Consider the following 55,478-nt stretch of genomic DNA (forward strand, 5'->3'; position numbering starts at 1 on the left):
AGGTGCTGCTGGTGCTGATGCTGGCCACGATGGCCGTGCCGTTCCAGCTCACCATGATTCCCACCTTCCTGGTGATGAAGCGGCTCGGCCTCATCGACACACTCGGTGCGCTGATCGTGCCGTCGCTGGTCACGCCGTTCGCCGTGTTCCTGCTCCGGCAGTTCTTCCTCTCGCTGCCCCGCGAGTTGGAGGAGGCCGCCTGGCTCGACGGCTGCTCGCGGCTGCGGGTGCTCTTCACCCTCGTCCTGCCGCTGTCCCGGCCCGCGCTGAGCACCGTCGCCGTCCTGACGTTCCTGACCACCTGGAACGACCTGACCTGGCCGCTGATCGCCATCAACCACGACACCCAGTACACGCTGCAACTGGGCCTCACCACCTTCCAGGGCCAGCACCACACCAAGTGGTCGGCCGTCATGGCCGGCAACGTGCTGACCGTGCTGCCGGTGCTGCTGGCCTTCCTCGGCGCGCAGAAGTCGTTCATCCGCTCCCTGACCTCGACCGGTCTCAAGGGATGAGCACCGCACCCGCACCCGCGCCCCGGTCCTGACCTGCGGCCGCCGACGCCGCGCACGCCGGGCACCGCTCCCGCCGCTCGTCGTGACCGCCGCCTGCGCGGCGTGTCCCGCATTCCTGGAAGGAACCATGCCCCACAGCTTCGATCTGGTCGTGCTCGGCGACGCCAACCCCGATGTGGTCGTCGGACCACTGGCGGGCCCGCTCGCCTTCGGACAGCGGGAGCAGCTCGTCGGCTCCGGCACCCTCACCCTCGGCGGCTCGGCCGCGATCACGGCCTGCGGCGCGGCCCGGCTGGGACTGTCGGTCGCACTCGCCGGACGCGTCGGCGACGACGCGGCAGGCCGGTTCGTCCGCGAGGCGCTCACCGAGCGCGGGGTCGACACCTCGGCGCTCCGCACCGACCCGGAACTCCCCACCCCGCTGACCGTGGCCGTCACCCGGAGCGGCGACTCCGGTGCCGACCGGGCCATCCTCACCAGCCCGGGAGTCCTCGCGGCCACCGGCAGCCGGGACATTCCGTCCGGACTGCTGAGCGCCGCCCGGCACGTCCACGCCGCCTCCTACTTCCTGCTGCCGCAACTGGCACCCGCGCTGCCCGCACTGCTGCGCACCGCCCGCCGCCACGGAGCCACCACCTCGCTGGACACCAACGACGACCCGGCCGGCCGCTGGGACCCCGAGGGGCTGGCCGCCCTGCTCCCCGTCACGGACTTCCTGCTGCCCAACGCGGCCGAGGCCGTCGCGCTCGCCGGGCCGGGCAGTGGCGGCTCGCCCGCGGCCGCAGCCGCGCTGCTGGCCGCGCGGGGGCCGGTGACCGTCGTCAAGAACGGCGCCGAGGGCGCCCTCGCCCACGACGGGCACACCCCGGTGCAGGTCCGCGGCGCTCCCCTCACCCCGCGCGACACCGTCGGCGCGGGCGACAGCTTCGACGCCGGGTTCATCGCCGCCCACCTCGCCGGACTGCCGCTCACCGCCGCGCTGGAGCTGGCCGCCGCCTGCGGCGCCCTGTCGACCCGGGCCCACGGCGGCACCTCGTCCCAACCCACCTGGCAGGAAGCCGCCGCCCGTGCGGCCGCTCCCGCCGCCACGACCGACTGAGAGAGCGTCATGACCACCAGCACCGCCCCCGCTGTCACCTTCGTCGGCGCCGGAAGCGTCGTCTTCACCCAAGGGCTGCTCAGCGACCTGTTCGCCTTCCCCGAGCTGCGGCACGCCCGCATCGCCCTGCACGACATCGACCCCGAACGGCTGGCGACGGCCGAGGCCGCCGCCCGGCAGATCGCGGCGGCACACGGCGCCACCCCGCACATCACCGCGCACACCGACCGGCGCGCCGCGCTCACCGGCGCCGACTTCGTCATCAACAGCGTCCAGGTGGGCATGGGCGAGGCCACCCGTACCGACTTCGAGGTGCCCGCCCGGTTCGGCGTACGCCAGACCATCGGCGACACGCTCGGCATCGGCGGCATCTTCCGGGGGCTGCGCACCTTCCCTCTGCTCAGGTCGCTGGGCGCGGACATCGCCGAGGTCTGCCCCGACGCATGGCTGCTGAACTACACCAACCCGATGGCCATGAACGTGCAGTACCTCGCCCAGGCCACCGGACTCACGCGGGTGGTGGGACTGTGCCACTCGGTCCACTGGACCATGCACGGACTCGCCGAACTCGTCGGTGTGCCCTACGAGGACGTCACCTACCGCGCCGCTGGTGTCAACCATCAGGCGTGGGTGCTGGAGTTCCGGTACGGAGGCACGGATCTCTACCCCCGGCTCGACGCGCTGATCGAGCGCGACCCGCAGTTGCGCCGCCGCACCCGCGTCGACATGTACCGCAGGCTGGGCTACTACCCGACCGAGACCAGCGAGCACTCGGCCGAGTACGTGCCCTGGTACCTGCACCACGACAGCGAGATCGCCCGCCTGCGGCTGCCGATCGGCGCCTATCTGGACATCGTCGCGGAGAACGTCGCCGAATACGAGAGCACGCGGGACGCGCTGGCCACCGGGCGTGCCCTTCAGGCCGAGGGGACGATGGAGTACGCGCCGCAGATCATCCACAGCGTCGTCACCGGCACGCCCCGCACCGTCTACGGAAACGTCCCCAACCGCGGGCTGATCGGCAATCTGCCGTCCGAGGGCGTGGTGGAAGTGCCCTGCCTGGTGGACGGATCCGGTGTCAGCCCCACCCGGAACGGCCCGCTGCCCGCCCAGTTGGCCGCTCTCAACCGCACCTACCTCAGCACCACCGACCTGGTGGTGCGTGCGGCGCTGGAGGACGCGCCGGTCCGTGTCCGCCAGGCCGCCATGACCGACCCGGCCACGGCCGCGGCGCTGCCGCCGGAGCGGATCTGGGAGCTGTGCGACGCCATGGTGGAAGCGCACGGCGACCGCCTCCAGCCGGGGCTGCGGAAGCCGCTGGGAAGCTGACCGTCCTCAGGGGGCCGGACCGGCACGTTCTTCCGGGGCGGGGCGCCCGGTTCCGGCACCTCCGGCACGTCCGGGTGTCCGCGGGCGGCGCGTACGCCGCCCGGCTCAGCGCTGCCCGTACCGCTGAGCCTCTTCCCCCAGGGTGCGCAGTTGCTGCTCGGGCTGGGAGATGAGGGTGCCGAGCCCGAGCTCGCCCGCACCGCCACCGGCCGGGGCGGCCGACGGCCGCGGCCCGCTGTCGGCCACCGCGGCCTGTGCCGCGGTGGCCGTTCCCAGCAGGGCCGCTCCGGCGGTCAGCATTCCCAGCGCCAGCGCTCGCGTGTGCATCCGGTTTCCTCCCGGCTGTCGGTACCGCACAACGGATCACCAGGACAACGAGCCCAGGTCCGCCGCGGACACGCCCACCCGCACGGCGGGCCGGGCTCCCGCCCGGGGCCGCTCTCCGCCGTCTCCCGTCCGGCCACTGATCCGGCTCGGCCATACGATGGCGTACACGACGTCTGCCGCGCCCGTGTGCGAGGCCGGATATGCGGGTGAGAGGCGAGGTGGAAGGCATCGTGGGCGCTGCGCGCACCCCCCGGAGCCGGTGGGTCGAGGAGGGGCTGCGGGCGCTGGCCCTCGGCGGCCCGGACGCGGTCCGCGTCGAAGTGCTGGCCAAGCGCCTCGGCGTCACCAAGGGGGGCTTCTACGGCTACTTCGCCGACCGCGAGGCGCTGCGATGCTCGACACCTGGGAGCGGGAGAGCGTCGACGGGGTCATCGACCGCGTCGAGCGCGAGGGCGGTGACCCGAAGACCAAGATCCAGCGGGCCGGGGCGCTGACCTTTTCCGGCGACCGGCTCCTCCCCATCGATCTCGCGATCCGCGACTGGGCACGCCGGGACGCCGCGGTCGCCGAACGCCTGCGCAGGGTGGACAACCGGCGGATGGCGCTGCTGCGCGAGATGATCGGCACCTTCTGCCCCGACCCCGGCCCCGACCCCGACGAGGTCGAGGCGCGCAGCATGCTCGCCTTCTGCGTGGCGATCGGCGAGCACTTCATCGCCGCCGACTACCAGGGCAGGACGCGGGCCGAGGTGCGGGCGCACGCCGCCGACCTGGTGCTCGACCGCCCCCGGGAGGACCATCCCCGCGAGGACCACCCCAGGGGGGACGGCGGACCGTGACCGCGCCGCGCGTACCGGCCGGCGCACCAGCCCTTCCGGGCGGCGCCGCCGCACCCCGTCCGGCGGGTCACGGCCCGGCGGAGACGCCTTAGGCTCGGTGGATGGCGAAGTACTTCGACGTGCACCCCGAGAACCCGCAGCGACGGACCATCAACACCGTGGTCGAGAGCATCCGTGCGGACGCGCTCATCGCGTATCCGACGGACTCCTGCTTCGCGCTGGGCTGCCGGCCGGGCAGCCGTGACGGCCTGTCCCGCATCCGCTCCATCCGCGACCTCGACGAACGCCACCACTTCACGCTCGTCTGCCAGAACTTCGCGCAGCTCGGCCAGTACGTGCACGTGGACAACGACGTGTTCCGCGCGGTCAAGGCGGCCACGCCGGGCCGCTACACCTTCATCCTCCCGGCGACCAAGGAGGTGCCGCGCAAGTTGCTGCATCCGAAGAAGAAGACCGTCGGCGTCCGCATCCCCGACCACGTGGTCACCCAGGCGCTGCTGGCCGAACTCGGCGAGCCGCTGCTCTCCAGCACCCTGCTGCTCCCGGACGAGGACGAACCGATGACCCAGGGCTGGGAGATCAAGGAACGGCTCGACCACGTCGTGGACGCCGTGGTCGACTCCGGCGACTGCGGAACCGAGCCCACCACGGTGGTGGACTTCTCCGGGGACACGGTCGAGATCGTGCGTACCGGGGCGGGCGACCCCGCACTGTTCTCCTAGAAGACTGATGAAGATCTCGGGTTCTGGCCCCTCCGTGTCAGCGGTGGGGCCAGACTTGTGTGGTGGTTCAAGGGGAGTGGGCCGGGGAGACGATCGGGCCGGACGTGTGGGAGTTGTGTCGGGAGTTGATCCCGGCGGGGAGTGTCTTCGCGTTCCTGGCGGAACATCGTGCGGTGTTGTTCCCGGCGGAGATGTTCGCGGACATGTATCCGTCGGCGGACGGGCGGTCCAGTATGCCGCCGCAGGTTCTGGCCGCGGCGGTGGTGCTGCAGTCCCTGCACGGCTTGTCGGACTTCGAGACCGTTCAGGAATTGCGGTGTGACCTGCGCTGGAAGGCCGCGTGCGGGCTGGGCCTGCATGACACGGCGTTCGATCCGTCGCTGCTGTCGTACTTCCGGCGGCGGCTGGCCCGCTCTGCCCGTCCGCACCGGATCTTCGACGCGGTGCGGAAGGTCGTACGGGCCACCGGCGTGCTCAAGGGCAAGCAGCGCAGGGCACTGGATTCCACCGTGCTGGACGATGCGGTGGCCACCCAGGACACCATCACCCAGCTGGTGTCCGCGATCCGGGCGGTGATCCGCGCAGTTCCCGGAGCGTCCGACGTCGCGGCCAGGCAGTGCACCGCGCACGACTACTCGTCGCCGGGCAAACCGCGGATCGCCTGGAACGACGAGGAGGCCCGAGCCGCCCTGGCCGACGCTCTCGTCGGCGACGCCCTGCGGCTCCTGGGGCATCTGCCCAACCAGGATCTCGGGGAGAAGGCGGCGAACGCGGTCGGGCTGCTGGCCCTGGTCGCGGGCCAGGACGTCGAGCCCGCGGACGGCTCGGACGGGCAGGACGGCCGCTGGAGGATCAGCCGGGGCACCGCGTCCGAGCGGGTGGTCTCCACCGTTGACCCCGACAGCCGGCACGTCCACAAGACCCGTTCCCACTACCAGGACGGTTTCAAGGCCCACCTGGCCATGGAGCCGGAGACCGGGCTGGTCACCGCCGTCGAGCTCACCCCCGGGGCAGGGCCGGCCCACCACGAAGCGGTCATCGGGCTCGGCCTGCTGGCCGACGAAGACGGTCCGCTCGACGTCCTGGGTGACACCGCCTACTGCACCACAGAGGCCCGGGCCGCTCTCACGGCGGCCGGGCACCGGCTGTTCCTCAAGCCCGCTCCGCTGCGGCCGGTCGTCCCTGGCGGGTTCACCGTGGACGACTTCGCCATCGACACCACGGGGAACACAGTGGTCTGCCCGCGGGGACGAACCGCTGAACTACGGCCGCCTTCCGGCATGCGCCACCAGCGCAAAGCCGTCTTCACAGCAGAGCAGTGCGTCGGCTGCGAACTGCGGAATCGGTGCACCAAGGCCAGGGCCGACCGCATCGTCACGATCCGGCCCCACCACGATCTGATGGCCGATGCCCGCCGCAACAACACCTGGCTCCACCACCGGGCAGCCGCCCTCAACCTCCGCCGCCTGATCAACCTCGGCCTCACCCGCACCAACCACACCTGGCACCTCGGCATAGCCACCGGATGACCTGAGGGGCCGCCCGGCCTCCGGCCGGACAACCCCTCAGCAAGATCTTCATCAGTCTTCTAGCGGCCGCCGGCCGCCCCGCGCGGTGTCCCCGGGGCGGGGCGGGGCGGTCCGGGCAACGGAGCCGGCACGGGAACCCGGAGGGTCGGACGGGGACGGCCGGGGAGGGCGTTCCCGGATGTGTCCGTCCCCGGGTGCCGCACCGGTCCGGCCGCTTCGCCGGTCAGCGGGGGAGCGGGAGCCTGGACTTGGAGGCGTCCACGAGCGCGGGCACGGTGGCCAGCTTGCTGCGGGGCCTGCCGGCGCGGCGGCCGCGCGCCTGCTCGGCGCGGTCGATGGCCGCCAGCCCCCGCGCGTCGACCACATGGCTGCTGCGGCGTTTGGCCAGCCGTCGGAACGCCTTCGCGGAGCCGCTGGGCTGCGGAAGGGAGCCGTCGGCCGCGTCGCCCAGCAGCGTCGCGACGGTCCCGGCCGCGCAGGAGCGGTTGGCGCCGATGCCCCCGGTCGGGCCCCGCTTGATCCAGCCCACCACGTAGCTGCCGGTCAGGCCGGTCACCCGCCCGCTCTCGTGCGGGACGGTCCCGCTCTTCTCGTCGAAGGGCAGCCCGGGGACCGGCGCGCCCCGGTAGCCGACGGCCCGCAGCAGCATCCCCGCCCGGATGCCGGTACCGCCCGCCTCCCCGGTGACCCGGACGTCCAGGTCGCCGCGTGCCGCCCGGCCGTCGCCGACGGCCTCGCGTACCTCGACGGGCGCCGAGTGGAAGCGGAAGACCAGGCGCCGGGGGCCGGAGGCAGCCGGAGCGGAGTAGTCCATCCGCTCGCGGGGGATGCCGCGGAGCAGGGCGGCCTTCTCCTGCGGACCCGCGGCGTCGATCGCCGCGCCGGTACGCGGGTCGTGGTCGTCCACGGCCGGCCGCACCCCGGACATGCTGGTCAGCGCGCGGAGTTCGGGCCGGGTGCAGGCGGCGTCCTGCGGGCCGCGGCGGCCCAGCAGCACGACCTCCCGCACGGCGCTCGCGCGCAGGGCCGCCAGGGCGTGGTCGGCGATGTCCGTACCGGCCAGCTCCTCCGGGTCGGTCAGCAGGATGCGGGCCACGTCGAGGGCGACGTTGCCGGTGCCGACCACGACGACGCGCGGCGCGGACAGGTCGATCGCGTCGGCCGGAACGTCAGGATGGGCGTTGTACCAGGCGACGAAGGTGGTGGCGGCGAGGGAGCCGGCCGTCTCCTCGCCGGGGATCCCCAGCCGCCGGTCACCGGGTGCCCCCACCGCGTAGACGACGGCGTCGTGGTGGGCGCTCACCTCCTCCGCCGTGACCTGTTGGCCCACTTCGACACCCAGCAGCATCCGCACCCGCGGGTGGCTGTGGAACCGGGCGAAGGAGTCACCGATGCCCTTGGTCGCCGGATGGTCGGGCGCGACCCCGTACCGGAGCAGTCCGCCGGCCACCGGGAGCCGGTCCAGCAGGGTCACTTCGGCCGCCGTGTGCAGTAGCAGGTCCTCCGCGGCGTACATGCCGGCCGGACCGGTGCCGACGATCGCCACTCGGGGCGCGGTGAAGTCGGAGGGCAGGGTCCGCGGGAACGACGGCTCGCTCCAGGAGTGGAAGTTGGGGCTGTCCGCCGCGGGTCGGGGCGCGGGCGCGTCGGCGTAGTAGGCGGCGTTGATCTCGGCGTACGCCCGCTGCGGACCGGTGAGGCTCTCCACCGGGAAGACCGCGTCCACCGGGCAGGCGTCCGCGCAGGCTCCGCAGTCGATGCACGCGGCGGGGTCGATGTAGAGCATCTCGGTACTGCCGAAGTCGCGCTCGCCGGGGGTGGGGTGGATGCAGTTGACCGGGCAGACGGAGATGCACGTGGCGTCGTTGCAGCAGTTCTGACTGATGGCGTAGGTCATGGGGCCGGTTCCGTGTGCGGCGTGCGGCGGTGGGAGCGCCGCGGCGCGGGCGGGCGGGGTCAGATCAGGTGGGCGCGCTTGTAGAAGACCAGCGCCGGCCTGGTCAGCAGCCGGGCCGAGGCCAGGAACTCCATCAGTCCCGCGCAGCTCGACCGCAGCATCGACTTGTGGTGCTCGTTGGCCGCCGCCTCGCGGAGCGCGCGGCTCTCGTCCAGGCCGGCGGTGGCGTACACCTTCCGGTTCACCATGCTGGTGACGATCACGTAGGAGGCGACGGCGATGACGAACGCGTTGAGCTGGCGGCGCAGCCAGCCGGCCTTGGCCAGCCGCTTGCGCGTCTCGTCGCGCGCGAACTTCATGTGCCGCGACTCCTCGACGACGTGGATGTTGTTGATGGTGCGGACGAAGGGCACGACCCGCTCGTCGCGCATCCAGTCCCGCTGCATCACGTCGAGGACCTCCTCGGCCACCAGGATCGCCGCGTAGGCGGCCTCCCCGAAGGCGAGGGTCTTGAAGGCCCGGCCGAGTTCGCGGGCCAGGCGCCGGGGCTGGTAGGCGGGCGCCCGGAGCTTCTTGGCCCCGCGGGCGAACATGATCGAGTGCCGGCACTCGTCGGCGATCTCGGTCAGCGCCCACTGGACGGTCTCCTGGGACGGATCCTTGGCGTAGACGTCGCGCAGAATCATCTGCTGAAGGATCATCTCGAACCAGATGCCGGTGCCTGCCACAGAGGCGGCTTCCTGGCGGGTGAGTTCCTTGCGCTGAGCGTCGGTCAGCTCGCCCCAGTAGGCGGTGCCGAACAGGGTGCTCCACTCCGGGCTCGTGCCGTGGAAGTCCTCGTCCAGCGGGGTGTCCCAGTCGACGTCGGTGAGCGGGTCGTAGGACAGCTTCGCCGAGGAGTCCAGCAGCCGCCGGGCGACGCCGTCCTCCTCGGAGAGCTGCGGAAGGTCCGGCCGGGTGATGCTGCTTGCCATGCTGCGACTCCTCGGGTTCGGACAGCGGGCCGTTCCCGGCCCCCGTCGGTGCGGTACGGGTGCTGGTGTGCCGGTGGGGGTGTGCCCGGATCCAGGCTCTGCGGGCCGGGCCGCCGGTGCGCTCGGCGGAGCGGAAGCCGAGGCACCCCGGGCTCTCTTGTTAGACGGACTGTATAACAAGGGGTGGATCGTGCCTACCCTCCAGTAAGAAAGCGGCCCCGGGCGGCCGCTCCCGCCTGCGTCGGCGGGCGAGGGGGAGCGTGAGGCACCCCGGGTGCGTCCGGCCGTGCATGCGCGGCGGTTTGCTCCGCGGGAGGGCGGACACCCGGCGGCTCCCGACGCGGTGGCGCGCACCCGGCGCGACGACCGCCGAACTCAGGGAGGGTGCTGCATCATGGCCGTCGTAGGCATCGTCGCGGTGTGCGTGGTCCTGCTCGTCCTGGCGTTTCTCGCGCCGCGGCTGTCCCGCCGCCCGGAGCGGGGGACCCAGCGGACACTGGGCGCCGGAACCCGCACCGCGGGCAAGGCTCCGGGAGTACTGGGCCGGTTGTTCAGCAAGCCCTTCCGCAGCAGCCAGAAGGCCGTCGGGCGGAGCGGTTCGGCAGGGCGCAGGGCGCGCGGGCGCTTTCCGCTCTGAGCGCCCCGTCGGCGCGCCGGTCGGCACCGGATGGCGAACTGCCGGTGTATGACGGTACGAAAAGGTGACATTCCGGCTCCATTCCGTCTCGCTCAGGTCTCACAGGCGGGCTCGTCGAGGTGTGTGTCGAGCGGTGCGGTCGGGCATACGGGAGGCGAACGGAAGAGGAGGAACGTCGTGTTGTCACTTCATTCCGGCGAAGCGTCCGTCGCCGACGCCCGTGCCCTGGCCGCCGCCTACGTGGCGGAACACTGCCCGAGCGTCGACGCCGCCACGGTGGGAACCGTGGTCACCGAACTCGTCGTCAACGCCGAGCGCCACACATCGGGCTCCTGGCTGCTGGTGATCGACCGGGCCGGCGGGGTCCTGAGTGCCGAGGTGCGGGACGCGAGCCGGGAACTGCCCGGCGTGCGCAGCGGTGCACTGGACGGTTCCGGCGGGTGGGGCATGCACCTGGTGCACGCGCTCACCCCTTCGGTGGAAGTCACCGTCGGCGGCCCCGGCAAGACGGTCAGCGCGCGCTGGCCCGACCTGCCCGCGCAGGCTGCCTGAGCGGCCCCCGACGTGGCCGGAAGTGCCTTCCGCGCGCATGGAGCGGCGACTTCCGGTTCCGTCGGGGCCCGGAGCCGGGACGGACGAGTGAGATGAATCGCCGATTCGGGTGCCATGGCCTCGCGTTTCGCGGGCAGGTGGAGAGTGCGGCCGGGAGGCGGCCGCCGCGCACGGAAGCCGGCGCGCAGTCCGAGGGAGATGAGGCGCTCATGACGGTGACCGATTCGACGGAACGCGGGCACATCGGTTCTCGCGGGGGTACCGGTCTCCCTGTGATCGAGTCGCCCTCCCGGATCCCCGCCAGGGACGCCCGGGCGCTGACCAAGCAGTTCCTCGCCCGGCTGGACGAACTGGAGGAGGGCACGGACGCGTACCAGTACGTCCGCAACACCCTCATCGAGATGAACCTGTCCCTGGTCCGCTACGCGGCATCCAGGTTCTCCACCCGTCCCGAGGACCTGGAGGACGTCGTCCAGGTCGGCACCATCGGGCTGATCAAGGCCATCGAGCGGTTCCAGGTCTCGCGGGAGGTCGCCTTCACCACGTTCGCCGTCCCGTGCATCGTGGGGGAGATCCGGCGGTTCTTCCGCGACACCACCTGGGCGGTGCACGTCCCCCGGCGGCTCCAGGAGGCCAGGGAGCAGCTCGCGCGCGCCGACGAGGAACTGCGCTCCCGGCTCGACCGGGAACCGACGGTGGCGGAGCTCGCGGCGCTCATGTCGCTGCCCGAGAGCGAGGTCATCGAGGCGCGCAAGGCCGCGAACGGCTACACCACCACCTCGCTGGACGCCGCAGTCGCGGGCGGCACCGGGGACGGCCGGGCCCTCGCGGACTGCATCGGAGGACCCGACCCGGCCTTCGAACTGGTGGAGGACTTCCAGACGCTGGCCCCGCTGATCGCGGAACTGGACGAACGCGACCGGATCCTGCTGCACCACCGCTTCGTGGACGAACTCACCCAGGCCGAGATCGGCGAACGGCTGGGAGTCTCGCAGATGCACGTCTCCCGGCTCCTCAGCCGCCTGTTGGCGCGGCTGCGCACCGCCATGACGCAGCAGCCCGACCGGCCCCGCGCTCCAGTCGGCGCCACGGCAGCTGCCCGCAGCTCACCTTCCCAGCCGGTCCCGCACCCCGCGTCGGCCCCCGCGGACAGCGGTGGGCAGTCCCCCGGTGCAGCCGGCCGGCCGGACACGGCCCCGGAGGACCAGGAGCTGCTGGGACTGCGGCAGGCCCATGAGCTGCTGCTGCCCGGCATTTCCCTGGCCGCGCTGCGCTGGGCGCGCGCCAACGACGAGCGGTTCCCGGCGGCCGCGGGCAAGCGGGGCGCCGAACTCCTCTACCGCGCCGCCGAGCTGACGCGCTGGGCGGCATCCCGGCCTCATGCCCCCGTGCCGCGCGCCACCGCGGCGGGGGGCTCCGCGCCGGACGGTGGCACCGCCTGACCGGTGGGGCACCGCGGCGGCACCGGCCGGGCGGCCCGCCCTGCCGGGTGTGGCCGCTGCCCCGGCTGCCGGGCCGGCGCCCGCTGTCCGCCGGTTCGGCAGCCCTGCGAGGCGTGAGGTTTACCGCCGCCGAAGCCGGTGAGAAGTGCGATCACGTGCTTGGGAGAACAGGCACATACGCGGAGGAGATGCCCCTCGTGGCCCGCGTGTGCTCCCGAGCCGCCTCTCCCCGCGCTGTGCACCGTCGACGACAGCGGGAGGAGAGCCCATGGGTGCCGATCGGTACCGGGCCCGGCGACACCGCCGCGCCCACCGGAAGGCCGCCGCGCCTCCCGGGCGCCTCCGCTCCCCGGGACGGGACCCCGTCCGGCGCGCCCGCCATACGGGGCGGCCGGGGCGCGAACGAGCAGCCCCCGCCGGGCCGCTGCCACGGGACTCCCCGCACCGCCGGCCCGCACCCGCCGCCGCGTGCCGCCCCGCGCCCGCTCGTCCGGGCTGCTCCGCCTCCACATCTCCTGAAGGGACCCCTGCCATGCTGCTCGCCCACCCCGCCGTCCTCCGCGACCTCGTCGAGCAGTACGCGGCCCTGAGCGTCCTGCGGGCCGAGGACGGTTCCCCCGAGGTGCAGCAGCGTATGAACGACATCGCCTACACGCTGTGCGTCTCGACCGGTACCCGGGACATCGACACGGCTCTCGTCGCCGCCCGGCACCGGCTGCCCGGCGCCCGCGTCGACGACGACTCGCTGCTGTCCGCCGAGGACGCCCCCGCGGACCACCCCGCACCGCCGGAGATCGCGGTCACGGTCGTCGCGGCGCCGGAGGCGCCGCAGCAGGCGCCCCGGCCCGCCGCCGCGGTGTGAGAGCGCATGCCGCCCCCGCAGGCAGCGCTGCCCGCCGCCTGCGGACCGGCTGACACTCCCACCCCACCCGTCTTGCCGGCGAGCCGGTCCCGCTCGTACGGCTCCCCAGTGAAAGGATCACCGTGCCCACGACAGCCCTGACCGCGCCGGGCCACCCGGCGCCGCCCGCCGCACACGAGCGCATCGCTCCCGAAGCGGTGGCGCACTCCGCAACGGGGAGCTGCGCGCGCCCGGAGGATTCCGCGGCCCGGCGCCCCGGCCATCCGCTGTCCGGACCGGTGAGACGGTGACGGCGCAGGACCCGGCAGTGCCGGGAGACGCCCCGTCCGCGCAGGCCGCCGCCGCGCCCGCTGCCGAGCGGCCGGCCCGCGTGCAGGCCGCCGCCGGTGCCGAGGACCGGCCGGCGGAGTCGGTGCGCGAGCGCGAGCATTACATACGCAGACGGCTGGAGCGGCTGATCGGCGTCGCCGCCACCGAGGGCAACGCACTGCGGGTCCTCCGCAACGGTGACGAGATCTTCCCCGCCATGCTGCGGGCGATCCGGGAAGCCCGGCACACCATCGACATGATGACGTTCGTGTACTGGCAGGGCGAGATCGCGCACGAATTCGCCCGCGCACTCGGCGAGCGGGCGCGGAACGGCGTGCGGGTGCGGCTGCTCCTGGACGGCTTCGGCAGCAGGCCCATCGAGAAGTCCCTGCTGGCGGACATGGAACGGGCGGGCGTCGCCGTGCAGTGGTTCCGCAAGCCGATGTGGGTCTCGCCCTTCAAGCAGAACCATCGCTGCCACCGCAAGGCCCTCGTCGTCGACGAGCGCACCGCCTTCACCGGCGGCGTCGGCATCGCCCAGGAGTGGTGCGGAAACGCGCGGAACCCGGGGGAGTGGCGTGACACCCATGTCGAGGTGCGCGGCCCCGCGGTCGACGGCGTCTCGGCCGCTTTCGCCCAGAACTGGGCCGAATGCCACGACGAACTCTTCGACGAGGCCGACCGGTTCGTCGAGCAGGACACCCCGGGCACGGCCCTCGTCCAGGTCGTCCGCGGCTCGGCGAGCTTCGGGTGGCAGGACATGCAGACGCTGCTGCGCGTCGTGCTGGAGTCGGCACGTGAGCGGGTGCGGCTGTGCACCGCGTACTTCACCCCGGACGACTACTTCGTCGACCTGATGAGCCGGACGGCGCGGCGCGGTGTGCGGGTCGAGATCCTGCTCCCGGGCCCGCACACCGACAAGCGCGTCTCCCGGCTGGGCGGCAGGCATGTATACGACGACCTGCTGCGCGCCGGTGTGCGGATCGCCGAGTACCGGCCCACGATGATGCACGCCAAGGTCGTCACCGTCGACGGCATCGTCGCCCTCACCGGCTCCACGAACCTCAACCGCCGCTCCCTCGAACACGACGAGGAGGTGATGCTGGCCGTCATCGACGAGCGGTTCACGGCGACGCTCGACGACCACTTCGCCGCGGACTGGGACGATGCGGAGCGCATCACCGCCGGCCGCTGGCGGCGGCGCCCGGGCGCCGAGCGCCTCAAGGAGGCGGCGGTGCTCCCCATCCGCCGGTTCCTGTAGGAGCGGGTGTCCCGCTTCGCGGCTCGGCGTCCGTTTCCGGGGCCTGACCGCGGGCGGCCGTGTGGTCGGGCTCTTTCTATAGGGTGGCCGGATGAGCAGTGCAGACGGGGGCCGGCAGCCGGACGGCGGCACCGCCGGGACCGGTCCCGTGGACCTCCAGCAGTTCGCCGTGGCACTGCGCAGGATGAACGGGGAATTCGGACGGCTGGTCCACGGGTTCGCCGCCGCGCAGGGGCTGCACGCCACCGACGCCGCCGCGCTCGCCGCGATCCTCGACGCGGAGGAGCCGCTCACTCCGGGGCTGCTGCGGGAGCATCTGGGGCTCACCTCCGGTGCGGTGACGGCCTGCCTGGACCGGCTGGAGCGGGCCGGGCATGTGCGGCGTTCCCGGGATCCGGCGGACCGCCGGGTGGTCCGTCTGCACTACCCCAGTGATGCGCGGGCGGCTGCGCGCGGGTACTTCAGACCGCTGGCCCAGGCGACCGACCGCGCCCGCGCGCAGCTCGACGACGAGGAGCAGCACGTGGTGCTGCGCTTCCTCGTCCTGCTGAACGAGGAGCTCTCCGCTCTTCGCGAGGGCGGGAGCTGACGCCTTCGCGGCGGCGGCGTGCGCCGCCGGACGGCCGGCGAGGCGCGGAACATGTTAGTTCAATGATTAAGATAGCCAAGCATTGAACTGGTTTCCCCAGCCACTCGCAGCCCCCGGAGGATGCATGCCGTCCGCGCCGCGTCTCGCCCGCCTCTCGATCCCGATTCTGCTGCTCGTCGTCTGGATCGCCGTCGGCGGCGCGCTGGGACCGTTCGCGGGGAAGCTCGGCGAGGTCGCCACCAACGACGAGGCCGCCTTCCTGCCGCGTAGCGCCGAATCCACCAGGGTCCTGGACGAACAGAAGGCGTTCGACCAGGAGGAGACCCTGCCCGCCATCGTGGTGTGGACGTCCGGTGACGGGCAGTCCGTCACCCGTGCGCAGCGCGGGGCCGCCTCGCGCGCGCTCGACCGGGCCGCCGACAGCGTCGGCGCGGTCGGTCCCCCCACCCCTGCGATTCCCTCCCGGGACGGCGAGGCACTGCAGGGCGTCGTCCAACTCCGCCCCGACCTGGGCGAGGAGCTCCCCGGAGCCCTGGAGAAGCTGCGCTCGGCCGCCGAGGAGGTGTCCGGGACGACGGTGCGCCTCGCCGGGCCGGCGGCCACCCAGGCCGACCTGTCCGACGCGTTCGCCGGAATCGACGGACTGCTGCTCGGGGTGGCCCTCGCCGCCGTGCTGCTGATCCTCGTCCTGGTCTACCGCAGCGTGCTGCTGCCGCTGGTGATCATCCTCGGTGCGGTGTTCGCCCTCGGACTCGCCTGCGCGGCGGTCTATGCCCTTGCCCGAGAGGACATGGTCCGCGTCGACGGGCAGGTGCAGGGCATCCTGTCCATCCTGGTGATCGGCGCGGCCACGGACTACGCGCTGCTGCTCACCGCGCGGTTCCGGGAGGAGCTGAGCGCGGGACACCGCCGCGAGGCCGCCGTCCGGGCCGCCCTGCGGCGGTCCGTCGGGCCGGTGCTGGCCAGCGCCGGCACCGTCGTCGCGGGTCTGCTGGCCCTCCTGCTCAGCGACCTGACCAACAACCGCGCCCTGGGGCCGGTGGGCTCCATCGGGATCGTCTGCGCCCTGCTGAGCGCCCTGACGTTCCTCCCCGCTGTACTGGCCCTTCTCGGCCGCTTCGCCTACTGGCCGGCCAGGCTGCCGCACTCGGCGGAGCAGCGGGAGGCGTCCGCGCGGGGCGGGGTCTGGCCGCGGGTGGCGCGTGCCGTGGACCGGGCGCCCCGCAGGATCTGGGCCTGCACGCTCGCGGTGCTGCTCGCGGCGAGCGCCTTCGTGCCGCTGCTGAACGCCCGGGGCGTGCCGCTGGACGAGATCTTCATCAACGACGCGCCGTCCGTCGCCGCCCAGCGGACCCTCGGTGAGCACTTCCCCGGCGGCTCCGGCAACCCGGCCACGGTGCTCACCGACGAGCAGGCCCGCACGGAGGTGCGGCGGGCGGCGCTCGGCACCGAAGGCGTGGCCTCGGCCGTGTCGCTGGGCGCGAAGGGCCGCCCGGACGCCGGGGCGCCGCAGGTCGTGGACGGCAGGGTCCGCCTCCAGGTCACACTGGAGGACGCCGCGGACAGCGATGCCGCCAAGCGCACGGTCGAGCGGCTGCGCGAGGCGGTGCGGGCCGTCCCGGGCTCCGACGCGCTGGTCGGCGGATACACGGCCCGGCAGTACGACACCCAGCGGACGGCCGAACGCGACCGCGCGCTGATCGTGCCGGTGGTCCTGGTCATCATTCTGATCATCCTGGTCGCGCTGCTGCGCTCGCTGCTCATGCCGCTCCTGCTGGTGGCGACCGTGGCGCTGAGCTTCTTCGCCACCCTGGGCTTCTCGGCGCTGGTCTTCCGCGAACTGCTCGGCTTCAGCGGAGCGGACGCCTCGGTGCCGCTGTACGGTTTCGTCTTCCTGGTGGCGCTGGGCGTGGACTACAACATCTTCCTGATGTCCCGGGTCCGCGAGGAGTCGCTGCGGCACGGCGTGCGGGAGGGCGTGCTGCGCGGCCTGACGGCCACCGGCGGCGTCATCACCTCGGCGGGTGTCGTGCTCGCCGCCACCTTCGCGGCGCTCGCCGTCATCCCGCTGGCCTTCCTCGCCCAGATCGCCTTCATCGTCGCCTTCGGAGTCCTTCTGGACACCCTGGTGGTGCGGTCCCTCCTGGTGCCGGCGCTGGTCCGGGACATCGGCCCGCTCTCCTGGTGGCCGGGAGTCCTCAGCCGCAGGTGAACCCTGTCCGTCGGCGGCCCGCGGCGTCGGCCGCCGACGGTGTTCAGGGGCGCGGGGTCGGCGCGAGCACGACGTTGTCGTACCCCGGCAGGGCCGCTGCCGCCAGCGGGGGCGCGCCCTCGAGTTCCGCGCGCAGCAGCCGCCGCAGCCTGCGGGCGCTCGCGTGGTAGAAGCGGTGCTGCGTCCAGCGCCCGAAGACCGTGAAACCCGTCCGCACGACGGGATTGGGCAGCGGTGCCCGCCGCGAGTGGCCGGTGATCCGGAACTCCACGGCACCGGTCCGCAGCCGCTTGACGACCTGGTAGGCGAGTTCGCCCTGCTCCAGATGGCCCTCCAGGGTCCGGTAGGCCCAGCCCCACACGCGTGACTCCGACGCACCGCTGCCGTGCGTCTCGTCGGTCACGGACGTCACCCGGACCCCCATGTCGAACCGCAGTCCGGCGAACCGGCCCTCCAGCAGCATGTCCCGGCCCAGCAGCGGCGTGTCGCTCCGGTAGAGCGCCCGCAGGATCGTCGGCTCCGCGAACTGGTAGTCGCGCACCAGGCGGCAGGCGATGTCCCACGCGCCGCCCCGCACGGGGTCGCCCACCGGTTCCCGGGCGAGCGGCTGGCGGAGGTAGTCGACGTGCCAGTGCGCGTTCCAGGTGGGCACCCGGCTCCCGGTCAGGGGCGCGTAGTTGACCGTGCGGTCCGCCAGGGAGTGCAGCGCGGCGACCGCCGGTGCACGGTAGAGGCGCCGCTCACGCAGCATGCGGGCCGTCCGGCCGGGGCCGTCCGGCGGGGGCATCCTCCAGCGACTGGCTGATGCCCCACAGCGTGGGCGCCCACAGGCCGACGAACAGGGCGCGGCGCTCGGCGTTGCCCCGTTCGTCCTGGTCGAAGCTCGCCGCCCGCATCCAGAAGACGATGCAGAGTCCGACGGAGCCCATCGACGCCAGTTGCAGATGTGTCCTGCGCAGTCCGATCCCGTGCACCAGCTTTTCGAACAGCACGCCGACCTCCTGGGTCCGGGTGGGGGAGATGAGTGCCCCTGATGCCCACTCATGTCGCTTTCATGGTGTCATAGGCGCTATGTCAGTACAGGGATGGATGCGGTCGGGAATCGGGTTGCGGGCCCGGCGCGACTCCGGCCGGCCGCCGGCCAGGCGGCCGGGCAGACCGTCCGCCCGGCGGCGGATCGGCATCCTGCTGCGTTTCCCGGCCGGCGTCCTGCTGGTGTCCTGGGAGTACATGTGGCGGGTGACCGCGCTGCACCGCAGCGAGGTGGCGGGGGACTCCGGCGACCTGCCGCCCCCGCTGCCCGGTGATCGCGTCGACGAGCTCACCAAACGGCTCGCCGACGGCGTCGGGCCGATGTTCCACCGCCGTTTCGGCGTCCGGATCCAGGGCGCCCGGATGAGCCCCGAAGAGCTGATCGGCGCAGTCGCCGCCGACCTCAACCGTCCGGCACCCTCGACCGTGGCGGTCTTCCACAAGACGCGCGGCGGACCCGGTCCGGCACGCCCCGGAGACGAGTACCGGGTGCAGATGCCGGGCCCCTGGGACGGTCCGGTGCGTGTGCTCCACCGCGACCCGGTCACGATCCGGCTCGGCACGCTGCACGGGCATCTGGAGGCCGGGCAGATTCAGTTCACCGCCGACGATCCGGGAGACGGACTCCGCTTCCACGTCGAGGCGTGGTCGCGCGCCGGCGACTGGTGGGCCGACCTGCTCTACAGCCGGCTGCGGGTGGCCAAGGAGATCCAGTTCAACATGTGGGTGCACTTCGTGCTGGGCGCCGCCGCGATCGCGGGCGGCCGCGTACAGGGGGGCGTCACCATCGAGACCCGCGGTGTCCCCGCGGCCTCCTGCGAGACGGCCGTCCGGTGCTGACCTCCGCGGCCTCGCGGCCGCTGCCGCACCGTCCCCCGGAATCCGCGCCGGTCCGGGGCGCCGCCACGCGTGCGGACCGGATGTGCGTGCGGACCGGGTGCGGGTGCGGGAGGGTGGTGAGCGGAGCCGTCCGTCCGAGCCCCGCCCGCCCTGACCGAGCCGGAGGATCCGGTGCCCCCTGACGCCGCCCCGCACACCGCTGTCTGTTCCTACACGCATCTCTTCCGCGGCGCGTCCGTGCGCATCCAGGGGCTGAGCAGGCCCGCGGCCTATGCGGAGAGCCCGCTCGCCACCGGACTCGTGCTGCGGTTCGCCGACGGAGCCGCCACCGACGCCGAGATCCTGGTCTCCTCCAACGGAGAGGCCGTCCTCGCCGTCTCCGGCCACACCACGCGTGCGGGCACCCGGTTGCCGGAGCGGACCTGGCTGCTGCGGGGCTTCCGCGCCCTGGGGGACGAGGTCGAGGTGACGGTGGGAGTGCCCATGGCGTGACCGCCCCCGTCGCACCGCGCCCGGCGCACACGGACCTCCGCCCGACGGGACACCCGGGCAGGCCCGCCCGGCCACGCCGGCAGGCCCGCGCCGGGTCACGGTTCGCGGTGCACCTTGGTGTTGGACGCCTGCGCCCGCGGGCGGACCACCAGCAGGTCGACGTTGACCCGGCTCGGCCGCGAGACACACCACGCGATGGTCTCCGCCACGTCGTCCGCGGTCAGCGGCTCGGCCACACCTTCGTACACCCGGGCGGCCTTCTCCTCGTCCCCGCGGAAGCGGGTGAGTGCGAACTCGTCTGTCCGGACCATCCCGGGCGCGATCTCGATCACCCGGACCGGGCTGCCGACGATCTCCAGGCGCAGGGTCTCGGCGAGCACGTGCTGGGCGTGCTTCGCCGCGACGTACCCGGCTCCGCCCTCGTATGTCGCGAGGCCGGCGGTGGAGGAGAGCACCACGACCGTGCCTTCGCCGGCGGTCAGCGCCGGCAGCAGCGCCTGCGTGATGTGCAGGGTGCCGAGGACGTTGGTCTCGTACATCCGCCGCCAGTCCTCGGGGTCGCCGGAGGCGACCGGGTCCGCCCCCAGCGCCCCGCCCGCGTTGTTGACCAGCACCTCCAGCGTCTCGAACCGCTCGGCGAACGCGTCGACCGCCGCACGGTCCGTCACATCCAGGGTGTGGGCCTCGGCCTGCTGTCCCGCCTCCACCAGCTCGGCGGCGAGCGCTGCGACGCGCTCGGCGCGGCGCGCGGCCAGCACGACCCGGTAGCCGGCCGCCGCCAGGTGGCGTGCGGTGGCGGCGCCGATGCCGCTGCTCGCTCCGGTGACGACAGCGGTGCGGGACGAGGTGGTGGGGGAGGCGGTGCTCATCGACGCTCCTGGCGGCTCTGGGACCTGCGGTGGGCTTTGGTCAGGGTATGCGGGCCCCCGCGTCCGCGGGCAGCCGCCCCGGAGGAGCGAGCCGCCTGCGGGCAGCCGCCCCGGGACGGGCCGCGCGGACGTCCCGATCCGCGCGCGCGGGGAGCAGCCGCTCACGGGCGACTGCCGCTCACAGGAAGCTGACGTTCTGGGCCAGCGGGAGTTCCTCGGAGTAGTTGACGGTGTTGGTCGCCCGGCGCATGTAGGACTTCCAGGCGTCGGAGCCCGACTCGCGCCCGCCGCCGGTGTCCTTCTCCCCGCCGAAGGCCCCGCCGATCTCCGCCCCCGAGGTGCCGATGTTGACGTTGGCGATCCCGCAGTCGGAACCCGCGGCGGAGAGGAAGACCTCGGCCTCCCGCTGGTCCCGGGTGAAAATGCTGGAGGAGAGGCCCTGCGGGACGTCGTTGTGCAGAGCCAGCGCTTCCTCGAGGGTGTCGTAGGCGAGGACGTAGAGGATCGGTGCGAAGGTCTCCTCCCGCACGACGTCGTACTGCTTCTCGACGCGGACCAGGGCCGGTTCGCAGTAGGCGGCTCCCGGGGCGGCGTCAGCAAGCCTGCGGTGGCCCCCGGCCAGGAGCTCGCCCCCCGCCGTCCGGGCCCGGGCCAGCGCGCCGTCCATCTCCTCCAGGGCCGGGAGCGAGATCAGCGGACCGACCAGAGTGCGCTCGTCGAACGGGTCACCGACCGGCAGCGTGCGGTAGGCGGAGACCAGCCGCGCGGTCAGCGTCTCGGCGACGTCCCGGTGGACGAGGAGGCGGCGCAGCGTCGTGCAGCGCTGCCCCGCGGTGCCCGCGGCGGCGAAGACGATGCCCCGCACGGCGAGGTCGGGATCGGCCGACGGGGCGACGATCGCGGCGCTGTTGCCCCCGAGTTCCAGCAGGCTGCGGCCGAGCCGGGCCGCGACGCGGGGCGCCGCCTCGCGGCCCATGCGGGTCGAGCCGGTGGCGCTGAGCAGGGCGATCCGCGGGTCGTCCACGAGCTGCCGGCCGACGGACCGGTCGCCGAGCAGCAGGCGGTGCACCGCGCGGGGCGCCCCGACCTCGTCGGCGGCGCGGGCCAGCAGGTGGTCGCAGGCCAGGGAGGTGAGCGGGGTCAGCTCCGAGGGCTTCCAGACGACCGTGTCCCCGCAGACCAGCGCGACAGCGGTGTTCCACGACCACACGGCCGCGGGGAAGTTGAAGGCGGAGATGACACCGACCACCCCGAGCGGGTGCCAGGTCTCGGCGAGCCGGTGCCCGGGGCGCTCGGAGGCGATGGTGCGGCCGTACAACTGCCGGGACAGGCCGACGGCGAAGTCGCAGATGTCGATCATCTCCTGGACCTCGCCCAGGGACTCGGACCTGATCTTGCCCGCCTCGATCGTCACCAGGTCGGCGAGGTCGCTCTTGTGCTCGCGCAGCAGCTCGCCGAGCCTGCGCACGAGTTCCCCGCGGCGCGGCGCGGGCGTGCTGCGCCAGGTGCGGAACGCCGCGCCCGCCTCGGCGACGGCCGTCTCGGTGCCGGCGGGGGTGGCGGCGCGGAGCCCGAGGAGGCGCTCCCCGGTGAGCGGGGTCCGGGCCGGGAGGTCGTCGCCTTCCGGTACGCGCACGCCGATCGTGTCGAGGCGGGCGCGGGCGCGGGCCCGCAGGTCGTCCGTACTGGGCAGGGCGGTGCTGGTCATGGCCATCCTCAGGGGTGTTCGCGGTGGACGGGGCGGACGAGGCCGGTGCGCTCCAGACCCAGCTCGTGCGCGACCCGGGACAGGGAGCGGTGCTGCTGCCGCTCGTAGAGTGCGTAGGGGTCGAGGACCTCGCGCTCCAGTGCGCCGGAGAGCCACTCGGCGTCGTAGGAGGCGGCCTCCCGCGAATTGTCGCGGGTGCCCTGCGAGGTCAGGTTGGACTGGAAGATGCCGGCCGCGGAGCGGGGCAGGAAGTCCTCATAGACGAGGGGCTCGGCCTCGACCCACCCGCGCCGCAGCAGTGCGCCGATGTCCGCCGGGGGCCGACTGCCGTCGCGGGGCGGGTCGGCGGCCGTGCGGTAGGTGAAGTGCGCCAGTCCGTGCGCGGCCAGTTCCCACTCGGTGCGGGGCAGTTGCTGCTCCCACACCTCCCGGGCGATCTCCTCGCGCCGCCGCCCGGACGCCTGCGCGCTGCGCCGGTCGACCAGATCGGTCAGCTCGTCGTAGCGGGCGCGGCCCGCCCGGGTGAGGGCGATACCACGCGCCTCGACCTCGCCGAACCGCACCCGCAGCGCACCGTCGACCACCTCGCCCTCCGGAGTGCGCATCGCCCGCGGTTCGGTCAGCGCCCGGAAGGACGTCTGCCGCAGCAGCACGTCGGGCCCTGGCCAGGCGGGCGGGCCCTGAATGGTGTCGATCATCTCGATGCCGCGCGCGGTCATCCGGCGGTACAGCTCGTCGATGTCGAGCACCCGCGGGGTGAGGTGGTTGATGTGCGTGCTGCGGACCCCGGCGATGTCCGCCGCCACGGCCGAGACCCGCTCCAGCGTCCGGTACCAGGCCCGGTCGACCGGTTCGGAGGACAGCTCGAAGGCGCCGACGGCGAGCCGGAGGAAGCGCTCGGCCTCCTCGGGGGGCAGTTCCCGCTCGGCGGCGGCCCGGTCGGCCAGGGCGAGCAGCTCCGGCGGGAAGAGCTCGCGGCTCGCGAGGAAGGTCTCCAGCCGTGCGCGCAGCCCGGGGCCGAAGAAGCGGGGGTCGGCCGGAGTCAGCAGGGAGGTGAAGACGCGGAAGGGGTTGCGTGCCAACTCCTCCGCGTCGACGGGCCGGAAGGCGGTGGAGACCACGGGGACGGCGCTGGCCGCGGCCTCCCGGAGGTCGTAGAAGCCGACCGGGCGCATCCCCAGGGCCGCGAAGAGCCGGGCGACCTGACGCAGTTCCGCGGGCGTGCCGACGCGGATGGCGCCGTGCCGCTCCGCGGTCACCCGGCCGGGGGAGCCCAGCCGTTCGGCCGCGCCGCCCCGGGTGCGCAGGACGTCCTCGTTGACCTCGTGGGAGACCTCCACCAGCGTCGTGTAGGCGGGCACCTCCCGGCCGTACATCCGCGACAGCCGCGCGGCGAACGCGGCACGCAGCCGCCACTGTTCGACTCTCTTCACGGTTCGCCCTTCCTTCCTCGGGAGTGCGCACTCACACGACATGGGCCTCGGGACGGATCCCGGACCCGGCGCGGAACCGGTCGGCACTGAGCGGCGCGGGGTCGGCGAACGGGCGGCGTCCCAGGTGCAGGTCGCGGACGATCTCGCCCACCGCCGGGGCCTGGAGGAAGCCGTGCCCGGAGAACCCCGTGGCGTACAGGAAGTTCTCCAGTTCGCCGGAGCGGCCGATGAGCGCGTTGTGGTCCGGGGTGTTCTCGTAGAGCCCGGCCCAGCCGCCGACGGTCTCCATGCCGGCCAGGCCGGGGGCGCGGCGGCGCGCCACGGCGCGGAAGCGCTCCAGCCAGCCCGGTGTCCAGGTGGTGTCGAAGCCCTCGGCCTCGTCCGGGTCGGCCAGCCCGAAGAGCAGCCCGTCGTCGCTGTTGTGGAAGTAGGCGCTGGAGGAGAAGTCGATGGTGAAGGGGATCCGGGGCGCGTCCGGGGCCAGCGGCGCGGTGAACGCCAGTTGCCGCCGCACCGGGCGCACCGGAAGGCTGACGCCGGCCATGTCGCCGATCCGCCCGGACCACGCTCCCGCCGTGCAGACGACGCTGCCGCAGGAGATCGGACCATGGCTGGTCTGCACGTGGGTCACCCGGCCACCGGCCGTCCCGAGGCCGGTCACCTCGGTGTGCTCGGCGACCCGCACGCCGCAGGCACTCGCGGCGTCGGCGTAACCCCGCACCACCGCTCCCGGGCGCGCGTGGCCCGCCGTGGGGCAGTAGGCGGCGGCCACCAGGCCGTCGGTGCTCAGCCACGGGCACAGCCGCCGCGCCTCGTCCGGACCGATCATGCGGCTGGGCACGCCGAGACTGTTCTGGACGCCGACACCGGCCGCGAAGTCCGCCTCCTGTTCCGTGCTGTCGAGCAGGAACAGGTAGCCGACGGGATCGAACCGGATGTCCGCACCGGGGCGGTCGCCGAAGGCGCGGTACGCGTCCAGGCTGCGCCGGCCCAGTTCGATGTTGAGCGGGTCGGAGAACTGGGCGCGTACGCCGCCGATCGGCTTCCCCGAGCTGCCGCAGCCCAGTTCGCCGCGCTCCAGCAGGACGATGTCGCGCACTCCGGCCTCGGCGAGGTGGAACGCGGCGCTGGCGCCCAGTACCCCGCCGCCGATGATCACGACGTCGGCGGAGTCCGGAACGGTTCGGAAAGCGGAGGAGGGCATGGCCGGTCCCTTCCGAGGGCCGACGGCGGGATCGGGCGGGGCGGCCCGGGCCCGGACGCGGCGCTGCTGTCAGTGCGGCGGTGCTGATCAGCGTGCTGTCCCGACATCGTGGCGCAGCACGACCGTTGACGTCCATGAACAGTTCCTGCTCAGGTTCGTTTACCGTTCCTGTATGGACTGGACGAGTCCGCAACTGCGGTCGCTGGTGGAGCTGACCAGGCGGGGCACGGTCACCGCGGTCGCGCGCTCCCTCGGCTACACCCCCGGCGGGGTCTCCCAGCAGATCGCCGCACTGGAGCGGTCCACCGGCATGGAGCTGCTGCGGCGGGTGGGGCGCCGGGTCGAACTGACCGACGCGGGGGTGACGTTGGCCGCCCACGCCGAACGGATCCTGGCCACCGAGGCCGAAGCCGTGGAGGCGCTGGAGCGCACCCGCCACGAGGTCTCCGGGACGCTGCGGGTCGGCCTCTTCGCCACCGCCGCCGCCGAGATCCTGCCCCTCGCGCTCCGGAACGCCCGGGAGACCTGCCCGGGCCTCACCGTACGCAGCCGCGACATGGACGTGGACGAGGTGTACGACGCGGTGGCGGGCGGCTCCGTGGAGCTGGCCCTGGGCCTGGACTACCCGGACGTACCGCTGCCGCGCGACGCGTCGCTGTGCGTGCTCCCGCTCTCCCGCGAACGGTTCTCCCTCGCCGCACCCGCGGGTGACCTGCCCGGCCGGGAGACGGTCGCGCTCCACGAACTGCGGGAGCTGGGCTGGATCCTGCCGCCGGCCGGGAGCTACTACGGCCGCGCGGCGCTCACCGCCTGCCGCCGGGCCGGTTTCGAACCGCGGGTGCTGCACGAGGTGACCGACACGGCCGCGACACTGGCCCTGGTCGAGACCGGGGTGGGGGTCAGCCTCGTGACGGACCTGATGCTGCGGCTGCGCCCTTCGCACCTCGACGTCCTCGGGCTGAGTGACACCGTGGAGCGGCAGATCGTGGCGGTGTGCCGGACCGCCGCGCGGCACCGGCCGACGGTGGCGGCGCTGCTCGGCGTGCTGCGCTCGGCGGCCTGCGCCCCGGCGGACGGGCCGGGGCGCAGGCCTGCGGGGGAGGGGAGCGGGAGGCCCCGCTGATCCTCTGCGTCCCCCCTCGGGCGCGGGGACGCGGGACCGGTGCGGGAGCGACGGCGGCCGAGTCCGCCCCCGCACCGGTTGCGCCCTGCCCGGGCTCAGGCGCCGGGTCCGGCCTCCCCCTCCGCCCGCAGAATGCGGTCCGGACGCAGCGGGAGGTCCCGGTGGCGGACCCCGGTCGCGTGCCAGACCGCGTTGGAGATCGCCGCGGCCGCGCCCACGATGCCGATCTCGCCGATGCCCTTGACCCCCACCGGGTCGTCGGGGACGGGGTCGTCGATCCAGTCCGCCTCGATGACCGGGACATCCGCGTTGGCGGCGATGTGGTAGCCGGCGAAGTCCGCCCCCACCTGGCCACCGGACGCCGCGTCCCGCACGGCCTCCTCGTGGAGCGCCATGGACAGGCCCCAGGTCATCCCCCCGACGAGCTGGCTGCGGGCGGTGAGCGGGTTGATGATCCGGCCCGCCGCGAACACCCCCAGCATGCGCCGCACACGGACCTCTCCGGTGGTCACGTCGACGGCCACCTCGGCGAACTGCGCCCCGAAGGAGTGCCGTTCCTTCTTGGCGAGCTCGGCGAGCAGCCCCGCGGTGTCCGTGCGCGCGGTGACGCCCTCCGGCGGGATGTCACCGTCGGACAGCGCCAGCCGGCCGCGCAGCTCCTCGGCTGCCGAGACGACGGCCAGAGACCACGAACGGGTGCCCATGGAGCCGCCTGCGACCCATGCCTGGCCGAAGTCGCTGTCCCCGATCCGTACGGTGACCCGCTCGGTCTCCACGTCGAGGGCTTCCGCGGCGACGAGGGTGAGGGCCGTACGGGCGCCGGTGCCCACGTCCGCCGCGGAGATCCGCACGGTGAAGCCGCCGTCCGGCTCGGCTGTCACGGAGGCGGTCGAGGGCGCGGCACCGGAGGGATAGCTGGCCGCGGCCGTTCCGGTACCCAGCAGCCACCGGCCCTCGCGGCGCAGCCGCGGCCGCGGGTCGCGCCCGCTCCAGCCGAACCGGCGGGCGCCCTCCTCGAAGCAGCCGAGCAGGTTGCGGCTGCTGAAGGGGAGACCGGAGAGCGGTCCGGTCTCCGGCTCGTTGCGGGCCCGCAGCGCGATCGGGTCCATGCCCAGCCGCTCGGCCAGCTCGTCGAGCGCCGACTCCACCGCGAAGGATCCCGGTGCCTCGCCGGGCGCCCGCATCCAGGTCGGCGTCGGCATGTCGAGGCCGACGAGGCGGTGCGCGGTGTGGTGCGCCCGGGCGTCGTACATGACCCGTCCGAAGGCGGCGCTGGTCTCCACGAACGGACGCAGTGTCGAGGTGAGGTTGAGCGTCTCGTGGCCGAACGCGCGCAGCCGCCCGTCCGGGTCCGCGCCGAGCCGCACCCGCTGCGCGGTGGGGCTGCGGTAGCCGGTGACCGCGAACACCTGGCGGCGGGTCAGTGCCAGGCGGACCGGCCGGTGCAGGAGGGTCGCCGCCATCACCGCGCCCACCTGGTGCGGCCGGACCCCTTTGGAGCCGAAGGCACCGCCGATGTGCTCCGAGCGCACCCGTACCGAGGAGGCGTCGAGCGAGAACAGCTGGGCCAGATCGCCCGCCACCCACCCGGTGCCCTGGTTGGTGTCGAGCACCTCCAGTCGTCCCTCGTCCCAGCGGGCGGTGGCGGCGTGCGGTTCCATGGCGCTGTGGTGCTGCTCGGGGGTGGTGTACGAGGCGTCCACCAGCACGCCGGAGGCGGCCAGTTCGGCTTCCAGGTCGCCCTTCGCGGCCACGGCGCCGCTGTCCTCGGGCGTGTAGCTGCCGGGCCGGCCGGCGTGGAAGGCGACGTCGTGCGGCTCCTCGTCGTACTCGACGACCAGCGCCTCGGCGGCCTCCCGCGCCTGCTCCGGCGTCTCGGCGACGACCAGTGCCACCGGCCATCCCAGGTGCGGCACCCGGTCGTGCTGGAAGAGTGCCACGATGGGATCGGGCGGGCCGAGCAGGGAGACGAAGTCCGTGGTCAGCCGCGGCGCGTTGCCGGAGTGCAGCACGGTCAGCACACCGGGCAGGGCCCGCACGGCCTCCTCGCCGACCGCCCGGACGCGGCCGCGTGCGACGGTCGAGAGGACCAGCCAGCCGTGCGCCAGCTCCTCGAAGGGCTGCTCGCTCGCGTAGCGGGCCGTGCCGGTCACCTTCTCCCGCCCCTCGACGCGGGTGCGGGCGGCACCGACGGTCCGCGGTTTCGCCGTGGTGGTCATCGGGCGGCCTCCTCGGCCAGTTCGGTGAGCAGGGAGACGACGAGGTTGCGCAGCAGCGGCAGCTTGTAGGCGTTCTGCTCCAGCGCCTGCGCCGCGGCCAGTTCGGCGTCGGCCGCCGCCGCGAACGCCGTCTCCTCGGCCGGCTGCCCCAGCAGTGTCCGCTCGGCGGCCCTGGCCCGCCACGGGTGGGAGGCGACGGCACCGAAGGCCAGCCGTACGTCGCGCACCGCGCCGTCGGCCACGTCGAGAGCACCGGCTACCGAGCCGATGGCGAAGGCGTAGGAGGCCCTTTCCCGCACCTTGCGGTAGCGGGAGCGCGCGGCGACCGGCGCGGGCGGCAGCGTGACGGCCGTGATGAGCGCCCCCTGCGGCAGTGCGGTCTCCCGGTGCGGAGTGTCGCCGACCGGCAGGTAGAAGTCGGCCAGCGGCAGCTCGCCGCTTCCCTCGGCGGTCTCGAAGGAGACGACGGCGTCGAACGCGGCCAGCGCGACGCCCATGTCGGAGGGATGGACGGCCACGCAGTGCGCCGAGGCGCCGAGGATGGCGTGGTTGCGGTGCTCGCCGGTGGCCGCCGAGCATCCGCTGCCCGGGGTGCGCTTGTTGCAGGGGAGTGTGGTGTCGGTGAAGTAGGCGCAGCGGGTGCGTTGCAGGAGGTTGCCGCCGACGGTGGCCATGTTGCGCAGCTGTCCCGAGGCCCCGGCCAGTACGGCCTCCGCCAGCGCCGGGTAGCGGCTCCGGATCCCGGGGTGGGCGGCCAGGTCGCTGTTGGTGACCGTGGCGCCGATCCGCAGTCCGCCCTCCGCGGTCGGCTCGATGCGGTCCAGGGGCAGCTCCCGGATGTCGACGAGCCGCCCGGGCCGTTCGACCCCGGTCTTCATCAGGTCGACCAGGTTGGTGCCGCCGCCCAGGTAGCGCGCGTCCGGGTCGGAGTCGAGCAGCGCGACGGCCCCTTCGACATCGGTGGCGCGCTGGTAGCTGAACTCCCTCATGCGGCCGTCTCCTTCGGGTCCGTGCCCGCGGCGGGGCCGGACGGGCCGGCGGCCTGCGAGACGGCCTGGACGATCGACACGTACGCGCCGCAGCGGCACAGGTTGCCGCTCATCCGCTCCCGTATCTCCTCGGGGGTCAGCGGCGGCGGTCCCGCCTCGGGCCGGATGTCGCCGGTGGCGGCACTGGGCCAGCCCGCCGCGTGTTCGTCCAGCACGCCGAGGGCGGAGCAGATCTGCCCCGGGGTGCAGTAGCCGCACTGGTATCCATCGAGGTCGAGGAACGCCTGCTGCACCGGGTGCAGTTGCTCGCCGTCCGCGACGCCTTCGATGGTGGTGACGGCGCGCCCCTCGGCAGCGACGGCCAGTTGCAGGCAGGCCACGGTCCGGCGGCTGTCGACCAGGACGGTGCAGGCGCCGCACTGCCCTTGGTCGCAGCCCTTCTTCGAACCGGTCAGGCCGAGGCGCTCGCGCAGCGCGTCGAGCAGGGTGGTGCGGTTGTCGACGGTCAGGGTGTGGTGCTCTCCGTTGATCTTCAAGGTGATTGCGCTGGCGGTGGCTGGAGCCATGAACAGCTTCCTTCGCGAGTGCGGTACGAGGAGGATCGGCGCGCGGGCGGAGAGGCTGGGGCGGACGGAGCGTCCGCCGCCCGGGGATCCGACGCTATGGTGGGTTGGAGAAAGCGGACAGTAGTCCACTCCATGCGTCATGAACGTAGCGGACAGTTGTCCGGTTCGCAAGAGTTCCCGCGTATCGCCACTGCGCACCGCAGTTCCGCGCCGGGGCGGAGAGGAGGATGAGTGCGGCACCACAAGCCCGGCACCGCGCTGCGCTCGGACGCGCAGCGCAACCGCGAACGCATCCTGGAGGTGGCGCTCGCGGAACTGACCCGCGCCGCCGACGCGCCGCTGAGCACCATCGCCAAGAAGGCGGGGGTCGGCCAGGGCACCCTCTACCGCAACTTCCCCAGCCGCGAGGCCCTGGTCCTGGAGGTCTACCGGTACGAGGTGCAGCAGGTGGCCGAGGCCGCCGAGCAACTGCTGCGCACCCGGCCGCCGGACCGGGCGCTGCGCGAATGGATGGACCGACTCGCCCGGTACTCGCTGGCCAAGGCGGGTCTCGCCGACGCGCTGCGGGCGGCCACCAGCGCCTGCGGCACCCTCGCCGGGCTCGGGCACGGTCCGCTGACGCAGGCCGTGGGCACCCTGCTGGAGGCCAACGAACGCGCCGGAACGATACGCCCCGGGATGACTCCGGAGGACTTCCTCCTGGCCATCGCGGGCCTGTGGCAGATCGACCCGCAGCACGACTGGCAGGCGCGCGCCGACCGGCTCCTCGATCTGGTGATGGACGGGCTGCGGGCCGGCGCCCCGGGACGCCCGGCCGCCGGCGGGTGAGTCCCGCGGGGCCGTCCGCGCCGGGATGTGCGCAGGGCCGCGGCCCCGAATGGCGTAAACCCGGCAGGGCGACCACGATGGACCGGGGGGCGGAACAGAATGCTGGACCGCGGCGACAGGAGGATGCCATGACCACGGCAGCCGACATCATGCACCCCGGCGTCCGGTGGGTGCCCGCCACCGAGACCCTCGACCGGGCCGCCCAGTTGATGCGCGAGATGGACGTGGGTGCCTTGCCCGTGAGTGACCCCAACGACCCCAACGAGCGCATGTGCGGCATCATCACCGACCGTGACATCGTCGTCCGCTGCATCGCGGCCGGACGCGACCCCTCGCGGGTGACGGCGGGAGAGCTGTGCGAGGGCACCCCGCGCTGGATCAGCGCCGAGGCGGACCTGAGCGAGGTCCTGCGCGAGATGGAGACCCACCAGATCCGGCGCCTGCCCGTCATCGACGGGAACAAGCGCGTGGTCGGAGTGATCAGCGAGACCGATCTGGGCCGGCACCACCTGAACGACAAGCAGCTCGCGGGGTTCGTGGAACAGGTCTACGCCTGAGCCGCGCCCCACGGCGGACCCGCCTCGGCATGCGCCGGGCGGGCCGTCGGGCTGCCCGGCGCACCGAGGCCGCTCCGGGTGGTCAGCGCGCGGAGAGGACCGACCGCAGCCGCGCGGCGAAGGCGCCGGGGTCCTCGACGAACCCGGTGTGGTCGCCCGGGAAGACGGCCCGCTGCACGCCCAGCGCCTCGGCGAGCGCCAGCGAGGTCCGGTCGCACAGCTGACCGGCGGAGTCCTCCCCGACCCCCACCACGATCCTGGTGGCAGCCGAGCGCAGCGCCGCGAGGTCGGGCTGCCAGAAGCTGGAGGCCCGCATCTCGTGCGCGAACCAGCGGCGTTCGTCCGCCACCTGCTGCGGATCGCGCTCACCACCGAACATCTCCTCGACCACCGGGTCGGGGAGGGCGATTCCGGCGTTGGCGAAGAACTTCCGCCAAGCACCGGTCACATCGCCGCCGAGGTAGGCGCGGACGGTCTCCTCGGTGCCCTTCCGCAGCTCGTCGCGGTCCTCCAGCAGTTCGATCAGCGGGGGCTCGTGGGCGACGACCGTGTGCACGGCTCCGGGATGGTGCTGGGCCAGGGCCAGCGCGCTGACGGCGCCGCCGCTGGAGCCCAGCACCGCGGCCGGACCGCGGCCCAGCGCCTCGACGAGCCGGGCGAGGTCGCCGGCGCGCAGTTCCGGGGTGGAGTCCTGGGCCGGGTCGTCGAGCCCGCTGCGGTTGATTCCGCGCGGATCGGTGGTGAGCACGGTGTGGTCCGACGCGAGCTGGCCGGCCAGCGGGGCGAAGGCGGCGGCGTCCATCGGGGCGCCGACCAGGACGAGGAGCGGGCCGTCGCCGCGCACCTCGTAGTGCAGCCGCGCGCCGGGCACCTCCAGGGTGCGGGCGGCTGCGGTCTCGTCCGAGCGGGGGTCCATGGGTTCCTCCGAAGGGGGTGCGGCGGCTTTCGGTGGGATGGACCGTCCGGCCGGAGCGAAATCATCGCTCGCCCGGCCGTGCCCGTCCTCCGTGCGGGACGGGGGACCCGGGCTCGCTCCCGGAGGCCGGCGATGCCGCGGGTCCGCGCGACGCCCCGGCGAGGCGGGGACCGGTACCGCCGCGCCTTGGGACTCCGGACCCGCCGGCGCCCGTGACCGCACACCGGGTCGCGGGTCAGCGCTCGGCGGGGACACCGGACAGTTCCTCGGCCTCGCCCGGCCGGTAGGGGGAGCCGGGCCACTCGACGAGCAGCACCGTGGCGTCGTCGCGCAGCCGGCCCTGGTGGTGCTCGAGGTGGTGCCGGATCAGTCTTCGCAGCGTCTCGGGCACGGGGAGTTCGTCGGCCTGGTGCCGGATGAGGAAATCGGTGAACCGCGCCATGCCGAACTCCTCGCCCCGGCTGTTCCGGGCCTCGGTGATGCCGTCGGTGTAGAGCAGGAGCCGGTCGCCGGGCTGCAAGTGGGTGTGGCACACCTCGGTGTCCGTCCGGAACCCGGTGCCCATCGGCGGTCCGGGCGGGTGCGCGGGCTCGATGGTGGAGCGGTCCCGGACGATGACCGGCAGATGGTGACCCCGGCTGAGCCAGGTCAGCTCGCCGCTGGGCACGTCCAGCGCGGCCAGGATGCCGGTGGCGAACCGGTCCCCGCGGAACTGCCCGAGCAGCGCCTCGTCCACCGCGGCCGCGGTACGCACCAGGGAGGCGCCTTCCCGGCGGCTGTTGCGCATGGTGGTCAGCGCGAGGCTGGCGGTCAGCCCCGCCGCGGTGTCGTGGCCCATCGCGTCCAGCACCGCGAGGTGCACGGTGCGGCCGTCGACCGCGTAGTCGTAGACGTCGCCGCTGACGTCGTAGGCGGGCTCCATGACCGCGCTGATCACCACCCGGTCCGTCGCGAACGTGCGCTGCGGCATGATCCGCCACTCCATCTCCGCCGCCAGGCTCATCCGCCTGCGGCGGACCAGGCGGGCGTAGGAGTCGCTCAGTCCGCGTTTGGAGACCACGAGCAGCGCCACGAGTGCGGCCAGCCGCTCCATGTCCTGGTACATCGCCGCGTCCGCGTCCTCGGCGGTGATCCGCAGGACGCCGAGCCGGTCCGTGCCGTCCACCAGCGGTACCCACCACCGGCAGGGATCGGCCACCGTCACCGGGAGGATCTCCCCGTGCTGGAAGGCCCGCCCGGCCACCGTGCCCTCGATGCCGATCTCCTCGCTCTCCCCGGCACCCGCCGGCGCCGGCCCGCCGGACAGCGGGGAGAGCACTTCCTGCTGCAGGTCCGCCAGGTAGATCAGCACTTCGCCGAGCCCCACCCACCGGGCGTGTTCCGCCACGAGCTGCGGCAGGTGCTCCAGGGTGGAGGTGTGGCTCGCGGTGAGCAGTGCCCCGAACATGGCCGCACGTGCCGCTGCCGGTTCCGGCGTTCCCTCGGGGCCGGAGGAGCGTCCCTGGCGAGAAGTCATGCCCCCACTCTCGGCGCGGAGGGTGACCACGGGGGCGACCAACACCCGCGGGCAGTGCGTCCCCGGGATTCGGTGTGGCCGGTCGGGTGACGGTTTCGGCCCGTCCGGCCGCTTCCGGGCCGTTCGGTGGCAGTGCGCCGGCCGGCGCGGTCCGCCCGGTTGTTCGCTCCATGCCGGACGGTCCGGTTCTCCGGGGCCGGTGTGGTGAGCCGGACCGGGAGGGCGGAGCCGTCCGGTGAGCGGCGGAGTCCGCCCCGCATCACCCGATCAGGCCATCGACGAGGTTCGGCGCCGCCGGGCTGACGCGTACTCACCGCCGCGCTCCCGGCCGGTGGCCGGCCCGTGCCCCCCGCTGCCGCCTCCTCCGTCCCCGTGCGGAGCCGCCGTGCCGCGGATTGAGCAACCCCCATCGAACGACAATACTCACGATATGGCCAAACGGGACCGGCTCCGGCGTGCGAAGGGCCGCAGCGCGCCGCGTACCGGGCCTGAGCGCCCCGAGCACCCCGGTGCCGCGCCTCGGCAGCGCTCCCTCTCATGGGGGCGGCAGGCGCGCTCCCTGCTGGGTGTGCACACCGTCGCGGGCCAGGTTTTGCTGCTGCAACTGGTGCTGGTGCTCGTCCTCGTCGCCGTGACGGTCGCGGGCCTCGTGGTGCAGTCCCGCCGCCAGAGCATCGAGGGGACCCGCGACGAGGTACTCGCCGCCGGAGAAGGGTTCGCGAACGCTCCGGGGACGGCGGAAGCCCTGGACAGCCCCGATCCGACCGCGGTTCTCCAGCCGCGTGCCGAGGCCGCCCGGAAGCGGACCGGCGTCGACAACATCGTCGTGGCCACCACGGACGGCATCCGTCTCACACACCGGGACCCCGGCCGGATCGGAAAGCGCTTCGTCGGGCCCTACAAGAAGGCGCTCGAAGGCGAGTCCCTCACCCACACCGTCACCGACCCGCTGGGGCTGTCGGTGTACGCCGCCGTGCCCGTCTTCCGCGCGGACGGCACCGTCGCGGGCGTGGTCGCGCCGGAGATCACCATCGACAACGTCAACCAGGAGGCCCAGCAGCAACTGCCGCTGCTCTTCGGCACGGCCGCCGGCGTGCTGGTGCTGGCGATGGGCGGCTCCGCGCTGGTGAGCCGGCGGCTGCGCCGCCAGACCCGGGGACTCGGGCCGATCGAGATGACGCGGATGTACGAGCACCACGACGCGGTGCTGCACGCGGTACGCGAAGGCGTGCTCATCGTCGACGACAGAGGACGGCTGCTGCTGGCCAACGACGAGGCGCGGCGGCTGCTGGACCTGCCCGAGGACGCGGAACGGCGGGCGGTCGGCGACCTCGGCCTGGCTCCCGGCACGGCGGAACTGCTGGCCTCCGGCGAACCGACCACCGATGCGGTGCACCTGGTCGGGGACCGGCTGCTGGCCGTCAACGTGCGGTCCGTCGAGCAGAGCGGGGGAGCGTCCCACAGCGTGGCCACGCTGCGCGACACCACGGAGCTGCAGGCGCTGGCGGGCCGCGCCGAGGTGGCCAGGGAGCGGCTGCAACTGCTCTACGACGCCGGGGTCCGGATCGGGACCACCCTGGATGTGGCGCGCACCGCCGAGGAACTGGCCGAGGTCACCGTGCCCCGGTTCGCCGACTTCGTCACCGTCGAACTTCTGGACCCGGTGCTGCGCGGAGAGGAGCCGGGCGAGGCCGGCACCGAGATGCGCCGCACCGCCGTCCGCGGCATCCGGGACGACCCTCCCCTCTATCCGGAGGGCGAGCTGATCCGGTTCGCGCCCACCAACCCCGTCGCCGCCGTCGCGACCAGCGGCCGGCCGGTGCTGGAACCCGACCTGGCCGCCTCCCGCGGCTGGCGCGCCCAGGATCCCGAGCGTGCCCGGCGGGTGCTCGCGTACGGCATCCACTCCCTGCTCTCGGTACCGCTCCAGGCGCGTGGCGTGGTGCTGGGAGTGGCCGACTTCTGGCGCTCCGAGGGCGAGCCGTTCGGTGAGAGCGACCTGTCCTTCGCCAAGGAGCTGACCGCCCGCGCGGCCGTGAGCATCGACAACGCGCGGCGCTACACCCGCGAGCATGCCATGACCGTCACCCTGCAACGCAGCCTGCTCCCCCGCGAGCTGCCGGAACTGTCCGCCGTGGACGTGGCGTTCCGCTATCTGCCGGCGCGGGCGGGGGTGGGCGGGGACTGGTTCGACGTCATCCCGCTGCCGGGTGCCCGGGTGGCGCTGGTGGTGGGGGACGTGGTGGGCCACGGGCTGCACGCGGCCGCCACCATGGGCCGGCTGCGCACCGCGGTGCACAACTTCTCCGCACTCGACCTGGCACCCGACGAACTCCTCTCGCATCTGGACGAACTCGTCGCCCGCATCGACCAGGAGCGCGCCGTGGAGGGCGACGGCACCGCCCTCACGGGGGCAAGCTGCCTCTACGCCGTCTACGACCCGGTCTCCGGCCGGACCACCGCCGCGCGCGCCGGTCACCCCGGGCCCGCCCTCGTGCACCCGGACGGCACCGTCACCTTCCCCGACCTCCCTCTCGCCCCTCCGCTGGGACTCGGAGCCGGGATGCCGGTCGAGACCGCGGAACTGGACCTGCCCGCCGGCAGCCGGCTGGCGCTGTTCACCGACGGCCTCGTCGAGAACGGGGAACGCGACGCCGACACCGGTCTCGCGCTCCTGCGCGACGCCCTCGCCCAGCCGGACCGGACTCCCGAGGAGACCTGCCGGGCCGTGATCGGCGCACTGCTGCCCGAGCACCCCAGCGACGACATCGCGCTGCTGGTGGCCCGCACCCACACCCTGGCCCCGGACCAGGTCGCGACCTGGGAAGTGCCCGACGACCCGACCGCCGTGGCGCCCGTTCGCGCCGCATGCGCCCGGCGCCTGGCCGACTGGGGCCTGGCGGACCTGGCCTTCACCACCGAGTTGATCGTCAGCGAACTGGTCACCAATGCCATCCGTTACGGAATCCCGCCCATCCACCTCCGGCTGCTGCGGGACCGCAACAGCGTGATCTGCGAGGTCGCCGACGGGAGCAGCACGTCGCCGCATCTGCGCCGCGCGGCGATCACGGACGAAGGGGGCCGCGGGCTCTACCTCATCGCCCGGTTCGCGCGGCGCTGGGGCACCCGCTACACCGGCCGCGGCAAGATCATCTGGACCGAGCAGCCACTGCACGACGGCGGGGACGAAACCGGCGAGGAGTCCGGAGAGAGCCTGCTGGACCAGTGGGGCGACGCGGAGCTGTGACGCCCCCGGCACCCGGCCCGGCGGGACCCCGGCCCCGGCGGGCCGCTCCGGTACACGTCCCGGAACCGCTGCCGCGCCCCGGGCGGCGCCGGTTCACCGCACCGGCCAGCCGGGTCGGATCAGAACACCGACCAGCCGGTGAGCGAGGTGAAGGCGTCCAGCGCCGCGACGCCGGCCACCGAGTTGCCGCGCAGGTCCAGGCCGGGGCTCCAGACGCAGAGCGTGCACCGGCCGGGCACCACCGCCAGGATCCCGCCGCCGACCCCGCTCTTGCCGGGCAGCCCCACCCGGTAGGCGAAATCGCCCGCCGCGTCGTAGGTCCCGCAGGTGAGCATGACCGCGTTGACCCGCTTCACATCGCGGGCCGGGAGCAGCCGGGAGCCGTCCGTCCCCACCCCCTGCCGGGCCAGGAAGGAGCCGGCCAGCGCCAAGTCGCGGCAGCTCATGCTGATCGAGCACTGCCAGAAGTAGTGGTCCAGCACCGTCGGTACGGGATTGTCCAGATTGCCGTAGCTGGCCATCAGGTACGCCAGGGCGGCGTTGCGGTCCCCGTGCTCGGACTCGGAGGAGGCCACCTGCGGGTCGAAGCGGACGGCCGGATTGCCGCTCTGGGTGCACAGGAAGTCCAGCATCGAGGTACTGGCGTCGCCGGTGAGCGACTGCAGCCGGTCGGTGACCACCAGCGCGCCCGCGTTGATGAAGGGGTTGCGCGGGATGCCGTTCTCGTACTCCAGCTGCACCAGGGAGTTGAAGGCCGTGCCGGACGGCTCGCGGCCCACCCGGCTCCACAGGCTCTCACCGTCCCGGGCCAGAACCAGCGCCAGGCCGAACGCCTTGGAGACGCTCTGTATCGAGAAGGGCACCTGCCAGTCGCCGACCCCGGTGACCGAGCCGTCCACGTCGGCGACCGCCATGCCGAACCCGCCCAGGTCCACCTCGGCCAGCGCCGGGATGTAACCGGCCGGCTGTCCGCGGCCGACCTGGGGCGCCGCGGTGGCCGCGACCTCCTCGAGCACCGCCTGGTAGTCCATCGTCCGCGCTTCTCCCGAGCGTCGTGTGCCGTCTCCGATGCCGGGCACGCGCCGCCTGGAGCGGCACCGGTGCGCACGCCGGGTCCGGCGCAGACTCTAGCCTGCGCGAGCGGCCGGACCTGCGGCGGGACCTGCGGCGCGGCCCCGCCGCGGGATGGCGGAGCCGACCGTGCGCGGCAGCGGCCCGCCGGGGTGCCTCACCACTCCAGGGCGGTCACCGTGAACAGGCCGCCGCACACCCGCAGTCCGTCCACTTCGGCGGTCAGGGCCCGGTCGGAGCCGGGCGGACGCACCTCGACGGACCCCGGCTTCGCCCAGCAGGAGCCGTCTGCGGCGTCCTCGCTCCTGGTGCGCAGCTTCGCGTGGGCGCGGGTGGAGGGCTGCACGGTCACCGTCCGGCCGGCGCCGCCCGCGTGGGCGGCCGGGCTGCCGATCGCGGCGCCGTCCTCACCGGTCAGCGACACCCGGGGGTAGCCCTTGAGGAGGCAGGCGGCGTCCGTGGTGTTCTTCAGGGCCACGTCGAAGTACCGGCTGCCGGCCGGGCTCTCCGCCGGATCCAGGGACATCGTCAGGTCCGAGGCGGCACAGCGCCGGGCTCCGCCTCCGGCCGCCTCATGGCCGCCGCCGGTGGCCGGGGCGGAGGAGCCGGGGGCGCCGTCGGCCGCGGAAGCGGGCGGCGAGTCGCCCGGGCCCGGATCCTTGCCGTCAGCGTCATCCCCGCCGCCGCACGCGGCGACCGCGGCGAGCAGCAGCACCGTCCCCGCGGCAGCCCGCACCCGCCGCCAGGACCGGCCCGGGGCGCGGCGGGCCCGGTACGCCGTATCCGCCGTACCCGGGACACCGAAAGTCATGATCATTGCTCTATACCTATCAGTACCCGACTTCGGGCCTCAAGCCTTCCGGGCCCACCGGATGCGCCATACACCGCGCCGAGTCCGCCGTCCGCACGCGTGCCGGTGGCCCCACTGGCGGCCTCCCCTCCGAGGGCGGCGCCGGCGCCGCAGGGCGCCTCCGTGCGGGCGGCCGGGCGCGATGCGCCCGCGTAGACTGAGCCGGACCGGCCGGGCGTAGACGGGGAGGGACGATGCAGCGCAGCGCGCGGGCACGGTCCCGTCGTACGGCGTCCGTCCTCCTCGCCCTGGTATGGGGCGCTCTGCTGCTGGTGCCGGGTACCGCCACGGCTGCCCCCGGACCGGGCGGGGCACCGGCCGCCGCCGTGGTGACAGCGGACCGGGGAGCGCATCACGGCGCGCACACACCCGCCTTCCGCCCCGAATCCCGTTCCGGGCCGGTGGCGCACGACGCCACGGCCGACGCCCCGCACGAGGCCCGGTTGTCCGGGCACCCGGCCCATCCGCCCGCGCTGCCGACCGCCGTTCCGGCCGCGGCGGCCGTCCCACTGCCCGGCGGTCCCGCCGGCCGTCCCGTACAGGAGCGCGCGCCGCCGCCCTCCTGGTACCACCCGCGCACCAGCCGGGGCCCGCCCGCCGGGCCGCTCGACGTCTGACCGAGTCGGCTGGTTCCCCTCCGCGCCCCGGGCCGCGGCGCCGGTGCTCCTCGCGACGGGAGCGCCCGGCCGCGCGCCACCCCACCGGGTGAGGACCCCGCGCTTCCTGCCCCGGCGGGCCGATGCCGCGCCCCCTACCGCCGCGCCTGCCCGTCCGGCACCCCGCACGCCCGACCGCGCGCGGATGCCGTGCCCCGGGCGCCCCGCGGCGCGTTCCACCGGCGTCGTCCCCGAGGCGGCTCCGGGGCGCGAGCGGGCGGCCGACTGCCCCGTTTACCGCGCAGCGCGCGGTACCTCTTCAGCCTGGAGTGGTCGTGTCCCGTACGCCTCGCCGTACCTCTGCCGCCGGTGCCCAGCGCCGGTCCCGCGCGCCGCTGTGGCGCGCGTTGCTGGCCTGCGTCGCCGTAGGAGTCTCGCTCTTCTTCGCCCTGAGCACCCCGCCCCGGCTGGGGCTGGACCTCAAGGGCGGCACCCATCTCGTCCTCCAGACGCGGGACGGTCCCGGCGTGCGCGCCGACGGGGCCGCCACCGACCGTGCGCTGGAGGTCCTGCGCAAGCGCGTCGATGCGCTGGGTGTCGCCGAGCCCTCGCTGTCCCGGGCGGGGGAGAACCGGATCGTCGTGGAACTGCCCGGGGTGCAGGACCCCCGGGAGGCGGCCGAGGTGATCGGCCGCACCGCCCAGCTGACCTTCCACCCGGTCGAGCAGGTCACCGACCGACGCGCGGCCGCCGGGGAACGCACCGGACAGGAACCCGGCGGCGCCAGGACCCTGCCCGACCCGGACGCCGCGGGCGCCTTCCTCCGCCTGGGGCCGGCGGCGCTGACCGGTGAGGGCGTGCGGGATGCCGCGGCGCGGTTCGACACCGTGCAGGGCAGCGGCTGGAACGTGACCGTCGACTTCCGCGACGGTGCCTCCGACCGGTGGGCGGAGCTGACCGGTCGGGCCGCCTGCCGGGCTCCGGACGCCCCGCAGCGCCGGGTGGCCATCGTGCTGGACGACCGTGTGGTCTCCGCACCGCATATCCAGCACAGCGTCCCCTGCCGCACCGGGATCACCGGCGGCTCCACGCAGATCACCGGCGGCTTCGACGACGAGGAGGCCAAGGACCTGGCGGCACTCGTCAAGGGCGGCGCGCTGCCCGTCCCCGTCGAGGTGGTCGAGCAGCGGACGGTGGGTCCCACGCTGGGCGCCGACGCCATCCGGGCGAGCGCTCAGGCAGCGGTCGTCGGGCTGGTGTGCACGGGGCTGTTCCTCACCGTCGTCTACCGTCTGCTGGGCGGGCTGGCCACCCTCGCCCTCGTGGTGTACGGCCTGCTCTCGTACGCGGCACTCGTCGCTCTCGGAGCCACGCTGACGCTGCCGGGACTGGCCGGATTCGTCCTCGCCATCGGCATGGCGGTCGACGCCAACGTCCTGGTCTTCGAACGCGCCCGGGAGGACTACGGCCGCCCCGCCCCGCGGCCCGACAAGGGCCGCCCCGGGCGGGATCTGCCGCGGGCACTGCGGATCGGCTTCCGGCAGGCGTACAGCGCCGTCATCGACTCCAACGTCACCACACTGCTGGCCGCCGGGCTGTTGCTCGTCTTCGCGACCGGGCCGGTCAAGGGCTTCGGCGTGACGCTCTCGCTCGGCGTGCTGGCCTCGATGGTCTCCGCGATGGTCGTCACGCGGGTGCTCGCCGAGTGGGCCGTGCGGCGCCGCGGCGTGCGGCGGCACCCCGGGATCACCGGTCTCGCGGGCCGCTCGCGGCTGCGCGGCCGGCTGGCCTCTCGCGGGCCGCGGCTGGCGCGCCGCCCAGGCCTGTGGCTGAGCGTGATGGGCGGACTGGTCCTGGCAGCCCTCGCCGGGATCGGACTGCGCGGACTCGAGTTCGGCGTGGAGTTCACCGGGGGCCGCCTGATCGAGTACAGCACCGCACGGCCCGTCGACGCCGACACCGCACGGCAGGCCGTGGCGGACGCCGGCTTCCCGCGCGCCGTGGTGCAGGAGGCGGGCGACGGCGGCGTCTCGGTGCGCACCGAAGCGCTCGGCGAGGGCGGGAGCGCACGTATTCAGCAGGAGCTGCGCGAGGCCGGCGGCCGGATCACGGTCGAGCGGGACGAGACGGTCGGCCCCAGCCTCGGCACCGAACTGCGGGACAAGGCGCTGTTGGCGCTGGCCCTCGCTGTCGGCGCCCAACTGCTGTACCTGAGCGTCAGGTTCCGCTGGACGCTGGCCACCGCCGCGGTCGTCGCGATGGTGCAGGACGTGCTGCTGGTCGTCGGCCTGTTCGCCTGGCTCGGCAAACCGGTCGACAGCGTCTTCCTCGCCGCGCTGCTGACCGTCGTCGGATACTCGGTCAACGACACCGTGGTCGTCCTCGACCGGCTCCGCTCCATGCGCCGCGCCGACCGCTCCCGGCCGCTGCCCGACCTGGCCGACGCCGCCGTGCTGCGCACCCTGCCGCGCACCGTGAACACCGGTATGGGGGCGCTGTTCATCCTCGTCGCGCTGGCGCTGCTGGGCGGTGACTCGCTGACCGACTTCTCGGTGGCGCTGCTGGCCGGTGTGGTGCTCGGGATGGTGTCCACGGCGCTGACGGCCGCACCGCTGGCCGCGGTGCTGGAGCGGTGGCGTCCGGAACCGCGGCGGGCGGTGCCGGAGCGGCGGCGCGCCGGGAAGGACTCGGGCGCCGTCGTGTAGCCGGCCCGCCGGGCGGGGCACCCGGCGAGCGCCGTCGGCCCCGCCCGGCGGCCGGGGGGTATCAGGTACCGGGCCCCGGGGACAAAGAGCCGACACGCGGGCCGCCTGTCAACAGCCCGACCGGCGGCGCGAGATGCTGGGCCGCCGGGTCTCCGCGGGCCGCCGGCCGCCGCCCGGCCCGTGTCCCGCGGAGACCCGGCCCCACCACCGATACAGGAGCAGTACATGGCCGTCTCCGTCGTGCTCTTCACCCGCGACCTCCGCCTGCGCGACAACCCGCCGCTGCGGGAAGCCCTCGCCGCCGGCGACGCGGTGGTCCCGCTCTTTGTCCGGGACGACGCCATCAGCGCCGCCGGGTACGCCGTGCCCAACCGGCGCGCGTTCCTCGCGGACTGCCTGGCCGACCTCGACCGGCAGTTGCGGGAGCGGGGCTCCCGCCTCGTGGTGCGCAGCGGGGACGTCGTCGAGCAGGTGTGCCGGGTCGCGCACGAGGCCGGTGCCGCCGAGGTCCACATGTCCGCCGACGTCAGCGCCTACGCCGGCCGGCGGGAGGAGCGGCTGGCCGCGGCCCTGGAGCCGGCGGGCCGGCGGCTGCGGGTGCACGACCGGGTGATCACGGCGGTGGCCCCGGGGGAGATCACACCCACCGGGAAGGACCACATGGCGGTCTTCACACCGTACTTCCGGCGCTGGGAGAAGGACCACCAGCGTGACGTGGTGGGCGCGCCCCGGCGCGTTCCCGGGACCGAGGACGTCCGCGGGGAGGAGATCCCCACCCGGGCAGCGGTGCGGGAGGTCTCGCCCGGCGTCCCGGCGGGCGGCGAGACCGCGGGCCGCAAGCGGTTCACCGACTGGCGCCGCTCCGGCATGGACTCCTACGAGGAACAGCACGACGACCTGGCCGCAGACGCCACCTCTCGGCTGTCCCCGCACCTGCACTTCGGCACCCTCTCACCCGTCGAACTCGTCGCCAGGGCCCGGGAGAGGGGCGGCCCCGGCGCCGACGCGTTCGTGCGGCAGCTCGCCTGGCGGGACTTCCACCACCAGGTCCTCTGCGCCCGGCCGCGGTCCGGGCACGCCGAGTACCGCTCGCATCAGGACCGCTGGCGCACCGCGGAGGAGGCACCGGAGGAGGTCGACGCCTGGAAGCAGGGCGCCACCGGGTTCCCGGTGATCGACGCCGCCCTGCGCCAACTCCGCCACGAGGGCTGGATGCACAACCGGGGCCGCCTGCTGGTCGGCAGCTTCCTCACCAAGACCCTGTACATCGACTGGCGCGTCGGCGCCCGGCACTTCCTCGACCTGCTGGTGGACGGGGACATGGCCAACAACCAGATGAACTGGCAGTGGGTGGCAGGCACCGGCACCGACACCCGCCCCAACCGCGTCCTCAACCCGATCACCCAGGCGAAGAAGTACGACCCCCGAGGCGACTACGTACGCCGCTGGGTACCGGAACTGGCGCAGCTCCCCGGCCGTACGATCCACGAACCGTGGAAACTGGACGATCGGCAGCGGGCGGCTCTGGACTATCCCGAGCGGATCGCCGACCTCCCCGCGGCTTCCGGCCGCTTCCTGCGAGCGCGCGGCAAGTGAACCGGAGCTGATCCCCCGTGACCACCTCTCCCCGCGCCCACTGGCTCTTCGGCGACCAGCTCGGCCCGCACTTCCTGACCCCCGGCCCGGACGGCCCCGCCGGGAACGCGCCGCTGGTCATGATCGAGTCGCGGGCGGTGTTCCGGCGCCGGCCCTTCCACCGGGCCAAGGCGCACCTGCTGCTGTCCGCGATGCGCCACCGCGCCGCCGAACTCGGCGACCGGGTCACCTATGTGCGCGCCGAGACCTACCGCGAGGGGCTGCGGACCGCGCTGGGCGACCGGAGCGCCACGGTCCACCACCCCACCTCGCGCGCCGCGCTCGGGCTGGTGCAGGGCCTGCCGCAGGTCACCGTCCTGCCCGCCCGCGGCTTCCTGGTCGACCAGGGCTCCTTCCGCGCCTGGGCGGACGGGCACGCGGGTGCCCGGCTGCGCCAGGAGGGCTTCTACCGGTGGGTCCGCCGCGACCATGACCTGCTGATGGACGGCGACCAGCCGCTGGGCGGCCGCTGGAACCTGGACAGCGACAACCGCGAACCCCCGCCCGGGGACCGTGCGACGCTTCCGGTGCCGGCGCCCTACCGGCCCCGCGAGGACGAGATCGACGACGAGGTGCGCCACGACCTCGACACCTGGGAGCGCGCGGGGGAGGTACGGTTCGTCGGCCGCGACGGTCCGCGCCGCTTCCCCGCCACCCGCCGCGAGGCGCTCGCCGCGCTGCGCCGCTTCCTCGCGGACCGGCTGCCCACCTTCGGGCCGTACGAGGACGCCATGCTCGCGGCCGATCCGGTGCTCAGCCACAGTCTGCTGTCCTCCTCGCTCAACCTCGGGCTGCTGGACCCCTGGGAGGTGCTGGAGCGGGCGGAGCGGGCCCACCGCGCCGGGGAGGCCCCGCTCAACAGCGTGGAGGGGTTCGTCCGGCAGATCTGCGGCTGGCGCGAGTACGTCTGGCAGCTGTACTGGTACTTCGGCGAGGACTACCGGCGGGCCAACCGGCTGCGGCACCGGGCCCCGCTGCCCGAGTGGTTCATGGCACTGGACGCGGACGCCGTGGAGGCCCGCTGCCTGCACACGGTGCTGGCCCAGGTCCGCGACGCCGGCTGGACCCACCACATCCCCCGGCTGATGGTGCTGGGCTCCTACGCGCTCCAGCGCGGCTGGGACCCGGCCGCGGTCACCGACTGGTTCCACCGCAGCTTCGTCGACGGCTACGACTGGGTCATGCTGCCCAACGTCGTGGGAATGTCGCAGTACGCGGACGGCGGCCGGATGACCACCAAGCCCTACACCTCGGGCGGCGCCTACCTGAACCGGATGAGTGATCTGTGCGGGGGCTGTGCCTACCGGCCCGACGTGCGGGTGGGCGACCGCGCCTGCCCCTACACCGCCGGGTACTGGTTCTTCCTGCACCGGCACCGGGAGGCGTTCGCGCACAACGCGCGGATGGCGCAGCCGGTCCGCGGACTGGAGCGGCTCCGGGATCTGGACGCGCTGCTGGAGCAGGAGAAGGAGCGAGGGGACCGGGCTCCCTGAGGACCGCTGCCACCCGCGCCCCGGACGAGCGGCATGTCCCGGCCGGCGCGGGGCGCGTGCTGGGCCGTGCCGGTCGCATCTCCTCGACCACTCGGAGCTTCCCGGCGCCGACACGCCCGGAGTGCTGGAAATCGGGCCTCCGCGTGCGCTCGAATACGGACTGGCAGGCGAACCCGGCCGGTCCGTCTTCCCCTCCACTGGCGTCCGGCGAAGGGAGTCCTGTGGCTGTCCACCATGGTGCGGATGGCCGTGCCGACCCGCGGCGCGGGACGCTGTCGGTCAACCCTTTCCACGCGGTGGCCGACCCCGCCGAGGCGATGGAGACGGTGCCTCCGGTGGACCGGCTGCCCGACGGGCCGATGCCGTCCGAGACCACCTACGAACTGGTGCGCGACGAGCTGATGCTGGACGGCAACGCCCGGCTGAACCTGGCGACCTTCGTCACCACCTGGATGGAGCCGCGGGCCGAGGCGCTGATGGCCGAGTGCAGCGCCAAGAACATGATCGACAAGGACGAGTACCCGCGCACGGCCGAGCTGGAGCGCCGCTGCGTGGCGATGCTCGCCGACCTGTGGCACGCCCCGGACCCGCAGCGTGCGGTGGGCTGCTCCACGACCGGGTCCAGCGAGGCCTGCATGCTGGCCGGGCTGGCCCTCAAGCGCCGCTGGACCCGGCGCAACGCCGACCGGTTCCGCACCGGCGCCCGGCCCAACCTCGTCATGGGCGTGAACGTGCAGGTGTGCTGGGAGAAGTTCTGCAACTTCTGGGAGGTGGAGCCGCGCGTGGTGCCCATGGAGGGGGAGCGCTTCCACCTCGACCCGCAGCGCGCCGCTGAACTCTGCGACGAGAACACCATCGGGGTCGTGGGCATCCTGGGCTCCACCTTCGACGGCTCCTACGAACCCGTCGAGGATCTCTGCGTGGCGCTGGACGCGCTGCAGGAGCGGACCGGGCTCGACGTGCCCGTGCACGTCGACGGGGCGTCCGGCGCCATGGTCGCGCCGTTTCTCGACCCCGGGCTGGTGTGGGACTTCCGGCTGGAGCGGGTGGCCTCCATCAACACCTCGGGGCACAAGTACGGGCTGGTGTACCCCGGGGTGGGCTGGGCTCTGTGGCGCGACGCGGAGAGCCTTCCCGAGGAACTGGTCTTCCGGGTCAACTACCTCGGGGGCGAGATGCCCACGTTCGCGCTGAACTTCTCGCGGCCCGGCGCGCAGGTCGCGGCGCAGTACTACACCTTCCTCCGGCTGGGCCGGACCGGCTTCCGCGCGGTGCAGCAGGCCGCCCGGGACGTGGCCCGCAGCCTGGCCGAGCGGATCGCCGCGCTCGGCGACTTCCGGATGCTCACGTGGGGCGACCAGTTGCCGGTGTTCGCCTTCACCACGGCGTCCGGCGTCACCGCCTACAACGTCTTCGACGTCTCCCGGCGGCTGCGCGAGCACGGCTGGCTGGTGCCCGCCTACACCTTCCCGGCGAACCGGCAGGACCTCTCGGTGCTGCGCGTGGTCTGCCGCAACGGTTTCACCGCCGACCTGGCGGACCTGCTGCTCGACTCGCTGGACGGGGCCCTGCCCGAGCTGCGACGGCAGCCGGGGCCCTTGGAGCGCGACGAGCAGAAGGCGACCGGCTTCCACCACTGATCCGGCGGGGCGGCACGCCCCGCCGTGCCGTCTGCGGTCCGCGCGCCGCACCGGCTCGTGCCCACGGTCCCGGCCCCCGCGGGGGCCGGGACACGGCGCGTCACGGCCTGGGTGCCAGCTCCGCCATGGCGCCCCAGTCCTGCTGGTCGGGAACGGTGACATTGATGATCTCGGGTGTCCGGGAGATCGCCGCGGACATCGTCTCCAGCCCGGCCGCGAAGTGGTCGGACCCGACGTGCGCGGCTGCGGCCGCGTCGTCGGCGAAGGCTTCCAGCAGCGTGAACCGGCGGGGCTCCTCGACGTCGCGGGACCAGTCGAAGAAGAGGTTGCCCGGCTCGGCGCGGGTGGCCTCGGTGAAGGGGCCCACCAGCGAGAGCCACTCCTCGGTGTACTCGGGGCGGACGGTGAAGCGTACGGCGATGAAGATCATGTACTCATGATGCCGAGTGCGGACGGCTCCGCGCCAGCCGGGCCGCGGCCTCAGCCCGCGGCCGGGCGGGCGCCGGACGCGTCCTCCAGCAGGGCCGCCTCGTCCTCGGCGGCCGCGTCCAGGGCCCGGGTGAGCCGGTCGAGGCGGGTGCGCAGCTCGGCTGCCTCCGCCGCGTCGAAGCCCGCTGCCGCGGCGATCCGGCGCGGGACGCGCAGGGCGCGCTCGCGCAGCTGCCCGCCGTCCTCGGTGAGGTGCACCCGGACCGAGCGCTCGTCCTGTGCGGAGCGCTCGCGCCGGACGAGTCCGGCCGCCTCCAACCGCTTGAGGAGAGGGGAGAGGGTGCCGGAGTCGAGCCGCAGGCGCGCGCCCAGGTCCCGCACCGAGATCTCGTCGTGCTCCCAGAGCACGAGCATCACCAGGTACTGCGGGTAGGTGAGGCCGAGCTCCCTGAGCAGGACCCGGTAGACGCTGCCGAACGCGCGGGAGGCGGCGTTGAGGGAGAAGCAGAGCTGGCGGTCCAGCCGGAGGAAGTCCTCCTCCACCGCGTCCGGGGGTGTCGGCACCTGGTTCATGGCCCCAGCTTACCGGCCCGAGGATTTAAGTTGTGCACAATTTAATTGTGTGCTTCGATTATGCTCGCGGGTGGCCGGAGCGGCCGCACCGCCGTACACCGTCGAGAGGGATGGTCTTTCCATGGACGCGCTCTACACCGCAGTCGCCACCGCCACCCACGGCCGGGAGGGGCGTGCCGTCGCCTCGGACGGCCGGCTGGACCTCCAGCTCGCCCCGCCGCGGGAGATGGGCGGCGACGGCCAGGGCACCAACCCCGAGCAGCTCTTCGCCGCCGGATACGCCGCGTGCTTCGCCGGCGCCCTGGGCGTCGTCGGCCGCCAGGCGCAGGCCGATGTCTCCGAGGCCGCCGTCACCGGCGAGGTCAGCATCGGGAAGCAGGGCGAGGGCTTCGCGCTCGCCGTCACGCTCCGGATCGAGCTTCCCGACGGCCTCGACCGCGAGACGGGCCGCGCGCTGGTCGAGCAGGCGCACCAGGTCTGCCCCTACTCCAACGCCACCCGGGGCAACATCCCGGTGGAACTGGTCATCGAGTGACCGTGCCGCCGGGCGCGCACACCGGCGAGGGGGCACCGGCCGGGCCGGTGCCCCCTCGCTTCCGCCTCCCCGGTCACCTCACCGGTGGGCCGGGAACTGCACCACCTGCTGGTAGGTCGGGCGGTTCTGCCAGTTGGTCAGGTCGTCGGTGATGCCCCCCAGGGGGCGCTGCTGGATGGAGTCGGCGCACCACTGGTCGCCCGCCTCGCACACGTCGTCCCCCGGATATGTGCTCTTCGCCGGGGTGCGCGCGGCCTCCTCCAGGGTGCTCAGCAGGACGTGCCGGCACTGCGCCGGGTCGCCCGCGCCGCAGAACGTCTTCGGTGCGGCCCCCGGCACCTGCTCGCCGAGTACCTTGCGCAGGTCCTTGTCCACGTAGGACCACCAGCCGTGCTGGAAGGACGAGCCCTTGTGCGCCACCCCGTCGCCCGGGGTGGAGGGCGTCTCGTCGATCTGCAGGGCGTCCGTCAGCGCACCGTAGAGATCAGAACCCAGTCCGGGGCGGAACTCGCCCTCGACCAGCAGTGGCCACCAGGCGTCCATCGTCCGGATCGCGTCGGCGTGCGCGTAGGTCCGGGTGCCGGGCCCGGTCTCCTTGCGCTGCGCCCCGTCCTCCAGCCAGCCGCGCAGGCCGTCGACGGCCTCCTTCAGTTCCGGGTCGGTGACCTTCTCGGTCCCGATGACCTCCAGCAGTTCGGGAAGCACCGCCTCGCCGCGCAGGTCGGTGACCGCGGCGTCCTCCATGGCGCGGGTCAGCGAGGCCCGCGAGACCTTCCCGCCGTCGCCGATCAGGGACTTGATCCGGCGGTCGAGCAGATTGCTGCGGTAGACGGGGCCGTCGCCGAAACCCGCCACCGTGTAGCCCTTGGCGATCTTGTTGTTCCAGGACTCGTAGTAATCCTGGTCGATGTCCTGCGGATGCTCCGCGTCCGGCGTGTTGGGCACGGTGTTGGTCTCCGGGTCCCAGTCCCGCCACTCGGTGCCCTCACCGGCCCTGATGGGCAGGTTGGGGTCCACACCCGGGCTGCGGGTCGGGTTGAGGCCGGAGTTGTAGTAGGCGGTGTGCCGGGCGTCGGCGTAGAACCAGTTGAACGTGTAGCCGATCCTGGACGCGGCCTCCTGGAAACTCTCGGGGCCGGTCACCGCCTCCGGGTCGTTGAACATCTGGAAGCCGATCAGCGTCTCCACCTCGTGCCGGTAGGTGGAGCGCAGCGTGGTGTACGCGACGGGGTCGCCGTCGATCGTGGCCCGGTAGCGGACCACCCCGTACGCCGTCCGATGCGCCACCAGCTTGTAGGAGCCGGCCTTGGTGCCGTCGGCGACGGTCGGGCTCCAGGCGTTCTTGCGGACGAGCTTCTCCATCGGAGTGCAGGTGCCGTGGAACAGGTACCCGCTGGATTCCTTCGTCGCCGGGCTGCCGTCGGTGTTGCACAGGTCCACGGCGTAGGTGTCGGTCATGTTCTGGTTCGCCGAGGTGGCGCTCCAGGCGTAGTCCTGCCCCCGGCCGAGCTGCACGTACAGGTTGAGTCCGGCGAAGGCCGCGCCGCGGGCGCTGAGCCCGGGCCCCTGGATTTCCTGGAGCATCAGCAGCTGTGGCGCGAAGTAGCCGGTCTGCGGCCCGAACACGGCCACCGGGTTGCCGGTGTCGGTGTGCTTGCCGGACACCACCAGGGCATTCGACATGCCGTGCTTGCGGGCGAAGAGGTCCTTCGGCAGCACGCCGTCCGACATCGCGCCCTCGGCCTGGGCGAGTTCCGGCTTGTGCCGGAGGTTGGCGTCGGAGGTGGCCGACCGCTCCCGCGCCGACTCGGCCGCCGCGCCGGTGCCCGCCGCGTTTGTACCGGACTTCCGCTTCGTCGCCTGCCCGTCGGCGGCCGAGCCGGTGGGGTCGTAGACCACCTGCTGCCTGCTCACCGAACCCGGGTCGGGCATGGCCACCGCGCGGGGGTTCTCCGGGGAGGCCGCGTAGTCGAACCGCTGGCCGTCGTGGAGAGTGAGGTCGGCCTCGGGGTCGTTCTGCATGCGGAAGGCCCGGTAGACCTTCTCCCCCTCCTCCTTTCCGTACTTGTGCTCGGCCGCCTGTTTGACCAGTGCGGCGGCGACCTGGTTGCCGCCCCCCGAGCCGAACAGCGCGCTGATGACGGTGCCGATGGCGACCAGGTCGGTCGCCTCGAACGGTTCGATCCCGTCGCCGGTGAAGATGTCGGCGTTGCCGGTCAGGTCGTACTCGCCGGGGAAGTACAGCCCCTTCTTCGCGTCGCTGATGTACCGGTTGAGCCCCTTGAGGTAGGCGGTGACGTCCTTGTATGCCTGCTCGCCCCGGGGCCCCGAGGCGCGCACCCGGTCCACCTGCGCCGCCAGTTCGCTCTCCCGGTAGGCGCCGCCCAGGTAGAACTGCTGCTCCAGCTGCCGGTTGCCCTCGGCGCCGCCGGCGAAGGAGGTCAGCTCGCCGCGGCCGATGTGCCGGAAGACATCCATCATCCACAGCCGGTCCTGGCCCGCCGCGTATCCGGCGCCGTACTCGGTGCCGAACCTGGTCGTCCCCTTGATGTGCGGGATTCCGGACTTGTCGCGGGTGATGGTGACGTCGTCGCGGCCGCCCGGCCGCTTCCGGCTCTCGACCTGGTCGTCGGGGACGCCGAAGGAGGCGTCGTTGAAGAAGGTGCTGAGCTTGCCGTTGGTCAGCCCGGCGTACTCGTCCACCAGGTCGGCGTACGGGCCCAACTGGTCGTCGGTGTGCTTCGGTTTGGCGCCGGTGATCTTGTTCAGGATGATCTGGGCCGCGGTGGCCGAGCCGTTCTCGCCCGGCGGCAGGATGTCGTGGCACTGCCCCCGGCAGTAGTCGGTCACCTCCCCGGACGCCGCGGCGGTCCGTTCGTGCGGCGCCGGGGCAGCCGGAGCGGCGACCGCGAGCGAGGGTGCCGCGGTCACCACCAGGCACGCTGCCGTGACCAGACCGGTCCACCGTTTTCGCATCTGACGCCCCCTCAGGCGATCGCTGCTCGACGGGGCCGGCCGCGGCCGGGCCGCCCGCGTCCCATGACCGGAAGGATGCAGCCGCCGGAATATCAGGTCAATCGTCCCGGACGCTTGAACTGGAGCGGGGTCTGGCGGATCCTCACGTCGTGCTCTGTCCGCTCCCGCTCCGCGCGAATACGTCGCGAGCACGTCAAACCCGACAGGTTCGCGCCGCTTCGGCGCCCACCGCGCCCGCCCATGGCCGGTCCTCCGCGCCGGGGCCACGGAGACTTCACCGCGGCGCGGATGCCGCCGGGACCCGTCGCCGGGCCGGGCACGGCGCCGGGAGCAGCGAGCGCGCCTCGGACCGGGGAGCGGGGTACGGTGCGCGGACCCGCGCGCGGGCGTGCCGGGAACGCGGGCCCGGAACGATCCGGACGAGAGGCTCTCCACGGGTCCGGGCCCGGCCTCAGGAGGAGGGGACCATGGGACGGTTGCCGTCGGCGGAACGGCGCAGGCAGCTGGTGGAGGCGGCGATCCGCGTGATGACCCGGGACGGTGTCGCGAAGGCGACCACCCGTTCCATCTGCGCGGAGGCCGGGGTCTCGCTCAGCGTCTTCCACTACTGCTTCGACTCCAAGCAGGCGCTGGTCGAGGACGTCATGCACACCATCACCGCGCACTCGGTGACGCCGGTCGCCGAGCGCCTCCGGCCGGGCGGCGACCTGCGCGAGAGCGTCGGCGCCGCGCTGCACACGTACTGGGACCATGTGCGCGCCCATCCCGCCGAGCACATGCTCACCTACGAGTTGACCCAGTACGCGCTGCGCCGACCAGGATTCGAGTATCTGGCCGAGCGCCAGTACGAGCAGTACGCCGCCGCCAACCGGCAGCTCATCGACCATCTGTGCAGGGAGCGCGACCTCGTGCTCCTGATCCCGGCCGAGACCCTGGTGCGCTATCTGACCTCGGTGATCGACGGGCTCACGCTCAACTACCTGGTACTGGGCGGTGGACAGGAGGCCGCCGCCGTCCTGGACACCCTCGCCGAGCACGTGGTCGGCCAGGTGCGGCCCAGGGCAGCCGCCGAGGAGCGCGCCGCCGGCGGGAGCGCGGTGGCGGGCTGATCCGGGGCGGCGGCCGGCCGCGGAGCCCGTCCCGCGGCCGGGCCCGGCCGCCACCGGGCTCCGCCGACGACGGGCGCGTGCCGGTGTCACTCACAGCGGAGTGGCCGCGTGCAGGATGACGGCCAGCGCGATGGCGGCGTTCGCCGAGGAGAGGGCGGAGGTGGCGGCTCCGGCGGCGGCGAACCAGGCGGCCAGCCCGGCGACGAGTCCGGAGGCCGTCCCGCGCGGGGGCAGCAGTCCGGCGGCCGGCGCGGGGGCCAGCAGCGCCCGTACCCGCCTGGGCACGGGGCCGCCGCCCGCGGCGGCGGGCACCGTCGGGGCCGGGCTGCGCCGCGCGAGGAGGCCGGCCTTGCCGACGGCACGGGCGGTCAGCACCCGGTCGCCGACCTCCTGTGCGGCTTCCTCGTCCGCCCAGCGCTCCACGCCGAAGGCGACGGCGGCGCGCAGCGGGCGGAGGAAGGGGTGGGCGGCTCCCGCGAGTTCGGCCAGCAGCAGGGTGCGGGAATGGCGGGCCGTCAGGTGTGCGCGCTCGTGGGCGAAGAGGGCGCGCCGCTCGGCCGGCTCCAGCGCCTCCAGCATCCCGGTGGAGACGACGATGCGCGCCCGGCTGCCGCGCCCGCCCGGCAGCGCGAAGGCGTAGGGGGCGCTGTCCGGGAGGACCGCGACGGGTGAGCGGCGCAGCCCCCGGAGTGCCCGCCTCGCGCGCCGCCTGGTGCGTCCGTGCCGTACCAGGATGGCCGTGCCGGCCGCGAGCAGCAGCCCGAGCGCGGGGATCGACACCTGGCCCAGTGCTTCGTCGTAGGGCACCGCGGCCCGCACCTCGGGGTCGGACCAGGCGTCGGGCAGCGGGTTCCCCGGAAGCTGGGCCGTTCCGACCACGACCAGCAGCCCCAGGCAGACGGTGCTGCACAGCGCCAGCAGCACGCCGAGCCAGGTGAGCAGCCGCGTCGCCGCCCGCGGGTGCAGATGCCGCTCGGCGAGCCGGGCGGCTGGCCAGGAGGTCACCGGCAGCACCAGCGGGAGCAGGACGAAGAACCCCACGGGTCACTCGCCCTCGGGTTCCGCGCCGCGGGTGCGGGTCCCGTCGCCGGTGGTGCGGCGCAGCAGGCGGCGCAGCAGCCGCTCGTCGTCGTCGGACAGCCCGGAGACGAAGCGGGTGAGCACGGTTCCGCGGTCGCTCTGCCCGTCGAGCACCTGCCGCATGCGGTTGGCCGCCAGTCCCGCCGGGTCGGCCGCCGGGGACCACAGGAACGAGCGGCCGGACTTCCGCCGGGTGACCGCCTGTTTGGCCAGGAGCCGGGTGAGGATGGTGACCACCGTGGTGTACGCCAGGTCGCCGCCCAGCCGCTCCCGCACCCAGGCGGCGGTGACCGGTTCGCCGGCGCCGTGCAGGGCTTCCAGGACGACGGCCTCCAGTTCGCCCTGCCCGCGCCGGCGCCCCGGCTCCCGCGCCGTGCCGTCGGTGCTGTCCATGCCGTCTGTGCCGACCAACGTGTCGCTCCTTCCGCTGCTCCCCGCGGGTCCTGCCGGGGAGTTGCCGCACGGATCCGCTCTCCGGGCAGCGGTGTGGCCGTGGTGCCGCTCACCCAGTATCTTCTACACGTCTGTAGATTTTCGTGGTCACCGTCGGTACTTCGAGAGGAAGAGTAATGGGAGCGCCGCCGATCGCGGGAAAGACGGGTTCCCCCATCGGACCCGAGGAACGGGCCGAGTACGCGCGGGTGGTGGAGGAGGCCCTGCGGTCCGGGGCGCTCGGCGAGGCGCTGCGGGGTGCGCCCCCGGCGGCTGCGGAGCGGCTGCGGGGCTGGGCGCACGAGGCGGTGGAGGACCTCTGGGCGCATGCGGCGGCCGAGTACCGCGCATGGTGCCGGGCCCGGACGGTGGGTGACTCGCCGGAAGCGGTGTCGGACGCGGCCCCCCGCGCCGCCGCGGGGCCGGGCGGCGACCTGGTGGCCGCGCTCGCCGTTCTCGTCCCCCTGACCGCGGGCGCGGCAGCGCTGATCTTCCTCGTCCTCGGCTATCTCCTGATGTTCGTCGGCGTGCAACAGGCCGCAGGTGCCTCGCTGGTGGTGACCGGCTGGGCCGGAGCGGGAGTCGCGGCGGTGACGGCTTCGCTGGGCCTCGGCCGCCTCGCCGTCACCGCACGCAGGCGCTCCGGGCCGGCCCGTCGGCCCGCCGCCGAGGAAGCGGCACGTGCGGCCTGGCGCGCGGCGCTGCTGGAGCGGGCGGTGCTGCCCTACCTCCACCACCGCCTGCTCGACGCCGCGGCACCCGACGCCCCCGCCGGCTCCGAGGGGGCCGGTCCCCCGGGTGCCGGTCCCCGCTTCTCGCCCCCCGGATTCGACAGCCCCGGATTCGGCGGGCCCGACGCCGCACGGTGAGGCGGTGCAGGGCGAGGCGAGGCCGGGCCGCGTGCGGATCGCCGGAACGCAGCGGCCGCCCCGGCGGAACCGGGGCGGCCGCTGCGGACCCGTCCGGCGGGTCCCGCTGCTCGGCGTCGGAGGAAGCCGAGCAGGTCCGCGCTCAGCGCTGGAGGAAGTCGAGCAGGTCCGCGTTGAACCTCTCCTTGTGGCCCGGTACCAGGGCCAGGCCGTGGCTGCCGCCTTCGTACACCTTCAGCTCCGCGTCCGGCACGATCTTCGCGGACTTCCGGCCGGTGGCGTCGATCGGGACCACCTGGTCGTCGTCGCCGTGGACGACGAGGGTCGGTACGTCGAACCGCTTCAGGTCCTCGGTGAAGTCGGTGTAGGCGAACGCGTCCACACACCGCACGCCGCCCTCGACCGTCTCCGCCATCGCCATGTACCAGAAGGCGTCCCGATTGCCCTGCGTGGCTCGGGTGCCCGGCCGGTCGGCGGAGAAGAACTGCTCGGAGGTGTCCTTCCAGAACTGCGAACGCTCGGTGAGGATTCCGTTCTTGATCTGCTGGAAGACCTCGTCGGGCACTCCCTCCGGGTTGTCGGCCGACTTGATCATCACCGGTGGGACGGCCGAGAGCAGGACCGCCGAGCGGATCCGGGAGGTGCCGTGCCGGCCGATGTAGCGGGCCAGTTCGCCGCCGCCCATCGAGTGCGCCACGAGCGTGACCTCGCGCAGGTCCAGGCCGGTGACCAGGTCGTCGAGGTCGTCGGCGAAGGTGTCGAAGTCGTATCCGTCCCACACCGGGGTGGAGTGCCCGTGGCCGCGGCGGTCGTGCGCGATGCCGCGGTAGCCCGCGTCCGCCACCGCCTTGA

General features: G+C 73.8%; 47 protein-coding genes and 2 pseudogenes (2 of these 49 only partly in view). 27 read left to right on the forward strand and 22 right to left on the reverse strand.

Annotated elements, in window-relative coordinates; all coding sequences use genetic code 11:
* The 3 genes from ACFYMO_RS05100 to ACFYMO_RS05110 form a co-directional block, all read left to right on the forward strand.
* On the forward strand, positions 1–515 hold the 3' portion of the coding sequence (locus ACFYMO_RS05100; RefSeq protein WP_366770026.1) for a carbohydrate ABC transporter permease. 385 nt of this gene lie to the left of the window's left edge; 515 of the gene's 900 nt are visible here — the last part of the coding sequence; its start codon lies beyond the left edge, outside the window; the stop codon is at positions 513–515.
* Positions 516–642: 127 nt separating this feature from the next.
* Positions 643–1,614 carry a PfkB family carbohydrate kinase gene (locus ACFYMO_RS05105; RefSeq protein WP_366770025.1) on the forward strand — a complete coding sequence of 324 codons (972 nt, stop codon included), beginning with the start codon at positions 643–645 and terminating at the stop codon, positions 1,612–1,614.
* Between the two features lie 9 nt (positions 1,615–1,623).
* The gene (locus tag ACFYMO_RS05110) at positions 1,624–2,943 is read left to right on the forward strand and encodes an alpha-glucosidase/alpha-galactosidase (protein ID WP_366770024.1); all 1,320 of its coding nucleotides are present in this window, start codon (positions 1,624–1,626) and stop codon (positions 2,941–2,943) included.
* Between the two features lie 105 nt (positions 2,944–3,048).
* Here the strand turns inward: ACFYMO_RS05110 and ACFYMO_RS05115 are convergent, their stop codons facing one another.
* Complete coding sequence (locus ACFYMO_RS05115) at positions 3,049–3,270, reverse strand: hypothetical protein (protein WP_366770023.1); 222 nt, start codon at positions 3,268–3,270, stop codon at positions 3,049–3,051.
* A 230-nt stretch (positions 3,271–3,500) separates the two neighbouring features.
* On the opposite strand from ACFYMO_RS05115, the pseudogene ACFYMO_RS05120 reads away from it, so the two are divergent.
* The 3 genes and pseudogenes from ACFYMO_RS05120 (at position 3,501) to ACFYMO_RS05130 (ending at position 6,359) form a co-directional block, all read left to right on the forward strand.
* Positions 3,501–4,108, forward strand: a pseudogene (locus ACFYMO_RS05120) (TetR/AcrR family transcriptional regulator).
* A 101-nt stretch (positions 4,109–4,209) separates the two neighbouring features.
* Entirely contained in the window at positions 4,210–4,830 is a 621-nt protein-coding gene (locus ACFYMO_RS05125; protein ID WP_366770022.1) for an L-threonylcarbamoyladenylate synthase, read from the forward strand.
* A 92-nt stretch (positions 4,831–4,922) separates the two neighbouring features.
* The gene (locus ACFYMO_RS05130) at positions 4,923–6,359 is read left to right on the forward strand and encodes an IS1182 family transposase (RefSeq protein ID WP_388544638.1); all 1,437 of its coding nucleotides are present in this window, start codon (positions 4,923–4,925) and stop codon (positions 6,357–6,359) included.
* 223 nt (positions 6,360–6,582) lie between these two features.
* Here ACFYMO_RS05130 and ACFYMO_RS05135 read toward each other — a convergent pair whose 3' ends face one another.
* Complete coding sequence (locus ACFYMO_RS05135) at positions 6,583–8,256, reverse strand: FAD-dependent oxidoreductase (RefSeq protein ID WP_388544303.1); 1,674 nt, start codon at positions 8,254–8,256, stop codon at positions 6,583–6,585.
* A gap of 59 nt (positions 8,257–8,315) precedes the next feature.
* Entirely contained in the window at positions 8,316–9,230 is a 915-nt protein-coding gene (locus ACFYMO_RS05140; protein ID WP_366770020.1) for a diiron oxygenase, read from the reverse strand.
* Positions 9,231–9,624: 394 nt separating this feature from the next.
* On the opposite strand from ACFYMO_RS05140, the gene ACFYMO_RS05145 reads away from it, so the two are divergent.
* The 7 genes and pseudogenes from ACFYMO_RS05145 to ACFYMO_RS05175 all read left to right on the forward strand — a co-directional run bounded on the left by ACFYMO_RS05145 (position 9,625) and on the right by ACFYMO_RS05175 (position 17,094).
* The gene (locus ACFYMO_RS05145; RefSeq protein WP_366770019.1) at positions 9,625–9,867 is read left to right on the forward strand and encodes a DUF6411 family protein; all 243 of its coding nucleotides are present in this window, start codon (positions 9,625–9,627) and stop codon (positions 9,865–9,867) included.
* Between the two features lie 177 nt (positions 9,868–10,044).
* Positions 10,045–10,419 carry an ATP-binding protein gene (locus ACFYMO_RS05150; RefSeq protein WP_366770018.1) on the forward strand — a complete coding sequence of 125 codons (375 nt, stop codon included), beginning with the start codon at positions 10,045–10,047 and terminating at the stop codon, positions 10,417–10,419.
* Between the two features lie 209 nt (positions 10,420–10,628).
* Positions 10,629–11,468, forward strand: a pseudogene (locus tag ACFYMO_RS05155) (SigB/SigF/SigG family RNA polymerase sigma factor); the annotation flags it as partial.
* Positions 11,469–12,393: 925 nt separating this feature from the next.
* A complete protein-coding gene (locus ACFYMO_RS05160) occupies positions 12,394–12,723 on the forward strand; it encodes a DUF5133 domain-containing protein (protein ID WP_388544306.1) in 330 nt (109 codons plus the stop codon).
* A gap of 370 nt (positions 12,724–13,093) precedes the next feature.
* On the forward strand, positions 13,094–14,293 hold the full coding sequence (locus tag ACFYMO_RS05165) for a phosphatidylserine/phosphatidylglycerophosphate/cardiolipin synthase family protein (RefSeq protein ID WP_388544641.1): 1,200 nt from the start codon (positions 13,094–13,096) through the stop codon (positions 14,291–14,293).
* Between the two features lie 91 nt (positions 14,294–14,384).
* Entirely contained in the window at positions 14,385–14,882 is a 498-nt protein-coding gene (locus ACFYMO_RS05170) for a MarR family transcriptional regulator (protein ID WP_366770017.1), read from the forward strand.
* 124 nt (positions 14,883–15,006) lie between these two features.
* Positions 15,007–17,094 (forward strand): MMPL family transporter, encoded by a 2,088-nt coding sequence (locus ACFYMO_RS05175; RefSeq protein ID WP_388544309.1) that lies wholly within the window; start codon positions 15,007–15,009, stop codon positions 17,092–17,094.
* A gap of 43 nt (positions 17,095–17,137) precedes the next feature.
* Here the strand turns inward: ACFYMO_RS05175 and ACFYMO_RS05180 are convergent, their stop codons facing one another.
* Both ACFYMO_RS05180 and ACFYMO_RS05185 read right to left on the reverse strand, forming a co-directional pair.
* Positions 17,138–17,845 carry a DUF1990 family protein gene (locus tag ACFYMO_RS05180; RefSeq protein ID WP_366770015.1) on the reverse strand — a complete coding sequence of 236 codons (708 nt, stop codon included), beginning with the start codon at positions 17,843–17,845 and terminating at the stop codon, positions 17,138–17,140.
* Positions 17,835–18,086 carry a hypothetical protein gene (locus tag ACFYMO_RS05185; protein ID WP_366770014.1) on the reverse strand — a complete coding sequence of 84 codons (252 nt, stop codon included), beginning with the start codon at positions 18,084–18,086 and terminating at the stop codon, positions 17,835–17,837. The genes ACFYMO_RS05180 and ACFYMO_RS05185 overlap by 11 nt, the downstream gene beginning before the upstream one ends.
* Before the next feature lie 79 nt (positions 18,087–18,165).
* Here ACFYMO_RS05185 and ACFYMO_RS05190 point away from each other — a divergent pair, with 79 nt between their 5' ends.
* Together ACFYMO_RS05190 and ACFYMO_RS05195 are read left to right on the forward strand one after the other, a co-directional pair.
* Positions 18,166–18,966, forward strand: a complete 801-nt coding sequence (locus ACFYMO_RS05190; protein ID WP_366770013.1) for a DUF1990 family protein — start codon at positions 18,166–18,168, stop codon at positions 18,964–18,966.
* Between the two features lie 171 nt (positions 18,967–19,137).
* Positions 19,138–19,458 (forward strand): hypothetical protein, encoded by a 321-nt coding sequence (locus tag ACFYMO_RS05195; RefSeq protein ID WP_366770012.1) that lies wholly within the window; start codon positions 19,138–19,140, stop codon positions 19,456–19,458.
* Positions 19,459–19,553: 95 nt separating this feature from the next.
* Here the strand turns inward: ACFYMO_RS05195 and ACFYMO_RS05200 are convergent, their stop codons facing one another.
* From ACFYMO_RS05200 to ACFYMO_RS05215, 4 genes are all read right to left on the reverse strand, one after another.
* Entirely contained in the window at positions 19,554–20,327 is a 774-nt protein-coding gene (locus ACFYMO_RS05200) for an SDR family NAD(P)-dependent oxidoreductase (protein ID WP_366770011.1), read from the reverse strand.
* Between the two features lie 178 nt (positions 20,328–20,505).
* Positions 20,506–22,035 (reverse strand): aldehyde dehydrogenase family protein, encoded by a 1,530-nt coding sequence (locus ACFYMO_RS05205; protein ID WP_366770010.1) that lies wholly within the window; start codon positions 22,033–22,035, stop codon positions 20,506–20,508.
* A gap of 8 nt (positions 22,036–22,043) precedes the next feature.
* Positions 22,044–23,510 (reverse strand): VOC family protein, encoded by a 1,467-nt coding sequence (locus tag ACFYMO_RS05210; RefSeq protein ID WP_366770008.1) that lies wholly within the window; start codon positions 23,508–23,510, stop codon positions 22,044–22,046.
* Entirely contained in the window at positions 23,500–24,672 is a 1,173-nt protein-coding gene (locus tag ACFYMO_RS05215) for an FAD-binding oxidoreductase (protein WP_366770007.1), read from the reverse strand. Before ACFYMO_RS05215 ends, ACFYMO_RS05210 begins: the two co-directional genes overlap by 11 nt.
* A gap of 172 nt (positions 24,673–24,844) precedes the next feature.
* Here ACFYMO_RS05215 and ACFYMO_RS05220 point away from each other — a divergent pair, with 172 nt between their 5' ends.
* Positions 24,845–25,795 carry a LysR family transcriptional regulator gene (locus ACFYMO_RS05220; RefSeq protein ID WP_366770005.1) on the forward strand — a complete coding sequence of 317 codons (951 nt, stop codon included), beginning with the start codon at positions 24,845–24,847 and terminating at the stop codon, positions 25,793–25,795.
* Between the two features lie 95 nt (positions 25,796–25,890).
* Here ACFYMO_RS05220 and ACFYMO_RS05225 read toward each other — a convergent pair whose 3' ends face one another.
* Genes ACFYMO_RS05225 through ACFYMO_RS05235 form a run of 3 tightly spaced genes read right to left on the reverse strand, consistent with a single transcriptional unit; the run spans position 25,891 to position 29,569 of the window.
* Positions 25,891–28,014, reverse strand: a complete 2,124-nt coding sequence (locus tag ACFYMO_RS05225; RefSeq protein ID WP_366770004.1) for a xanthine dehydrogenase family protein molybdopterin-binding subunit — start codon at positions 28,012–28,014, stop codon at positions 25,891–25,893.
* Entirely contained in the window at positions 28,011–29,003 is a 993-nt protein-coding gene (locus ACFYMO_RS05230) for a xanthine dehydrogenase family protein subunit M (protein WP_366770003.1), read from the reverse strand. The genes ACFYMO_RS05225 and ACFYMO_RS05230 overlap by 4 nt, the downstream gene beginning before the upstream one ends.
* On the reverse strand, positions 29,000–29,569 hold the full coding sequence (locus tag ACFYMO_RS05235; protein WP_366770002.1) for a 2Fe-2S iron-sulfur cluster-binding protein: 570 nt from the start codon (positions 29,567–29,569) through the stop codon (positions 29,000–29,002). Before ACFYMO_RS05235 ends, ACFYMO_RS05230 begins: the two co-directional genes overlap by 4 nt.
* 231 nt (positions 29,570–29,800) lie before the next feature.
* Between ACFYMO_RS05235 and ACFYMO_RS05240 the strand changes: the two genes are divergently transcribed.
* Together ACFYMO_RS05240 and ACFYMO_RS05245 are read left to right on the forward strand one after the other, a co-directional pair.
* Positions 29,801–30,397, forward strand: coding sequence for a TetR/AcrR family transcriptional regulator (locus tag ACFYMO_RS05240; RefSeq protein ID WP_366770001.1), 597 nt, complete (start codon positions 29,801–29,803; stop codon positions 30,395–30,397).
* A gap of 128 nt (positions 30,398–30,525) precedes the next feature.
* Positions 30,526–30,954 (forward strand): CBS domain-containing protein, encoded by a 429-nt coding sequence (locus ACFYMO_RS05245; protein WP_360300247.1) that lies wholly within the window; start codon positions 30,526–30,528, stop codon positions 30,952–30,954.
* 82 nt (positions 30,955–31,036) lie between these two features.
* Here the strand turns inward: ACFYMO_RS05245 and ACFYMO_RS05250 are convergent, their stop codons facing one another.
* Both ACFYMO_RS05250 and ACFYMO_RS05255 read right to left on the reverse strand, forming a co-directional pair.
* On the reverse strand, positions 31,037–31,870 hold the full coding sequence (locus tag ACFYMO_RS05250; protein WP_366770000.1) for an alpha/beta hydrolase: 834 nt from the start codon (positions 31,868–31,870) through the stop codon (positions 31,037–31,039).
* Between the two features lie 235 nt (positions 31,871–32,105).
* Positions 32,106–33,317: a PP2C family protein-serine/threonine phosphatase gene (locus tag ACFYMO_RS05255; protein WP_388544644.1), complete on the reverse strand. Its 1,212-nt coding sequence runs from the start codon at positions 33,315–33,317 to the stop codon at positions 32,106–32,108.
* Between the two features lie 499 nt (positions 33,318–33,816).
* Between ACFYMO_RS05255 and ACFYMO_RS05260 the strand changes: the two genes are divergently transcribed.
* On the forward strand, positions 33,817–36,633 hold the full coding sequence (locus ACFYMO_RS05260; RefSeq protein WP_366769998.1) for a SpoIIE family protein phosphatase: 2,817 nt from the start codon (positions 33,817–33,819) through the stop codon (positions 36,631–36,633).
* A 119-nt stretch (positions 36,634–36,752) separates the two neighbouring features.
* Here ACFYMO_RS05260 and ACFYMO_RS05265 read toward each other — a convergent pair whose 3' ends face one another.
* Both ACFYMO_RS05265 and ACFYMO_RS05270 read right to left on the reverse strand, forming a co-directional pair.
* Positions 36,753–37,664 carry a glutaminase gene (locus ACFYMO_RS05265; protein WP_366769997.1) on the reverse strand — a complete coding sequence of 304 codons (912 nt, stop codon included), beginning with the start codon at positions 37,662–37,664 and terminating at the stop codon, positions 36,753–36,755.
* 197 nt (positions 37,665–37,861) lie between these two features.
* Complete coding sequence (locus tag ACFYMO_RS05270) at positions 37,862–38,515, reverse strand: DUF4232 domain-containing protein (protein WP_366769996.1); 654 nt, start codon at positions 38,513–38,515, stop codon at positions 37,862–37,864.
* A 233-nt stretch (positions 38,516–38,748) separates the two neighbouring features.
* Between ACFYMO_RS05270 and ACFYMO_RS05275 the strand changes: the two genes are divergently transcribed.
* The 5 genes from ACFYMO_RS05275 (at position 38,749) to ACFYMO_RS05295 (ending at position 46,623) form a co-directional block, all read left to right on the forward strand.
* A complete protein-coding gene (locus tag ACFYMO_RS05275) occupies positions 38,749–39,171 on the forward strand; it encodes a hypothetical protein (RefSeq protein ID WP_366769994.1) in 423 nt (140 codons plus the stop codon).
* A gap of 314 nt (positions 39,172–39,485) precedes the next feature.
* Entirely contained in the window at positions 39,486–41,855 is a 2,370-nt protein-coding gene (gene secD / locus ACFYMO_RS05280) for a protein translocase subunit SecD (protein WP_366769993.1), read from the forward strand.
* Positions 41,856–42,080: 225 nt separating this feature from the next.
* Entirely contained in the window at positions 42,081–43,451 is a 1,371-nt protein-coding gene (locus ACFYMO_RS05285) for a cryptochrome/photolyase family protein (protein ID WP_388544322.1), read from the forward strand.
* Between the two features lie 17 nt (positions 43,452–43,468).
* Positions 43,469–44,983 (forward strand): cryptochrome/photolyase family protein, encoded by a 1,515-nt coding sequence (locus tag ACFYMO_RS05290; RefSeq protein WP_388544325.1) that lies wholly within the window; start codon positions 43,469–43,471, stop codon positions 44,981–44,983.
* A 221-nt stretch (positions 44,984–45,204) separates the two neighbouring features.
* Entirely contained in the window at positions 45,205–46,623 is a 1,419-nt protein-coding gene (locus ACFYMO_RS05295; RefSeq protein WP_388544328.1) for a glutamate decarboxylase, read from the forward strand.
* A gap of 100 nt (positions 46,624–46,723) precedes the next feature.
* Here the strand turns inward: ACFYMO_RS05295 and ACFYMO_RS05300 are convergent, their stop codons facing one another.
* Both ACFYMO_RS05300 and ACFYMO_RS05305 read right to left on the reverse strand, forming a co-directional pair.
* Positions 46,724–47,053 (reverse strand): putative quinol monooxygenase, encoded by a 330-nt coding sequence (locus tag ACFYMO_RS05300; protein WP_388544331.1) that lies wholly within the window; start codon positions 47,051–47,053, stop codon positions 46,724–46,726.
* A gap of 50 nt (positions 47,054–47,103) precedes the next feature.
* On the reverse strand, positions 47,104–47,625 hold the full coding sequence (locus tag ACFYMO_RS05305; protein WP_388544334.1) for a MarR family winged helix-turn-helix transcriptional regulator: 522 nt from the start codon (positions 47,623–47,625) through the stop codon (positions 47,104–47,106).
* Positions 47,626–47,746: 121 nt separating this feature from the next.
* Between ACFYMO_RS05305 and ACFYMO_RS05310 the strand changes: the two genes are divergently transcribed.
* Positions 47,747–48,160: an organic hydroperoxide resistance protein gene (locus tag ACFYMO_RS05310; RefSeq protein WP_388544337.1), complete on the forward strand. Its 414-nt coding sequence runs from the start codon at positions 47,747–47,749 to the stop codon at positions 48,158–48,160.
* A 78-nt stretch (positions 48,161–48,238) separates the two neighbouring features.
* On the opposite strand, the gene ACFYMO_RS05315 is transcribed toward ACFYMO_RS05310, so the two are convergent.
* Positions 48,239–51,136 carry a penicillin acylase family protein gene (locus tag ACFYMO_RS05315; RefSeq protein WP_366769989.1) on the reverse strand — a complete coding sequence of 966 codons (2,898 nt, stop codon included), beginning with the start codon at positions 51,134–51,136 and terminating at the stop codon, positions 48,239–48,241.
* 467 nt (positions 51,137–51,603) lie between these two features.
* Here ACFYMO_RS05315 and ACFYMO_RS05320 point away from each other — a divergent pair, with 467 nt between their 5' ends.
* Entirely contained in the window at positions 51,604–52,245 is a 642-nt protein-coding gene (locus ACFYMO_RS05320; protein WP_366769988.1) for a TetR/AcrR family transcriptional regulator, read from the forward strand.
* Positions 52,246–52,335: 90 nt separating this feature from the next.
* On the opposite strand, the gene ACFYMO_RS05325 is transcribed toward ACFYMO_RS05320, so the two are convergent.
* Both ACFYMO_RS05325 and ACFYMO_RS05330 read right to left on the reverse strand, forming a co-directional pair.
* Positions 52,336–53,286 carry a M56 family metallopeptidase gene (locus ACFYMO_RS05325; RefSeq protein WP_366769987.1) on the reverse strand — a complete coding sequence of 317 codons (951 nt, stop codon included), beginning with the start codon at positions 53,284–53,286 and terminating at the stop codon, positions 52,336–52,338.
* A gap of 3 nt (positions 53,287–53,289) precedes the next feature.
* Positions 53,290–53,718 (reverse strand): BlaI/MecI/CopY family transcriptional regulator, encoded by a 429-nt coding sequence (locus ACFYMO_RS05330; RefSeq protein ID WP_366770153.1) that lies wholly within the window; start codon positions 53,716–53,718, stop codon positions 53,290–53,292.
* A 176-nt stretch (positions 53,719–53,894) separates the two neighbouring features.
* On the opposite strand from ACFYMO_RS05330, the gene ACFYMO_RS05335 reads away from it, so the two are divergent.
* A complete protein-coding gene (locus tag ACFYMO_RS05335) occupies positions 53,895–54,626 on the forward strand; it encodes a hypothetical protein (RefSeq protein WP_388544340.1) in 732 nt (243 codons plus the stop codon).
* A gap of 142 nt (positions 54,627–54,768) precedes the next feature.
* On the opposite strand, the gene ACFYMO_RS05340 is transcribed toward ACFYMO_RS05335, so the two are convergent.
* Positions 54,769–55,478: the 3' portion of an alpha/beta hydrolase gene (locus ACFYMO_RS05340; protein WP_366769985.1), read on the reverse strand. It continues 118 nt past the right edge of the window; 710 of the gene's 828 nt are visible here — the last part of the coding sequence; its start codon lies beyond the right edge, outside the window; the stop codon is at positions 54,769–54,771.

Origin of the sequence: Streptomyces sp. NPDC007025, assembly GCF_042869455.1 — a bacterium.
GTDB lineage: Bacteria > Actinomycetota > Actinomycetes > Streptomycetales > Streptomycetaceae > Streptomyces.

Excerpts from the sequence above, each read along its gene's own strand:
- ACFYMO_RS05105 (WP_366770025.1), top strand. The coding sequence starts at position 643 with ATGCCCCACAGCTTCGATCTGGTCGTGCTCGGCGACGCCAACCCCGAT.
- ACFYMO_RS05110 (WP_366770024.1), top strand. The coding sequence starts at position 1,624 with ATGACCACCAGCACCGCCCCCGCTGTCACCTTCGTCGGCGCCGGAAGC.
- ACFYMO_RS05115 (WP_366770023.1), bottom strand. The coding sequence starts at position 3,270 with ATGCACACGCGAGCGCTGGCGCTGGGAATGCTGACCGCCGGAGCGGCC.
- ACFYMO_RS05125 (WP_366770022.1), top strand. The coding sequence starts at position 4,210 with ATGGCGAAGTACTTCGACGTGCACCCCGAGAACCCGCAGCGACGGACC.
- ACFYMO_RS05135 (WP_388544303.1), bottom strand. The coding sequence starts at position 8,256 with ATGACCTACGCCATCAGTCAGAACTGCTGCAACGACGCCACGTGCATC.
- ACFYMO_RS05140 (WP_366770020.1), bottom strand. The coding sequence starts at position 9,230 with ATGGCAAGCAGCATCACCCGGCCGGACCTTCCGCAGCTCTCCGAGGAG.
- ACFYMO_RS05145 (WP_366770019.1), top strand. The coding sequence starts at position 9,625 with ATGGCCGTCGTAGGCATCGTCGCGGTGTGCGTGGTCCTGCTCGTCCTG.
- ACFYMO_RS05160 (WP_388544306.1), top strand. The coding sequence starts at position 12,394 with ATGCTGCTCGCCCACCCCGCCGTCCTCCGCGACCTCGTCGAGCAGTAC.
- ACFYMO_RS05170 (WP_366770017.1), top strand. The coding sequence starts at position 14,385 with ATGAGCAGTGCAGACGGGGGCCGGCAGCCGGACGGCGGCACCGCCGGG.
- ACFYMO_RS05175 (WP_388544309.1), top strand. The coding sequence starts at position 15,007 with ATGCCGTCCGCGCCGCGTCTCGCCCGCCTCTCGATCCCGATTCTGCTG.
- ACFYMO_RS05180 (WP_366770015.1), bottom strand. The coding sequence starts at position 17,845 with ATGCTGCGTGAGCGGCGCCTCTACCGTGCACCGGCGGTCGCCGCGCTG.
- ACFYMO_RS05190 (WP_366770013.1), top strand. The coding sequence starts at position 18,166 with ATGTCAGTACAGGGATGGATGCGGTCGGGAATCGGGTTGCGGGCCCGG.
- ACFYMO_RS05200 (WP_366770011.1), bottom strand. The coding sequence starts at position 20,327 with ATGAGCACCGCCTCCCCCACCACCTCGTCCCGCACCGCTGTCGTCACC.
- ACFYMO_RS05205 (WP_366770010.1), bottom strand. The coding sequence starts at position 22,035 with ATGACCAGCACCGCCCTGCCCAGTACGGACGACCTGCGGGCCCGCGCC.
- ACFYMO_RS05210 (WP_366770008.1), bottom strand. The coding sequence starts at position 23,510 with ATGTCGTGTGAGTGCGCACTCCCGAGGAAGGAAGGGCGAACCGTGAAG.
- ACFYMO_RS05215 (WP_366770007.1), bottom strand. The coding sequence starts at position 24,672 with ATGCCCTCCTCCGCTTTCCGAACCGTTCCGGACTCCGCCGACGTCGTG.
- ACFYMO_RS05220 (WP_366770005.1), top strand. The coding sequence starts at position 24,845 with ATGGACTGGACGAGTCCGCAACTGCGGTCGCTGGTGGAGCTGACCAGG.
- ACFYMO_RS05225 (WP_366770004.1), bottom strand. The coding sequence starts at position 28,014 with ATGACCACCACGGCGAAACCGCGGACCGTCGGTGCCGCCCGCACCCGC.
- ACFYMO_RS05230 (WP_366770003.1), bottom strand. The coding sequence starts at position 29,003 with ATGAGGGAGTTCAGCTACCAGCGCGCCACCGATGTCGAAGGGGCCGTC.
- ACFYMO_RS05235 (WP_366770002.1), bottom strand. The coding sequence starts at position 29,569 with ATGGCTCCAGCCACCGCCAGCGCAATCACCTTGAAGATCAACGGAGAG.
- ACFYMO_RS05245 (WP_360300247.1), top strand. The coding sequence starts at position 30,526 with ATGACCACGGCAGCCGACATCATGCACCCCGGCGTCCGGTGGGTGCCC.
- ACFYMO_RS05250 (WP_366770000.1), bottom strand. The coding sequence starts at position 31,870 with ATGGACCCCCGCTCGGACGAGACCGCAGCCGCCCGCACCCTGGAGGTG.
- ACFYMO_RS05255 (WP_388544644.1), bottom strand. The coding sequence starts at position 33,317 with ATGTTCGGGGCACTGCTCACCGCGAGCCACACCTCCACCCTGGAGCAC.
- ACFYMO_RS05260 (WP_366769998.1), top strand. The coding sequence starts at position 33,817 with ATGGCCAAACGGGACCGGCTCCGGCGTGCGAAGGGCCGCAGCGCGCCG.
- ACFYMO_RS05265 (WP_366769997.1), bottom strand. The coding sequence starts at position 37,664 with ATGGACTACCAGGCGGTGCTCGAGGAGGTCGCGGCCACCGCGGCGCCC.
- ACFYMO_RS05270 (WP_366769996.1), bottom strand. The coding sequence starts at position 38,515 with ATGACTTTCGGTGTCCCGGGTACGGCGGATACGGCGTACCGGGCCCGC.
- ACFYMO_RS05275 (WP_366769994.1), top strand. The coding sequence starts at position 38,749 with ATGCAGCGCAGCGCGCGGGCACGGTCCCGTCGTACGGCGTCCGTCCTC.
- ACFYMO_RS05285 (WP_388544322.1), top strand. The coding sequence starts at position 42,081 with ATGGCCGTCTCCGTCGTGCTCTTCACCCGCGACCTCCGCCTGCGCGAC.
- ACFYMO_RS05300 (WP_388544331.1), bottom strand. The coding sequence starts at position 47,053 with ATGATCTTCATCGCCGTACGCTTCACCGTCCGCCCCGAGTACACCGAG.
- ACFYMO_RS05305 (WP_388544334.1), bottom strand. The coding sequence starts at position 47,625 with ATGAACCAGGTGCCGACACCCCCGGACGCGGTGGAGGAGGACTTCCTC.
- ACFYMO_RS05310 (WP_388544337.1), top strand. The coding sequence starts at position 47,747 with ATGGACGCGCTCTACACCGCAGTCGCCACCGCCACCCACGGCCGGGAG.
- ACFYMO_RS05315 (WP_366769989.1), bottom strand. The coding sequence starts at position 51,136 with ATGCGAAAACGGTGGACCGGTCTGGTCACGGCAGCGTGCCTGGTGGTG.
- ACFYMO_RS05320 (WP_366769988.1), top strand. The coding sequence starts at position 51,604 with ATGGGACGGTTGCCGTCGGCGGAACGGCGCAGGCAGCTGGTGGAGGCG.
- ACFYMO_RS05330 (WP_366770153.1), bottom strand. The coding sequence starts at position 53,718 with ATGGACAGCACCGACGGCACGGCGCGGGAGCCGGGGCGCCGGCGCGGG.
- ACFYMO_RS05335 (WP_388544340.1), top strand. The coding sequence starts at position 53,895 with ATGGGAGCGCCGCCGATCGCGGGAAAGACGGGTTCCCCCATCGGACCC.